Below are 57671 nucleotides of genomic sequence, written 5' to 3' on the forward strand. Positions count from 1 at the left end.
TACTGGATCTGCTGTAGATATTTCATCTTATCCATTCCCTCTGAAAGTACTGACATTCTGGTTTCGCCCTTTTTTCTTTGATGCCAGAAACATCAATGGACTTATTGCATCGCTGGAAAATTTTGTATTAGTTGTGGTCTTTATAAAAGCCATGCGAACCAATCCGATTGGCGCTTTCAAAGCTGCTCCTTTTGTAATCAAAGGTCTGGTATTCTTTCTGATTGTTGGTACATTGGCATTTTCACAATCTTTGGGGAATGTCGGGATTATGATCCGGATGCGGAATATGTTTCTTCCTGGATTGATTATCTATATGATGTGGGTTTTTTCTTACCGACAATACAATATCAGAAATCAGAAAAAAATTACAAAACCTCAATGATGAAAAGACAAGAGCTGGCATTTCCTATTCTCCTCTTGGTCTATCACTTCATCTTTGCCGTGGTCGCCTGGCAATATTACTCTCAAAATGCTGGTGACGCCCATAGATATTGGATCCTTACAGGCGATTGGAACAGTTATCTTAATGTTGGTACAGATGTAATAAAACTGATCAATTACCCTTTCGCGAAAATATTGCATTTACCTTTCTGGGCAGGATTTGTCCTACATAGTTTGATGGGTTTTTACGCTATTTATGAATTGTACAGTTTTTCTTTAGATTATATCAAGCCGACGAACAATTGGAGCAAATACCTTTTGATGTTTGTTTTTCTGCTGCCTAATTTACATTTCTGGACGTCCATCATTGGAAAAGAGCCGATTGTTTTTTTAGCAATCACTTTGGTTATGATTAATCAATTTAGAGCAAGATATTTCAATTTCCAATATATCTTCAGCTGGATTTTATTAATACTGATTCGGCCACACGTTGCGATGTTCCTATTGTTAGCAATTTCTTTTGCATTGATAATAAAGGATAAAAAACTTTCCGGGAAAAAAATCTTGGTTGTTATTTCAACTATTATTTTATCAGTAGGATTATATCTGATGACAATGCATCTTTTGGATAGGAATCCATTAGATATCGCTTATATTCTGGAAAGAAATGATGCATCATTGGTGGCTTTTCAAAGGGCAAACTCGTATGTTCCGATGATAGATTATAATATATTCGAGAGGCTCTTTGCACTCAATTTCCAACCACTTTTCGTAGATTCTGTTTCTCTTTACTCATTTATTTTGAGCGCAGAAAACTTCCTTACTCTCATTGTATTATTTTTTTCATTATTAATATTTATTTACCGCTTCAAAACTATCAAACTTGATTTTTTCGCCAAAGTTGCTCTCTTGTTTTTCATTATTTCATCTTTGTTTTTCATCCAGCGCTATTCTTGCTTAGGGATTTTTGTGAGGACAAAGATAATGTACCTTCCATTTGTAATGATTGTCGCTGTAAAAATAATTGAGGATTCTAAAATCTTTAGTAATAGAAATTAATTCTGCAATCTTAACCTGATGTTAAACATTAAGCTGTCAAAGCCGAAGGCGGTTTCCCTATATTTGCAAAAATAAATATAAATGGCAAAACTTTTCCGAATTACCACGGTTCCGATTTCTGTAGAAAAATTATTGGGAAAACAGCTGACCTTTATGGATCAATATTTTGATGTTACAGCTATTTCTGCGGACAAAGATTATCTGGAAAGAGTTGGCAACGAGTTGGGAGTGAAAACACATGCCATAGAAATGACCCGTAAAATAACGCCAATTCAGGATCTGAAGTCTCTCTGGCAGATGTACAACTATTTCAGAAAGGAAAAACCGGAAATAGTACATTCCCACACACCAAAAGCAGGATTAATTGGGATGTTGGCAGCCAAATTAGCAGGAGTGAAAGTCAGATTGCATACAGTAGCCGGTTTACCATTAATGGAAACTTCGGGTCTCAAAAGGAAAATCTTAAACCAAGTGGAAAGATTGACATACAGTTGCGCTACAAATGTATATCCCAATTCCAATGGTTTGTACAATTTTATTTTGGAAGAAAAACTTGGCAAAGCTGAAAAGCTGAAAGTCATCGGAAATGGCAGTACAAATGGTATAGATGTTAACCATTTCGATCCGGCTTTGTTCACAACAGAATCAAAAGAAAAACTAAAAAAAGAACTTAATATCGCAGCAGATGATTTTGTATTCGTATTCGTAGGAAGATTGGTAAAGGATAAAGGTATTAATGAATTAGTTTCTGCGTTTAAGAATGTCAAAAGTTTGAAATTAAAAAAAATCAAACTGCTTCTTGTAGGTCCTTTGGAACAGGATTTAGACCCCTTATCTCAGGAGGTTTTAGATGAAATAGAAAAAAATCCAGATATCGTTTCTGTAGGATTTCAAAAAGATGTAAGACCGTATTTTTCGATTAGCAATGCGCTGGTATTCCCTAGTTACAGAGAGGGTTTTCCCAATGTTGTTTTACAAGCACTGGCAATGGGTTTGCCGGCAATGGTTTCGGATATTAATGGCTGCAACGAGATTGTTACAAATCTGGAAAACGGATTGATCTTCCCACCCAAAAATGCACATTCTGTCCAGAAGGCAATGCAGTTATGTTTGGATCAGGATACGTATGCCAAACTTCAGGCTGATGCACGCCATAGCGTGATGAAATACAGACAGGAGTTTGTTTGGGAATTACTGAAGAAAAATTACGAAGACCTTTTGAATTAATAAATTTTCCGTAAAGACATTCGTAAAAATTAATCTATATTCTTCTTTTGTTAAATCATATTATCCGTCAAATATGAGTTTCTCAGCATTGTACAATGCAGGAACCAATAAAAACTCAATATTCAACAAGCAATGGTTTTGGACAAATCCGAATGATGTTGTGACTCAGCAAGGGTCAAACTATCAGGGTAACAACTATCCGACCTAGATTTCTGACTTATGTGGAATGAAACCGTATTTTGTTTTAATTGCGAATAACTCACATTAATAAATTTAAATATTTACTAATATTTTATAAAACTTTAGCAATCTTGATTTTCATCATATTTCCGTAAAATGGCACAGCCTTTGTAAAATGTAAAAAATATAATTATAAACGAAAAATTTAGCGATATGAAAAAATTGATTTTTGGAGCAGCAGTTTTAGTAACAGGATTATTCTCTACAGCAAATGCTCAGATACAGGAAGGAAACTGGATGGTTGGAAGTAGCATTGTCACAAGTAATTTTGGACTTAATACAGGTGCTGGTTACGATTTTTCTATTCAACCAAAAGCTGCGTATTTTATCAAAGATAATGTAGCTTTAGGAGGTTATGTTAATTTAGGGTTTGCAAAACCTGGTAAGGGTGAAGCTACTCAGTTCAATTATGCAGTTGGTGCTTTAGGGCGTTATTTTATATCTCCGGGAGAAGCGGGAGTTGATAATCTCCTGAATCACGGGCGTTGGTTTTTCGAAGGTAACTTAGGTGTAGGAGGAACTTCAGTTGAAAACGGTATATCTACAACAGGATTAGATTTTGGTGTAGGCCCAGGTTATTCATACTTTATTACACCAAACATTGGTGTGGAGGGACTTGTAAAATATAACGGAGTAACTGGTTTTGGTAATGAAGGACTAACTTCCAAAATTACTTTCAATGTTGGTTTCAGTATTTATCTGCCAAGCGGACAAGCAAAAAGACTTGCAAACGAAGTTAAATAAATCTAATATTTAAATACAGTAAAACCGGCTTTTGTCGGTTTTTTTTATTAATTATACATTATGGAATATTTACACACAGTTTATGACGTTTTGCAAAAATGGTATATTAGTTTTGCTGAGCTGACCCCCAGATTAATTGTTGGGATTATAGTATTTCTGTTTTTTCTGATGACCAGTACCTATCTCAGCAGATGGTCCGTAAAGTTATTTCACAAATTATTTCCAAAAACTAAGAATGAATCAGTAGTTACATTGATTTCGGTTTTTAAGTTTTTAATCATTTTGATGGGAACTTTCATAGCCTTAGAAATTATGGGCTTCAGTGGTTTCTTTATGAAGTTTCTTGGAAGTTTAGGAGTTGCCGGGGTGATCGCCGGTGTTGCACTTAAGGATCTTGTGTCCAGCATGTTTTCGGGAATGTTGGTGAGTGTGGACAAGGCTTTCAAAATTGGAGATTATGTCACGATTGGCGGGAATTCCGGAACTGTTCAGGATATTGGTTTGCTTACCACAAAGCTCATTACAGATGACGGAAAGAAAGTTTACATTCCAAATCAGGTGATTTTTAACTCTCCGTTTTTTAATATTACCGCTTCACCTCAACGTAGAATCATTCTGGACTTTGAAATTCCGGTTGGGGAAGATATTGTAAAAGCTAAAGCTGCAATCCTGGACGAGATCAAATCTCTTGAACATGTCGACAAAACAGACGCTGTTGATGTTGTTTTCACGAATGTAAAGCAGGGCGTTTTCACAATGCAGATTAAATTTTGGTTGGAAATTGGCGGCAATTTTACCAATGTGAAAAGCGAAGCCATTATGCAAATCAATGAGAGGCTTGTGAAAGAAGGAATTGAATTGGTTACTCCAACAAGTATCAACATTACGCAAGTTGGTGATGCATCAGAAAACAAATAATTTTCAAAAAAACCATCTCTTCTTTAGTGGTTTTTTTTACGCTTTAATTTCAGACTATCTTTATTATGCATTTTTGCAACAGAATCATTTTCAATGATAACTTCTCCTATTTCATAGTTATTATTCTTTGAAAGTATATCTTCTTCTACCAATACAACGCCAGTTGTGGCAACACAGCTTTCTTTTTCCTTTGCACAGCCTGTCAAAAATAATATTAATGAAAATAGACCCAATGAAAGTCTATTATTCTGAAAGCCAGCAGGAATATATCTGAAAAATTTCTCTTTCAACTTCAAAGATTTAGAATCTTCAGTATTTAACTGATGATTGTAAAATCTTCCGCAAACACTTTCATCCGATTTTTCTTCAATGATCTTATGGATTTCCTGAGAATTCTTTTCTGTAAAATCAATCACACATTTGGAACAGACGGAACAAAATCTGCCTTTTTCTTCAGGATTCATTTCGTTCCAGTTTTCTGAGCAGGGATTTGGGATGTAGATATTTTTCATCGTTTCAGTTTGGCGTTATTGAATTAAAAACCTTTCCAGAATTTGAAACGGTTTTCTTTCTGATTTTATTTTAGGAAATATCATATTAAATGGAAATGAGATTTGAGAAACCAAACTTCTAAATTATCGTGAACGTCGCAGCCCGACTTGAGTGGAGCTCTTTTTGTCATTGCGAGTGCAGAAAATTTCTATTGGTAAATTCCCGTCGATCGCAATGACAAAAAAGCGGGAACGGAAGGCGGATAAAGCTGCCCAAATCATAAAATTTGACAAAGTGCATAAAAAAATCCGCTCAAATAATTGAACGGATCTGATATTTATGTTAAAAAATTCTTAGCTGGCAAGAACTTCTTTTACTTTGTTTGCAGCTTCTTCCAAAGTAATTGCGGAATGAACAGGAAGTCCAGACTCGTCAATTAGTTTTTTAGCTTCTACAGCGTTGGTTCCCTGCAATCTTACGATCAATGGAACTGGAAGGCTTCCCATCGCGTGGTAAGCGTCTACAACACCTTGCGCCACTCTGTCGCATCTTACGATCCCTCCGAAGATGTTGATCAAGATCGCTTTTACGTTTGGGTCTCGCAAAATGATCCCGAAAGCGGTCTGAACTCTTTGTGCATCAGCAGTTCCACCAACATCCAAGAAGTTTGCAGGATTTCCACCAGACAATTTGATGATATCCATAGTTGCCATTGCAAGACCAGCTCCGTTTACCATACAAGCCACGTTTCCGTCCAACTTCACGAAGTTAAGACCAGCTTCGCCAGCTTCTACGTCCAATGGATCTTCTTCTCTTGTATCTCTCAATTCAGCAAGGTCTTTGTGACGGAACAATGAGTTGTCGTCCAAAGTTACTTTTGCATCTACAGCGATGATCTTGTTGTCAGAAGTCTTAAGAACCGGGTTGATCTCGAAAAGAGAAGCATCGATCCCGATGTAAGCGTTGTAAAGAGACGTGATGAATTTTGTGAATTCTTTGAAAGCATTCCCTTCAAGACCTAGTCCGAAAGCAATTTTTCTAGCCTGGAAACCTTGCAATCCGTAAGCCGCATCGATCACTTCTTTGTGAATCAAGTGTGGCGTAACTTCTGCAACGTGCTCGATGTCCATACCACCTTCTGTAGAATAAACGATCGTGTTTTTCCCTAAAGCTCTGTCTAGAAGGATAGAAACATAAAATTCTTTAGTTTCAGTCTCTCCCGGATAATATACATCTTCAGCTACCAAAACAGAATGAACTTTTTTACCTTCAGCAGAAGTCTGAGGCGTGATGAGTTGCATTCCGATGATGTTTCCAGCGTTTTCTTTCAGTTTGTCCATATTTGGGGAAAACTTTACACCGCCGCCTTTACCTCTACCACCAGCGTGGATCTGAGCTTTTACCACCCAAGCCTGCGCTCCGGTTTCAGCAGTAAGTTTTTCGGCAGCAGCCACTGCTTCGTCCACATTGTTTGCAACAAAACCACGTTGGATATTCACCCCGTATTTTGCTAAAATCTCTTTTGATTGATACTCGTGAAGATTCATAATATATTATTGATTAATTTTAAATTTTATAAGATTGACAAATTTAAGAAAAATAAGCAAACCTGTGATATGATTTTAGTTATATAAAAAACGTTATTGTTTTATGATCTTTTTACTTACACTTTTATTTTCATAATTTAGAACCACTACATAGTTGCCTTTTGTCAGGTGACTTAGGTCTATTGAACCGTTTTTAATTTCTGCTGATAGAATATTCTTTACAATATGTCCTGAAGTTGAGATAATTGAAATAGATCTCAAGTTTTTAATGTTGGTAATATGAAGTATATCTTTTACCGGATTTGGATAGATGCTCAATGATTCATTACTCAGATCCTCTGTTCCAAGTATTGCTGTTCTGAACTGTTTCAGATCTGAAGTATAGATCACATTGTTTTGTGTGAACTGTAATTTTGCAAAGTAAATGGTATCTGGCTCTAGATTTTCAAGTTCTGAATATAATATATTTTGAGAATAAGCGTTGACGTTTGACACAACATTTTTTGTGAATATTAAATTCTCAGAAGATAAACCATAGACGATTTTAATGTCAGAAATGGCCATACCAGCATTGTTTTTTATATTAATATTAGCCGACGCATTATTAGTGTTTATGTTTGAGAATTCCAGGGTTTTGTTGTGAAGCGGAAGTGTTGTGAACTCCTTCACTGTACTTGTAACGGCTCCGGATTGATTTGTTGCGGAAATTCTAAAATAGTAAGTTGTTTCCGGCTTCAGATCTTCAATGTTTTTATTCAGAAGAGAATTGTTGTATTGTGCTATGATAGAAGGTGTGGAAACGTTTTGCAGATCAAAGCTGCTATTTTCTCCATATTGAAATTTGATATTATTTAAATCAGAGATATTACTGCTGCCATATCCGTTCAGTTTTACTTTGTCAGCAAATAGTTCTGTTGCTTCCAAAGGTTTTAGTGAGTAATCCTGCGTGTAAGAATTGGATTTGTAAATGATTCCATTTGCTCCTGCAACATAGTAATTTCTTCCAACTGCAAAGAAGTTCGTTAATTTTGGAACGGTAACAGTGTTCCAGGTAATTCCGCCGTCAAAAGTCTGATAAGAAATTCCGTTGTAGTCAAAAGCAATTCCTTCATTTGCATTTAGAAAATGTAATTTCAGATTATAAGCCGAATAGAAATCCTTTACCAATTCCCAACTTGTTCCGCCATTATATGTTTTGTACAGTTTATTAGCTTCTGTATAGTATCCGATAAGCTCGTTTACGAAGTACATATTACTTAAATAAGTACCTTCTTTTACCAAAGTCCAAGTTACACCTTTGTCTGTTGTCTTCATTATTCTGGAACTATTGTATCCAAAAGCTGTGTTTTCATCAACAGCGTTAAAATTAAAAAATCCAAAATTGTGAAGATTTTGCCAAGTTGTGCCACCGTCTTTAGTCAGAGAAATGCCAAATTCCGAATATCGCAATCCATTTTGAGTATCAAAGAAATGTAATTTGTTGAATCCTAAGTGTGTGTTGTCTAGCAAATTCCATGTACTGCCACCATTTGTAGATTTGCTAAAATGTGTTCCACCGGCGTTGCCTACCAATGCATATCCCAAATTATCATTCATAAACTGACTATCCATAATGTAACTTGCGTAACCTTCTACCGTAGGATTTCCAAGCTTTGTCCAGTTCATTTCATCTGAAGACGAGTAAAAATTTTCGCCGGATGTTACATAAACCTTGTTATTCGTTTTTTGAATATCAGAAACATTTTTATAGGTAAAATCTTTACTGACCCAATTTTCACCTTGGTTTGTAGATTTTAGGATTTTCCCATGGTCACCAATGATATATCCAATGTTGTTTGCAAAATAGACTTTATTAAGATTGTTGCCTTCCTCTGCAAAGTAAGAGACATCGGAAACTCTCTGCCAGGTATTTCCGCCATTTATCGTTTTGAAAATGTACCCAAATTGACCAACAGCAAATCCAGTTGTTGGTGAAGTGAAGAAAAAAGAATATAAAGGTTGAGAATCGATAGCTTGACCAAAAGAAGTTGCCAAAACCCAAGTTTGCCCACCATTGGTTGTCTTTAAAAGTTTATTGACTGCATTTGCAAAACCAATCTGGCTGTTATAAAAATATAAACTATTTACAGATGTTGCAACATAAGGATTGTCATAAGTCTGTACAGAGGTGGAGCCTCCATTTGTCGTTTTATAAAGGTCACCGTAATAAGTTAAAAAATGGGCTTCTTCTGGTGAGGTAAAATAACTTTTTACCACACTATCATATTGGAAAATGTCAAGATCAGTTTTGGTCCAGTTGATTCCCTTGTTATTAGACTTAAAGACAGTACGGGATCCAACTATCACAACAGTTTCATTAAAAATAAAAACATTGTTAAGATTCTCTGTTGTATTAAGATTGACAGTTTCCCAGTTCTGTCCATTATCTGTACTTTTCTGCACAAGTCCTAGTTTTCCGACTACAAATAATAACTGGTCAGAACTTGTGATGTCAGTTCCGTTGTTGACATCTTTTAAGAAATTCCAGGATTCACCAGAATCTATTGAGACCAATATTTTTTTTTCGGTCAGTAAAAAAAGTTTTCCATTAGATGCTGTAAAGCCACCCGCATTTTCATCAAAATTCTTGGGGCTTAAAAGGTTGAATTGTGTTTGAGCCTGACTACTGATAAAGATAAAAAGGCTAAGAAAAAAAATAATTTTTTGTTTCATTATTTGTTTTGATATAGTGATTTGTAATACTTATGATTAATAATTTCGTCCAACCTCTTTACAAAGTTCCAGATATTCTTTTGGCATTTCGGATGAGAAATAATTTGTCTCGTAATATTCATCCGAATGGGGAATGTAAATGCTGTATTTCTTACTAAACGGAAATATCGGAATGAAAAAAAACTCGAAATAATTCTTATAAACCGAAACAATAGCATTCGCCATAAAGCCATTTTTCAGGACTTTACGGTCTTCTTTTCCTACAAGTTTTGTTTTGATTCCGAAGATGAAGAACATTTAGTGATTTGATTTTTTATATTTTCTTAATTGTTTCCTATTGATGATTTGAGTTTCATTTAACAATGTTATTCGGGAAGAATCTTCTCTTTTTTGAATTACTAATTGTAGTGATTTTTTAGAAAATTTCCATTTGCCAAATAGAATACTTTTGTCAATTTCATCGAACCCACTATAATGATTTTCCTTTCTAAAGGTAGAATCTTTGTACAAGACTAAGCTGTCACGTTCAATGTAATTTTTATAATTATTTGCAAATTTTTCTTTTTTAATTAATACATAAATAGAATGTATTTTGTGGCCTTTAATAAAGCCAAAAGAAAGAACTAAAAAAAGAAAAACTAATAATTTCATTTAAAATTTAGCCTTAGCAAAATACCAGATCAACATTCCCCAACTGATGATCATAAACAATCCGCCAAGTGGTGTGATTGGCCCAAGGAATTTCAAATTAACGCCCCAAACATCCTGGAAAGCCAAACAATAAATACTTACAGAAAATATAAAAGTTCCTGCAATCATCAATATAGAAATCCATTTTTCAGAAGTCGTTTCGAATTTCAAAATATAGCCGACAATCAAAAGAAAAAACGCGGCGTACATTTGATAACGGACACCCGTTTCAAAGCTTTCCAGTCTTTCGATTGATAATATTTTTTTGAAGGCGTGCGCACCAAATGCGCCAAGAATTACGGACAATAAACCGTAGATTCCACCGATGATTAAAGTAAAGTTTTTCATAATTTATAATTCTCCTTTTTGATATAAAATGATAATTTTCCCTGCAATAGTTAATAATCCTAAAACGATGAACAACCAGGAAAATCTCTTTGCACCTGCAAATCCCGGATCTTTTGTAAATCGTAAAAATATGCCAAAAATCAGAATGAAAACTGAAAGTAAAATTCCGAACATAATTATTTATTTCTTAATTTTTCCAATTCCCAAATTACCTCGTGATGACTTACCGTTTTATCTTTGAAGTAAGTCACAAAATGCTGTTTCTCCTCTTCCGTTGCTCCAAATTGATTCAGAATATTGAAAAGGTGCATTTTCATATGACCTTTCTGGATTCCTGTCGTTACCAAAGAACGAAGTGCACCAAAATTCTGCGCCAATCCGGAAACTGCCAAAATACTCATCAATTCCTGAGCAGATGGTTTTCCAAGAAGTGCCAAAGAAAATTTTACCAATGGATGAAGATTCGTCAATCCGCCGACAACACCGACAGAAATCGGTAAGTCAATCCAAAATCTAAAAATCCCATTGTCCGTCGTGCAATGTGTTAATGAAGAATATTTTCCGTTTCTCGCTGCATAAGCATGCGCACAAGCTTCCGTCGCACGGAAATCATTTCCTGTCGCAATGACTACAGCATCCACACCATTCATAATCCCTTTGTTATGCGTCGTTGCTCTGTAAGGTTCGATTTCTGCAATCGTCACCGCGCGTTTGAATTTCCATGCAAATTCTTCATTCGAAATGCCGCTGTCGTCCTTCAAATCTTCAATTTTGCAGGAAACTTCTGCTCTCACGATGCAATCCGGCGTGTAATTGGAAAGGATATTCATCACGATTTGCAACGAATCTTTTTCTTCCTGAGAAAAACTTCCTTCCTTGGCAACTTCTTCTTTCAAAGTCTTCCCGAATTGTTCCAGACAAGAATTAATGAAATTGGCACCCATAGAATCTACCGTGTCAAAACTTGCTTTCAGCTGGAAATAATCTTCCAGTTCCGAAGTTTTATCGATGAGTTTGATATTCAGGATTCCGCCGCCACGGTTGCGCATATTTTTGGTAATATCTTCCGTGGCTTCCAACAATTTTTTCTTCAATTTAAAATTGAAAAAATGAAGCAGTTTATGAGCCTCAGTTTTGAAGATAAAATGCGTATGACCCAGTTTTTCTGTATTGATAATCGTTGTTTTGAAACCACCTTTGTCAATCCAGAATTTTGCTGCTTTACTCGCTGCTGCCACAACAGAACTTTCTTCAACTGCCATTGGAAGTGCCAACAATTTTCCGTCTATCAGAAAGTTTGGAGCAATTCCGTAAGGCATATAAAAATTGGAAATCGTGTTTTCAGAAAACTCGTCGTGCATCTTTTGCAGATTAGAATCGTTGTTCCAATATTGCTGCAGAATCTGCTCGTAACTTCTATCGTTGCTTAGATATTCGCTGATTAGCCAATCGATTTTTCTTTGTTTGGAAAGTTTTGAAAATCCTTCAACAGGTTGATGGTTCATAGGGAAATTTTATGTTTGTAAAGATAAGGATTTTGGGAGATTGTGATGGGATTGGTTTTATATAATTCACAATTTTATAAACACGATTTCGTTTAAATTAAAAATAACTAATGAAACGATATCTCAAAATAATTAAATATGCAGCTATAGGAATTTTAGGAGTATTTACAATTCTATTTTTATCCATTTTTATTTTCTATAAATTTTTCTATTACAGTGAATTTAATTCGATTAAAAAAAATCTTCAAAAAAATGATAAAGTAGAAATCATAAAAATATGGGGAAATGAAGATGTAACATTTGAAGATATAAGTGTTGTTTTAAAAGTGAAAAATAAAGGAATTCTATCGATTTACGGGATAAGCAAAGATGTTAATCATTTCCCCGAAAGTGTTTACATAACCGAAATTGGAAAATTCTCATTTGTTAATTTTATTTGTCAAAATGCAATGAGTTGGAACTTGAACGTTGGAACAGAATCAGATTTTGGAAAGAAAACAGGGATTGTATTTAATAATGTTGATGACGTAATTAATCACTATGATGACATTAATAAATATGTTGAATCTTTTAAAATTTTTCCTGAATATAATTGTCTAAAATCAAATGGAAATCCTGAAAGCATTGTTTTTATAAATAGAGGTGATAATATGAATTATGAGAATTTAAAAAAATATTATAATTCTGAATGTATTGCCGATTTGCAAAATGAGATAAATAAAATTGGGATTACTAAACCGTGTAGATAATAAGAGATTGAATTTAACAAAAAACAAAATTTCTGTTAGTAACTTAATTCAAAATATATATCAACAATTCCCTCAAATGGTTTTATTTTTGACATTCATTTAGAACATAATTCTTCTAAATAAAATTCCCAAAATATGAACTTTGACCGCACAAAAGAAAAACTGGAAATACTTGCCGACGCTGCTAAGTATGACGTTTCCTGCTCATCAAGTGGCGGAAAAAGGAAAAATAATGGGGGATTGGGCGACAGTTCTGCCAGTGGAATTTGTCACACTTATACGGAGGATGGGCGATGCGTTTCGCTTCTCAAAATCCTTTTGACCAACCATTGCATTTACGATTGCATCTACTGCGTTTCCAGAAAATCAAATGACATCAAACGCGCCGCATTCACGGTAGAAGAAGTGGTAGATTTGACCATCAGTTTTTACCGCCGAAATTACATCGAAGGATTGTTCCTGAGTTCCGGGATTTTCAAAGATGCGGATACGACAATGGAACGTTTGGTTCGTGTCGCGAAAAAATTGAGAAACGAACATAACTTCAACGGTTATATTCACCTCAAATCAATTCCTGGAGCGAGTGATATTTTGATGCAGGAAGCTGCACTTTACGCAGACCGACTTTCCGTAAACCTAGAAATTCCGACTGAATCTGGACTTAAACTTTTGGCTCCGGATAAAAATCGGGAAGATATGCTACAACCAATGCGAATCGTCCAAAAAGGAATCCAGCAATACAAAGACGAAAAGAAAATCATCAAAAGCGTTCCGAAGTTCGCACCAGCAGGGCAATCCACACAAATGATTGTCGGAGCAACCAACGAAAACGATTTGCAAATCATCAAAGTCGCCGACCATTTCTACCAAAATTACGGAATGAAACGCGTTTATTATTCAGGTTATATTCCAGTGACGTCGGACAATCGTTTGCCGGCAATCACTGCGGAAGTTCCTGTTTTACGGGAAAACCGTCTGTATCAATCTGATTGGTTGATGCGTTTTTACGGTTTCAAAGCCGATGAGATTTTGGATTCCAATATGCCATTTCTGGATTTGGAAGTCGACCCGAAATTAAGTTGGGCATTAAGACATCTTGATCAATTTCCAGTGAATCTTCAAACCGCAGATTACAAAATGATTCTCAGAATCCCGGGAATTGGTGTGAAAACAGCGATGAAAATTGTTAGCTCTAGACGTTTTCAGGTTTTGAATATTGATAATTTGAAAAAGTTAGGCGCGGCTGTTAATCGAGCAAAATATTTCATCGATTTTAGTTACGGCAATCCATTTTTGAAACATTTAACAGATTTGAATTTGAGGAAATTAATCATCGGCGGAAGTCAGTCCAAATTTCAGAATCAGTTTTCTCAACAGTTGACTTTATTTTAATTCAATATTCAGTTGTCCATATTTGCTAAATTTGGATATTAATTGTAATTTCGAAGAAAGAATTTACAATGAATGTCAGTTTCACAAAAAAGCAGGAAAATTATATTTCCGAACAAATAGAATCGGGAGATTTTCAGAATGCCAGCGAGGTTGTACGTGATGCTTTGCGGCTTCACGAAGTTTATCGCCATCGCATTATTCAGGATTTGAGAAATGAAATTGAGAAAGGTTGGGATGGTAATTCAAGTTCCAGGTCGATAAAAGATATCATCAAATCCAGGAAGAAAGATAATAGCAATGTCTAAAGAATTCTACATTCTATCAGAAATTGCTGATGAAGATTTGGAAGATATTTTCAATTATACGATGAATGAATTTGGATTTGAACAAGCGGAAAAATATTTCACTGAGATTGAAGACGTTTTTCAAAGTTTGCTTACAAATCCAGAATTAGGGAAAACGCGAAATGAAATAAAAATAGGTTTGTACAGTTTTCCAAAAGACCATCATCTCATTTTCTACAGGATTTTGGACAATCATATCCGAATAGTAAGAGTGCTCCACGGAAGTCGAGATGTTCCGGGATATTTTTAATTTAAAATTTCAAATCAATTTTCCCAGCAGTTGACTTTGTTTTAATTTAAAGGCTTCGACTCCGCTCAGCCTGACAGTTCTAAGGAAATGATTAATATGCGATGTCACACTGAACGGAGTCGAAGTGTTCAGAACCTATTTAAAAATGAAAACTCTCCTCTACGACGGCAGTTTCGACGGTCTTTTAACCGCAGTATTCGAAGTTTTTGAATACAAATATAAAGATGTGGAAATCCGAAACAGAGAAAGATTCCAGCAGGAAAATATGTTTGCGGAGATTCACGAGGTTGTGACGCAAAATGAAAAATCTGATCGCGTTTTAAAGAAATTAGAAACGAGCATCGGAAAATCCGGCATCAAACAATTGCTGATGGTTTTTCTCTCAGAACTTCCGGAATCTGAAGATTTGATTTTTTCTGCTATCCAACAATCGATTAAAAGTCCAGATAATAATGTCTTGCAGAATTTCGCTAATGATGACATTCTTCAAATCTCAAAAATCTGTAAATCCGTCAGCAGAGAGCGACATCGGATGACTGCGTTTGTCAGGTTTGAGAAGATGAAGGACGATGTTTATTTCGCCAAAATCGATCCGGATTTTGATGTTCTGCCTTTGATTCGGAAACATTTCAAAGACCGATATGCCGACCAAAAATGGATGATTTATGACCTCAAACGACATTACGGACTGTTTTATGATCTTAAAGATTGCGAATTTTTCTATCCTGATGAGACATTTAATTTAAATAAATATCAGCAGAAGTTCCACGAGGAAGAGATTAATTATCAGGAACTTTGGAAAAGTTACTTCACCAAGACCAATATCAAGGAGCGGAAAAATATCAAACTCCACGTTCAGCACGTTCCGAAGCGTTATTGGAAATATCTGACTGAGAAATTCTAAATTTTACAATTGAATATTCGCGCCCACCACAAAATTCCGTTTTGCCGATGGATTATAAAATCGGTTTCCAAAAGCATTGATGTCAAATCCCAAAACATATTCCTCATTGTACAAATTCTGAATTTGGAAATACAAATCCAACTTTGCTTTTTCGAATTTAATAGGATAACGGAATTGAATATTCGAAACCAAACTAGGTTCAGACCAAACAGAATTCGCGTCTGTCAAAGGAATTTTTGAAGTTAGAAATTGAGAATAATCAACGGCTAATTTTTTGAAGAAAGTGAAATTCAGCAAACTGTTGATAGTTGTTTTCGGAACGCCGGTCAAAGCATTTCCTGAAAAGTCAGAAGTTCCCTGGATATAATTTTTAAATTTAAAATCATATAGACTTCCCGAAAATCTGAATTTGAAATGACTCAAAACTTCATTCTTCAAATCAAACCGCTTCGATTCCAAAAGAAATTCCCAACCTTTCTGAACGGTATTTCCTTGATTCACAAAATATTCCTGTCCGGCTTCATTCTGCCTTCTTACAATCGCATCTTTCATACGGAAATCAAAATAATTCAATTCCACAAAAAGCGAATTCCCAAATTGTTTCCGCACGCCAATTTCCTTATTCCATCCGTATTCAGGAACCAGGGTGAAGTTGAATTCCTGATTGGAAGAACGAATCTCCTCATTCGTCGGCGCTGAATTTCCTTTCCCAATTTTTCCTCTCAAAGAAAATCCTTTATCCAAAACATACGTCATCCCAAAATTGGGCAACCATTGGTTTTTAAATTTCACATTTACAGTTTCAGAAGCTGGAAAAATCTTTTCCCATTTGTAAGAATTTGAATTTAAACTAATGGAAATATCTGTAAATAATCTTTCATTAAAATTCAATTTCTGTGACAGAAAATAGAATCCGGACTTATTTCTCAGCTTATCAAAATTCTGGGGATTTCCTTCTGTTCCCCGATTGTTGTCAAAGTTTTTAATGAAGATTGGATTGGTTGCACCTTCGTAACCCAATCGCCATTCCGCGGAAACTTTGTCCCAATTTTTTTCATAATTGAAATGGGTTCTTAAGGCATAATTACTTTCAAAACGGTTTTCGAAGTTTGTAATAAATGGATTCTCGAAATCGACATACGAGCCTTGAACCAAAACAAAATGTGAAAGTCCGTCGGTTAATTGATATTGATTGGAAAGTCCCGTCAAAACCATTTTGTTCCTGATTCCGGCATTTTGTTCTTTCGCTCCGGGAAGCGTTGCGGTTGTTGGTCGGGCTTGTTTTCGGTTGGCTTCCATCTGCACCAAAGTCAATCCGCCAGGCGTTTCATAATCCAAATCGGAGAAGAGTAGCATTGCTTTTAGTTCGCCTTTGTCAGAATATTTGAAATTGTCCTTAATGAAAATCTGCTTGCGCTCAACTGCAGATTGTTCCCTGTAAGAATCTGTTCTGTAATAATTTTGATAAACCTGAAAAAAGTGCTTTCCCAATTGCTTTGAAAAATTAATACTTTCATTAAAAGTCCCATAACTTCCAGACGAAAGATTCACAGACAAGTCATCAGAATTCTGAGTTTGAAGTAACAAAGTTCCGCCCGTCACCGCGCCAAAATCACCACTTTCCGGACCTTTGTAAATCTCGATTTTATGAATTAAATCCGGCGAGATCTGATTAAAATAAGTATTCCCCGAAGCATCGGACAAAATAAAATCATCCAAATAAACTTTCACATTCCGAACGCCAAACGGCGAACGCAAGGAACTTCCGCGCACCGCGATTCTGTAACTTCCCGGCGAACGTTCTTCCATTCTCGCACCAGCGATTTGGTTTACAGATTCCAACAATCGGTTTGGCGGATTCTGAGAAAGCAAGTTTTCCGAAACGACAGAAACCGATTTGGTGGAAGCGATAAAAGAAACCGGTTTTTTATAAGCATCGATTTTGACCTCCGAAATCAAAACCACAGAATCGCTCTTCTGGGAAAAGTACAATACACTGGAAAGTAAAAAAAGAAAGGAAAGTTTTTTCATTGTTCTCAACACAGAAATCATTGTGCCGAAACATCGCAATCGTTAAAAAATTCACAAAAAAGTAATTCTTAACTTACATCAATGCGAGGCGGAGCTCGGCGCTATAAATTTGCACTATAATTAATCAACAAAATATTAAAAATTATGGCAACTAAATGGTTATTAGACCCAACGCATAGCGAAATCACTTTCAAAGTAAAACACCTGATGATTTCCAACGTGAAAGGAGAATTCACAACTTTCAACGCAGAGATCGACGCAGAAGATGACACGTTCGCAAGCGCAAAAGTTTCCGCTTTCATCGATACAGATTCTATCTTCACCAACAATACAGACAGAGACAATCACCTGAAATCAGCAGATTTCTTCAACGCAGAAGCTAACCCGAAAATTACTTTCGAAGCTTCCACTTTGAACGGCGACGTGACTGGAAACCTAACATTGAACGGAATCACAAAAGAAATCACTTTGGACGTAGACTTCGGAGGAATCAATTCTGATCCTTGGGGGAATACAAAAGCAGGTTTCTCTTTCGAAGGAAAGATCAAAAGATCAGACTTCGGTCTTACTTGGAACGCAGCATTGGAAACAGGCGGTGTGATGGTAAGCGAAGACGTGAAAATTGCAGGAGAACTGCAGTTCGTAAAACAATAATACATCATAGTATTTTTTATAGTTTGAGTTTTTTAAAGTGTGAACAAGGGCAACTTTGTTCACGCTTTTTGATTTTAATAATAATTATTTGGGCAGCTTTTCCGCCTTCCGTTCCCAAACCTAACGAAGTGGTTCGACGTAGTAAATCTTTTTTGCACACGATTTCAGTCTAAATAGAACTTGAGCAGACGCAAAAAAGGATTTCCACTCAAGTTGGGCTGCAAATTCTAGATAAAACAAGCTTTGTCAAAAACACAAAGTTTGTCATTCCGTAGGAAACCTAACGAAATGGTTCGACGGAGTCAATCTAAATCTCGCTGTCTAGATTCCTACGGAATGACAATAATGTGTTAAAAAATCTGCGCAATCAGCCAAATCTGCGAGAAAATAAAATACATTTTACATTAATACATTTTACTTTTTACAAAACAAAAATGAATCTCAACGACCTTTCCAACATCTCCGATAACTTCAAAACCACACAAAAAATGCCCGTCCTTTTCCTAGGACACGGCTCTCCAATGAACGCCATCGAAGAAAATATTTTTGTGCAAGGTTTCCGAAACATCAGCAAAGAAATCCCAAAACCGAATGCCATCATTTGTATTTCTGCGCATTGGTTTACCAACGGCACATTCGTCACAGCAATGGAACTTCCGAATACCATTCACGATTTTGGCGGTTTCCCGCAAGCCTTGTTTGACGTTCAATATCCCGCAAAAGGAAATCCAGAATTGGCAAAGGAAACTGCAGAATTATTGTCTCCAGTTTTGGTGGAAGAAGACCACAATTGGGGATTGGATCACGGCGCGTGGTCGGTTCTTCGGCATCTTTATCCGGATGCAGATATTCCTGTTATTCAGTTGAGCATCGATTACACAAAACCACCACGATATCATTTTGACTTAGCGAAGAAATTGTCCAAACTTCGAGAAAAAGGAATCTTGATCATCGGAAGTGGAAACATCGTTCACAACCTCAGATTGATTGACTGGAAAAATATCGACACAGTTGGAGCCGGCTGGGATTGGGCGATAGAAGCGAGAGAAAAAACCAACAGTTGGATTCTGGATGGCGATTTTCAGAAACTCATTGATTATCAAAAACAGGGAACATTCTTGCAATACGCCGTTCCGACGCCCGACCATTATTTACCATTAATGTATAATCTCGGACTGAAAGATAAATCGGAAGACCTTTCATTGTTCAATGATTCCTTAATTGGCGGTTCTCTTAGTATGACATCAATTAGAATTGGATAAATACTTTTCCAAAATGCTCCGTTGGAGCAATCTGTTAATAGCAACATCTGATAAACAAACAAAAAACTCCGTAGGAGCGACCTGTGAATCACAATCATTATCAGGTCGCTCCTACGAACCTTTAATGTGATGATGGATTTTATTTTCTATTAACAGGTTATCCCTCTGGGATTTAAAATCAGATTCAATTATTTATTCAAGTGATTTAATCAGTCTGTGGGTGTGAAAATCATTTGTTTATAGCATTCAATCATTCAGTTGACATAGTCAATGACTTAGTTGGGGTGGTCAATCACTTATTTATGTCATCCAACCACTTAGTTAAGACCGTCAACCACTTAGCTGAGGCATTCAACCACTTAGTTGAGACAATCAAGTACTTAGTTGAAGCAATCAACCACTTAGTTGAGACAATCAAGTACAATTTGTTAAATTTCAGTGTTTTATGGATGTTTCTGCAAAATAGAGAAAATATAAATTTTCCTTTTTAAACTTTTGAATGACTTAAAACACATCATAACTTTTGTCGTTTAATGCGTATTTCAACGAAATCCTCTTTTTATTTATTAAATTCGGAGTTCAAATATATCACGTGAGGTTTTTACAATTCTTAATATTCTTCTTCGGAGTTTCAATTTTATATTCCCAAACCATTTCGGGGAAGATCCAAACGGAAAGTGGTTCAGCCATTTCTGATGTCAATGTCTATCTTGATGGAACCAAAATTTCTACAGCTTCTACACCTGACGGAAGTTTCCAGTTGGATGTACAGGGACAGAAAAGCGGAAATCTGATCTTTCAGAAAGACAATTACGAAACCAGTATTTTTCCTCTTGACAAAGCGATAGGAAAATCCGTTAAAGTGATTATTAATAAAGTCAGTGAAATAGAGGAGGTGGTTATTATTCCTTATACAGAAGAGGCATACAAGAATTTTATTAATTATTTTCTGGATCAGTTTATTGGATTTGACAGGGATGATGTGAAAATCAAAAATCAACGGACGCTCCAATTTTCTTATGACAAGAAAAACCAGTTTCTGAAAGTGAAAGCACCACAGACTTTGATCATCGAAAATAAAAAACTGGGTTACACCATTCAATATAACCTGATTAATTTCCAGGCAGATTTTAAACAGAAAAGTACTAGTTATTTAGGAACTTCATTCTTCAAAGAGACCAGTTTCAGAAAGGAAATTATACTGAATAGGATGAATGCTTACAAAGGCAGTATGATGCATTTTCTGAGAAGTCTTTATCAAAACGAATTGGAGAAAGAAGGTTTCATCGTGAATCACGCCAGACGGATCCCGAATCCGGAATATCCTTCCAAGGAAGAATTGCAAAAGCTGGAAGATCATATCAGTATTGTACGAACCCAAAAGATCTCAACTTTGCCATGGACAGACGAGTTGGAAGCAATTTCCCAAAAGAAAAGTAAAAATTCGGAGTTCGTGATGGCGATTCTTAAAACCAAAATGAAAGAATCCGATTTTACAAAGCGAAAAAACGGAAGGTTGTTTATTGACTTTTCAGATCTGCTTCAGGTCAATTATCAGAAGTATTATTATGAAATCAAAAAAGGAGAATTCGTGAAATCTGCCGGTGTTGTGACGCAATCATCAATCATTCATCCCGAATCTATGGAGTTTGAGGTTTTCCCGGAAGGTATTTCGTCCGAGCCGGATCAATTGATTTTGGAAGGCGATTTTTCCCGACAGAATATTTCGAAAATGCTGCCTTTGGATTATCAGTTCGGGAATTGATTATAAATTTTTCTCAAAGCAAACGCTGTTTTCAACGCCGACGTATTGACCATAATTTTGAATGACTTTGTAACCGCATTTTTGATAAAGTGCAACGGCTTCGGTTTGTCTCTTTCCGGTTTCAAGAATGGTTCTTTCGTAACCTAATTCCTTAGTCCAAATCTCAAGTTCTTTCAAAATAGCAGAAGCCAAACCTTTTCCACGTTTTTCCGGAAGTGTAAACATTCTTTTGACTTCCATTGATTGTTTATCAAATTCTTTAATTGCTCCAATTGCAACTGCTTCCTCATTATCAAAAATCACAATGCAGTTTTTAAGGGAATCAATTTTGTTGTATTGATCATAAAATCCGTGGTCTTCACCATCGATTACAGCTAGATAAGCATCCAGTTGTTTTACTAATTTTTGGAAATCTTGGTTTTCGGAAGTGGTTCTTAGGTTTTTCATATATTTTAAGTGAATAATTAAGAGGTGCTTCGACTCCGCTCAGCATGACAACTCTAATACGAATAATTACTTTAAGGTTGGTCAGTCTGAGCGTAGTTGAAGACTTTTTAGAATTTAATTTACAACCAATTTTCTTTCTCTTACCAAGTCCGCAATTTTCAAAATATCCTCACCGATCAATCTATCGTTTTCCAGTTTCGGAACTACAGAACGGATAATCTCATAATTTTTCTCAACAATTTCTGAGCAAACTGCAGGTCGTCTGAATTCCAGACCTTGAGCACCAAACATCAATTCGATGGCCAAGATATTTTCAAGATTTCCAAGAATCTGATTGAATTTTCTCCCAGAAATACTTCCCATAGACACGTGGTCTTCCTGACCTAAACTTGTCGGTATAGAATCTGCGGAAGCCGGAAAGCAAAGCGTTTTGTTTTCTGTAACCAATGCTGCACTCGTATATTGCGGAATCATAAAGCCAGAGTTGAGTCCAGAACTTTCTATTAATAATTTAGGCAAACCATATTTTCCTTCCAGCAAAAGGTAACTTCTTCGGTCAGAGATATTTCCTAATTCCGCTGCTGCCAAGGCACAATAATCCAAAGGCAAAGCCATCAATTGCCCGTGGAAGTTTCCGCCGGAAATAGATTCTTCTGCACTCAAAATGATTGGATTATCTGTAACAGAATTCAGTTCTGTGTCTGCCATTTGTTTCAGATGTTCGAAGGCATTTCTGCTCGCGCCGTGAACTTGAGGCACACATCTCATAGAATACGGATCCTGAACGCGGTCGCAGAATTCGTGAGACTTTAAATTGTCGGAATCTTTCAGGAAGTTTCGCATTCTTTCTGCCACTTTTCTGCTTCCGTCAAACGGGCGAATGTCGTGCAATTCTTTTTTGAACGGACTTGCAGAACCACGGTAAGCTTCCAGACTCATTGCAGCAGTTAAGTCTGCTAAATCTAACAAATATTCGAATTTTGAAAGTCCAACGATTGCGTGAGCTAAAATGAATTGCGTTCCATTAATTAAACCTAAACCTTCTTTCGGACCAAGTTTTAATGGCTGAATATTGTGCTTTTCCAAAACTATTGATGTCTCAACCGTTTTATCATTTTCCCAAACCTGACCTAATCCCAAAAGAGGCAAAACCAAATGTGCCAAAGGCGCCAGATCTCCAGAAGCTCCAACAGAGCCTTGCTCCGGAACAACAGGAATAATGTCTTTCTCTAACATTAGAATTAATCTCTCAATCACTTCTAATGAAACACCCGAAAATCCTTTCGACAAAGCGTGGATCTTGGCAATCATCATTATTTTGGAAATATTCTTATCGATAGGTTTGCCAACGCCAACAGCGTGGGAAATGATGAGGTTATGCTGCAGTTGTGCTGTTTCAGACTCTGATATTTTGGTGTCGCAAAGTGGCCCAAATCCTGTATTGATGCCGTAAACCGTTCTGTCAGAAGCTACAATTTCTTGAACGTTCTTTTGCGACTTTATGATTTGTTCTCTTGATTTTTCACTGAGTTTTGCTATGGATGGATTTTGTGCTATTTCCAAAACATCCTGATATCCAAGCGTATCGATTCCGTAAACCATTACTAAAAAATTTTGCCTAAAAATACACTTTTTGCGGAACCTATTTATTCAATTTCAAAAGTATTAGAGGTAATTTTATTTTCATTAATACGCAAACTGTTTTCATTTCTAAGTTCAATAAAAAACCGATATTTTTTTAATCTAGAATTTCCTTTAAAAAATCGATCATTTAAATTCATTGTTACAAGATTTTTCATATTAGGTTTTATTTTAAATATTCTTGTTGTTTTCGAATTTAAATTTGTGATGTCAGAAGCGGTTTCTCTCCATTCGTTATTTATATAAACCTGTAGTCCAATATTATAAGATCTTAATTTAGACGAATTGTTCTTGATGTTGAAACTTACTTTTGAATCTTTTTTATAAATTTCTTTAATGCCTAAAAAGTCTATGTTTGTATTGTTTTGAAAGAGAAAAAGATAAGAACAGATGAAGATTAATTTATAAATCATTTGCAGTAGTTTTTTTATAATAAACTCTTTTAACAGGTTAAATATTACAATCTTGTTTTAAATAAGTTAACGCCTAAGAAAAAAATTATTTAACTTCTTTCGTATCGTAATTGCTACAAAAATTTCAATTATCAAACTGCTCTTCATATTCCTTAATTTGCAATGCGCGTTCTTTCACGATTTCCATCTTTTTATTCTCAGCAATCAAATAAAACAAAGTTCCGGTTTTAACTTCCCGGTAATATTTATTAATCAGTTTGAATTCAGAATCCCGAAACAGTATCCAGTTTCTTTGTGCTTCCACAAGTTCCTTTTTCACGGTTTTCGAAAGTTTTTGAGTTAATGACAGATATGATTGATTAAGTTCTTTATCCTAGGAATCCCGGGCAGCAGAGACACAGCTGATTTGTCCCGCCGTGGAGTTTTTTTGGTTTAGACATTTTTCAAGATTCTGTTCAATTGTATTTTGAGCGAATGAAAAAACATTGATTAAAAGCAGAAATAGAAAAGAGATTGTCTTTTTCATAATTTAATTTTAAGGTTTCTAATTAAACCGTAATTCCTTCGCCTGCCGAATATGTGCCAAGTGATGCCGGCAATGCCAACTGTAAATCAAAATATTTTCTTTTAGAGAAATTCTTTCTGATTGTTCCGGATGGATAAATTCTTTATTCAAATCTTCCTCAGAAAGACTTTTCAAAATGGAAACCCATCTTTCGTGCAAAGCTTCCAGCAACTTCAAAGAAACAAAAGGCGAAAGTTTAGTATCAGGCAACTCTGCCCAAAGACTTTCTTCATAAGGTTTGATTGTAGGATTGTTTTCCGTCAACGCCAATTTGAATCTCACATAACTATTGATATGACTGTCCGCACAATGGTGAATGACTTGCAAGATGGTCCAGCCATTTGGTCTGTATTTTAATTGTAAATCGTTTTCATCCAGATTTTGGATTTCAGTTTTTACGAGAGTGGGAAAGTTTTCAATTTTGAAAATTGCTGAATCGATGATTTCCTTTGTTATTAAATCGGGTTTTAAGAATTTTCCAATTGGGAACTTTAGTGCTTCAAGATTCATTACTTCAAATTTTTCATCAGGATTGCCTCCATTTTTTCATAGCCCAATTTGTTCGGATGTATTCCGTCTTCTGCGATTTCTTTAGGCAAACCGTTTTTGTCGTCTTTCAAAGGTGTGTGATAATCGATATAAGTGATTTTGTTTTTCTGAGCGTAATCTTTTATCATTTGATTCAGCGCAATCACTTTGTCAGCGGGCATCATTCCTTTTCTCCAAGGGAAATCGGAAGCGGGAAGCGCTGAACATAAAACCACTTTGATGTTATTAGCTTTTGCCAATTCCACCATCGAAACAATATTTCCGAAAACTTTGTCCAAAGAAATAGGACCTTGATTTTCCGCAATATCATTGGTTCCGGCAAGGATTATCACACGTTTCGGTTTCAGCAAAATCACATCTTCCCGAAATCTCAAAAGCATCTGCGAAGTCACCTGACCGCTAATTCCCCGCCCAACAAAATTGTTTTTGGTAAAAAATTCCGGGTCGGTAGAAAACCAGCCTTCTGTGATAGAATCGCCCATCAACACGGAGTTTGGGGTTGTGTTTTTGAATTTTAATTCTTGATTTTGTTTTTGATATTTGCCGAAATTGGCGAAGTCTTGAGCGTGAGACATTGTAGAAAATAAAAGGATGATAAAAGTTAGGATTTTCATTTTTTCTGATTTATAATCAAATATATGAAATAAGAACAAGCGGAAATTACATCAAGAAAATAAAATGTCTTTAATGATTTGTTTGTGGTTTAAGAATTTTTAAAAAGGCTTTAGGTTTCTAGTCTTAGCTGAGCAAAGCGCCTTTGCGAACCTTAAAAATATTTTCAATAATTATAAAGAAATCTTTGCGGACTTTGCGTTTAAAATTATATTAAAATCAATAATTTTACAAAATGGAACAAACTTCGAAAGACCCTTTACACGGTAAAAGACTCGACGCAATTTTGGAAGAATTGGTGGACTACTACAATGGTTTCGAAGAATTAGGAAAACAAATCAACATCCGATGTTTTAACGCTGACAATCCAAGCATCAATTCCTCACTGAAATTCCTAAGAAAAACCGATTGGGCGAGAGCAAAAGTGGAAAGTTTGTATCTGTATGTTTTGAGACAGAAGAAGAAAAAATGTTTGCTTTAATTAATCAATCCAAAAAGATTCCGCTCACATAATACCAACGATTTTGAATCGTTTTGAAAGTCGATAACTCGTGATGAATCTGAGGATTCCTATCTTCATCCGTATAAAACGCTTTGAATTCCACTTTATTCATTGACGGCGTATCAACGATTTCCAGTTTTGTCCATTCATTGATTTCGCCCCATTCCTGCAGACTTTTTTTATTGTGAAATTTCCTTTTTCCAGGCGAAGTTGTTTCCCAAAGATATTCTCCATTTGGGATGGCAAAAGCTGAAAATCTGGAACGCATCAAAGCTTCTGAAGTTGGCGCAAATTTCTCTTTTGTGTGATAAGGTTGACAGCAGTCTTCGTAGGGTTTTCCGGAACAGCAGGGACAAGTCATTAGAGTAGATGTTAGAGTTAAGATGTTAGAAGTTAGAAAAAAGATTGAGACTTGAATTTCAAATCTCAATCTTAAATTTTTTATCCAAATGCTCTTTTCAGCAAACTCTCCACTTTCGGCTCGCTTCCACGGAACGCTTTGAACAACTCCATCGGGTCTTTCGTTCCGCCGGAAGAAAGAAGGATCTTATATTTTGAAGCAATTTCCGGATTGAAGATTCCGTTTTCTTTGAAATATTGAAACGCATCCGCATCCAAAACTTCCGCCCATTTGTAAGAGTAATAACCTGCAGAATATCCACCCTGGAAAATATGCGAAAAGCTAGGTGCAGTCGCCGTTTCCGGATTCGAAGGATAAATTTGTGTTGCTTTAGTAAAATGATTTTCAAATTCTTTCACGTCCGTAACTTCGTGCTCCGAAACGCTTGAGTGAAATGCCATATCCAACAATCCGAGACCAACTTGTCTCATCGTTTGATAGCCTTCCATAAAGGATTTGCTTTGAGATAATTTTTCGATTTTTTCGTCTGGTAAGATTTCTCCGGTTTGATAATGTTTGGCGAAAGTTTTTAGAAATTCAGGTTCGTAGCAGAAGTTTTCCAAAAACTGGGAAGGCAATTCCACAAAATCCCATTTTACAGATGTTCCGGAAAGATTCGGATGTTGCGTGTCTGCCAAAACGCCGTGAAGTGCGTGTCCAAATTCGTGGAACAAAGTGGTCACTTCCTGGAAAGTCAACAAACTTGGCGTATCTTTCGTAGGTTTTGTGAAATTACAAACCACGGAAATATGAGGACGGGAATTTTCGCCATCTTTTTTGTATTGATTCTTAAAACTTGTCATCCAAGCGCCGGCGCGTTTTCCTTTTCTAGGATGATAATCGGCGTAGAGTAGGGCTTTTACGTTTCCGTTTTCTGTGATTTCGTAAGTTTTTACATCTTCATGATATTTCTGAACATCATTAATTTCTTTAAATTCTAAACCAAATAATTTTCCAGCTAATCCGAAAACAGCTTCCTGAACTTTCTCCAATTGGAAATAAGGTTTCAGTTCTTCATCGTCAATATCGAATTTTTGCTTTCTTAATTTTTCAGCGTAGAAGGCGTGGTCGTAACTTTGGATTTCTTCGATTCCGTCGGCTTTTGCTAGGGTTTTTAATTCCTCGATTTCCTGTTGAGCATAAGGTTTTGCTTTGTCCAAAAGTTCGTTCAGGAATTCGAACACTTTTTCTGGCGATTTTGCCATTCTTTCCTCTAAGACGAAATTTGCGTAATTTTTATAACCTAACAATTCCGCTTTTTCCTGACGAAGTTTTACGATTTCTTTGATGAGATTTTGATTGTCAAATTCGCCACCGTCGAAAGATTTTTTTCCGTTTGCTAATGCCAACTCTTTTCTCAATTCACGATTTTCTGCATAAGTCAGTGCAGGAAGATAACTCGGATATTGCAGTGTAATCACATAACCTTCCAAACCTTTTTCCTTTGCATCTTCTTCGTATTGCTGAAGAATAGCTTCCGGAATTCCTTTCAGTTCTTCTTTATCTGTAATGTGTTTGAAATAAGCATTAGTTGAAGCCAAAGCATTTTGTCCAAACTGAAGAGATTTGATGGACAAATCCATATTGATTTTTTCCAGTTTCTTTTTGTCTTCTTCGTTCAAAAGTGCGCCGCTTCTTACAAAACCTTTGTAAGTTTCATTCAGCAACATTTTTTGTTCTTCATTCAGAGATAAAGTGTCTTTCTTGTCATAAACGTTTTTGATTCTCTCAAATAATTTTTCGTTTTGGGAAATTTTGGAAGAGAATTCGGTCAAAAGTGGAGAAACTTCCTGAGCGATTTTCTGGATTTCGTCGTTGGTTTCGGCAGAATTAAGATTGAAGAAAATGCTGGAAACTCTGTCCAATTGTTCTCCCGAGAAAGCCATTGCTTCGATTGTGTTTTTGAAAGTTGGTGTTTCAGAATTGTTTGTGATTTCGTCGATTTCCTTTTCTGAAATTTTGATTAATTCCTGAAATGCGGGAAGGTAATGTTCTTCTTTGATGTCGCTGAAAGGCGATGAGGTATATTTTGTACTGAATTTTTCTAAAAGTGGATTCATATTTTGAAAATGTCTTTTAATTTATTATTGATTTGAAAGCTCAAATTTAGTACCTAAAGTTGAAAGTATGACAAAATTACTCCCCGACTTGCCTCTCTATTTTTAATATATTTTATTTGAATGAATCGGCGAACCACTTCGTTAGGTTTGAACTGAGCTATTTTTGTCATTGCGATTTTAGAAAAGTTCTACTGATTACCTCGTTTCATTCGCAATGATAAAAAAGCGGGAACGGAAGGCGGATAAAGGCGCCCAAATTATCATCATTGTTACCTGAAATAAATATTGTCTTAGGAAAAGTTTTTGTGTTCAAATTCTTTTTAGCTTTGTTTTGAACTTAAACTATACTTATTATGAAAAAATTTTTAAAAATCTTAGGTGTCATTTTGGGCATTTTTGTGGTGTATTGTCTGATTGCGATTGTATTTTTTGACAGCCATTACCACGGCGAGAAATCGATTGTAATAAAAGCGCCAACAGAGAAAGTGTGGCAGAATGTGAACTCTATGAAAGCGATTAATTCGTGGAGTCCGTGGATGAAACTGGACAAGAATCTGGTAAAAACTTATAAGGGAAATAGCGGTGTTGTCGGCGATTTTTTCGCTTGGAAAGGCAATAATGAAGTGGGCGAGGGCGAGCAGGAAATTACGAGAATCGAGCCGAATCAACTGGTGACGACGAAGATGCACTTCATCAAACCTTTTGAGGATTATGCGACTTCGAATATCAAATTGGAACCTGCGGGAAATGATACAAAAGTGACTTGGGATATTGATTTTGACTGTTCAACCATTATGAAGCCGATGAAACCGGTGCTTGACAGGCAAATGATGAGTACATTTGAAGAAGGTCTGAATGATTTGAAAACTTTATCTGAGAAATAGAAAAGTGCCCCGATAATTCGGATGAAATAGTAAGGTGAAAAAAAATAGCGGAAAAATTAATTTCTCGCTATTTTTTTATTTTTTTTCTAAAACAATAGTCGTCCGATTATTAAACTAAAAACATTTTCTTCCACTTCGCCACTGTATTTTTTACTTAGTTTAAAATGAATTGCCAATTGTCTATTGTTGAGTTTGTGGTTTTTCTGATAATCAAGAATTTGTAAAATATCAGATTTGCTGCATAACCTATGTCTCTGATTGCAACTTTCCGTTCGTCGAATATTCTTTTGTTATAGTCCTGTTTCATTTTTTGTATATAATTTTATGAAATCCAATGCTTTTTTTAAATGGGCACACTGTTCTTGGGAAAGAATACCCAGATTATAGCAAAATCTTTTCGTCCCTCTTTTTGTATTAATATTGATGAGCAGAAAATAATTGATAATTCCTTTTTCTATTTTGCAGGAGGTAACTTTATGTAATGGCACCTCCAGCACGGGAAAATTAAGTTTTCGTGAAAGTGGATGATTGTATTTTATTGATAGAATGTGTTCAGAAATTTCTATTGAAATTTTCTTCACCATTATTATTTTCCACACAGTCAATACAAAAATTATCAATAAGCAACCATATAAAACGGTATGATTAACATTGGGAATTTTCCCGATGAATGCCAGACACAGCATATCGAAAAATAAAATAAGTAATAAAGAATGCACCAATCGTGATAAAAATTTTTTATTATTTAATTTCATTTGTTGACTGAATCCAATTGTCCGTTTTCGAAAGTTCTGTAAGCCAGTCTGCCAATAGTTGCAAAGTAGAATAATCCATCACTGCTTTCTCTTTGATAATATTGAAATTATTTTCAAACTCCTGAAATTGTAGCCGTTGTTTTATTGGCATTTTATTCAGTTTTTCATCAATTGTTTCAATAATATTATTTAGCGTTACATTTTTACCTAAAATTTCTACCATATTTTTCGTATTTAATAATCCACTTATAAAGTGTTGTTTTTGGGATTTTATATCTCTCCATTATATTGTTTTTTGTCATTTCTCCTGTTATTATCAGATGTTGCGAATAAATTCGGAAAAAATCATATTCCAGAAGCTTGCGCCATCGCAGTAGAATATCTGTATCTAATCTTTGAGCGAGATATTGCTTTGATGTCTTGTTCTGTACAATCTAAGAAATTACAGATTCGGGATATTTCTATGCGGGTTTCTGCAACTCTTTTTTCAACCATATTCCCGATATGTATGTTTTTAAAATTAGTGTTCAAAATGTGTGTTTTTCTTTAAAAAGAAACCCCCAGAGTCTTTCTTATCATTTGTGTATGTTTATAAATTAATAAGGGGGTTTCAGTAAAATATTATTCTTTTATAACTTTAAAGGTTTTCGTTCCGCTACCTACAGAAATTCTGATGTAATAAACTCCTGTTTTCCAGTCGGAAGCATTCAGTATATTTATCCCTTCTGACAACGATTTTGTAAGTGTCAACTGACCATTGACATTGTAAACGTCTACAGTAGATTTTCCCGAAAGATTTATAAACAAATTGTCTTTTACCTGATTAGGATATACTTTGATACTTTCCAGCGTTGTGTTTTCAGAAATAGTCATTCTAGAAGTTGAAGGACTCAGAGATGTAGCTTCCCAACTTCCCGCTAATGTGTTATCCAAATCTGTAGAAATTAATTTCAGATAATAGCCCTGTCCGTTAGCCTGTACAGGCCAAGGTAATGCAGGTAGATAAGAAACTTGATCTATTACATTTCCCGAAGCGTCTTTAAATGTTACCGGCTCACCATCATTATTAAGACTTCCGCTTGTCCATTGGTATTTGGCATAATCATCAAATCCAGTGATAAGCGACAGTTTTTTTGCCAGCATTATGGTTTGGTTTTGAGGGATTATAGTTCCTGATGGAAAAGTGTAATTTATAGCATCCGAAATCGTGTAACCGGAAACATCCAGATCTGCATTACCCGGATTAGAAATCAGTATAAACTCTGCATCACTGTTGGATTGAGGTTTGTAATTGATACCTGTCACAATAAATTTACCACTCTTCAATGCTTCAACATTTAACGCTTTTGAAGTCTTCGGTCCCCAGTTGTTGGTTGTGAAAGCACGCGTTACGATATTGTAATTCCCTACAGCTAATGCGAATGTCCCATTATAAAGATTTGCATCGGCGGAAACTGCGCCGTTATTCCCCATCGGGTCTGTTCCGTTCAAGGTATAGTACAACTGTGTTCCTGCATTAGGATTATCTATCTGTATATTGTCGGTTTCTGTAATTGTATCGGCAGCAATTATATTGGCCTCTGAAAGTGTATGTGCCATATTATACTCCTTCCATTTCTTCAATGAAAACTCGACTCTTTCTGGTGTTTGCGCCAGTATACGAGGATAATCAACGTTTTTCCACTGCTGGTAAACATTGCTGCTGTATCCCATATATGCTGCATCCAATTTGTAGAGACGATCCAGCTCATTAACGGTCTGCGTCATTTTTTGCTGAACATGGCTTACTGATAAAGGTGCACCGTCTGCTCCGGAAAAACTACCGGAAGCAGGACCAATGTAAGTTAAGACAGCATCCTTTACCAGAGTTTTGAATTCTAAGTTTCCAGCTGAGGCGCTGGTACTTGATCCCATAAACTGCCCGAATAAATTACCGGGACCATTTCGGCTGGAAGTAAGTTGCCATTTGTATTTATAGTTTCCGCCACCACCTGCGAAAGCTCTTGCAGGCATTGAAACTGACGAAGATGAAGTCGTAATGCCTCCGAAAAAGGAACCATCAGTATCATTAATCATGAATTTAGCTTTCATGACATTAGGGTCTGTATTATGAGTAATGGCTATTGCCTCGTTTTCAGTATCTGTAAACATGAACATAATCTGGAATTTAATCAGATCATCTACGTCCACCAGATTTTTGAATTGTTGGAAGTTTTTAGATGTCGCAACACTTCTGATATTGTTCCAGACCGACTGGCTTCCGTCTCCACTCTCTACAGTTCCGCCGGTAAAATAGGCATCCTGTAAATTGACCTTGGTGTAATTGTCATCATTGTCTCCGAAAAGTTCTTCCAAATTATTAGCGCTGAAGTCATTTCTCATGGTCTTCAGCCCACGGTATTTTCCGTTGATAAATAATTGTACATAGCGTGTATCCAAAGCGTATTTGCCCATTTCTTTCTGAAGATTCATAGATATTTTTTCACTCCATCTCATAAATCCTAGGTTGAAAACATTTCTTGAAGCGTTATCCTGACCTTGCTTCAATTCAATAGCCTGTGTTTTTTCCGGCGTTTCAAAAGCGTCGCCTGAATAAGCATCAAAGAAAGGATATGTTGCTTTCTTTACCCCTGCATCGGAATTGAATTTGAACTTGATATTAGGATTGTAAAATCCTACACTTTCCTGCCCGAATTTCTTTGTCATAGAATTGCTGAAGAAATTGGATCTTCCGCTGTATACATTATTATCAATGTATTCTATGGAAGCCTGTGCCCACGTTGTATTAGGTTCAGCATTCGTTGACACGGAAACTATAGGAACTTCGCCAATCGCCTGAGCATATTCTGTTGCGGTTACATTTGATTTATATCGCCATTGGTTATAACCTCCGCTTGTATTTTCGTTGGCGTAATTGTTTCTCAAGACGTAAGTATGGGCAATAACTCCGGAATTATTTCCTGATGCGTCGTAAGCATAAATTTTGACTACAGATGTTTTGTTGATATTAATCGGCGTTGTGTATGATGTTCCTGTGGTTGCAGAAGGATACTTGCCATCTAAAGTATATTTCACAGTTGTTCCTGGCGGAGCAGAAATTGTTAAATTAAACCCTTCGTCGTAAACACCTCTTTCTTTACTGAATGTTATATCTAGTTTTTGCTTTCCGTTTTCGTTGGCAGCTTTATATGTAGGCGTTATAAAATTGGTAAGCGCTCCTGTTCCGTTAGGTAATTTTCCAATAGACTGATTATAGGGTACGTTGCCATAACTCAATTCATCCTGTGAAACAACATTTCCGCCTATCTTTCTTGAAAGATAAACTGTTGCACCTGTATTTTTAAGGTCGAAATTAAGATGATGATTGCCGCTGCCAGGCTTTTCATCTGCAAACAAAACTACATATCCGTGTGCAGGGATGAAGATATTTTTGAGCTCATGTTTAGTTTTCTCTGAATTTTTATTTGAAAGATAAACGCCACCTTTGATATGCAGATTATCATCACTATTGTTGTATAGTTCTATCCAGTCTTCATCTTGAGTTGCTGTTCCTTGGGAAGACAATTCATTAATATAAAGCTTATCCATTAAAGCCGGGTCGGTAACCGCTCCGTCAATGGATGCCCCTTGTCCGTTATTCAGATATTCAACTACCAATCTCGGGCGATAACTGGCACCTCCTTCATATGATCTTGCAACTGCTCCCACATTAGTTCCCAACCCATTAAATTTAAATGCTAAACTATTATCTGACTGCCAGCCGCTGAGACGATTTTCATCAATAATCTTTTTGAGGTTTGGGGTTCTATTTTTCGTGTAGTTTGTAGTCCAAGGTGTGGTTTGCCAATTAACTTTATTTACAGAATAGTTTCTGGACGTGATACTGTTGCTTGTCGTATTATATATCTCAGGATTTCCTATTTCTGAATAAATATCCATATTACCTGCAGGACTTGTACCATAAGTGTAGAACTCTATGTAAGCATCCGTAATCTGTGCATCTGCAGGTATCTGAAGATTTTGGAAACGTACTGCGTTTTCTGTAATATTTGTTCTTCCTCCAAGCTCCAGATAAGGATTTACTAATGCCATTGCTCCCGTATAACTTTCTCTGCCATCATCATTTGCTGCAGAGACTATTGATGATGTGCTTCCTTGCATAGACCAATAATCTATTATCAACGTCGGGCGTTGTCCGGCTGGAGCAGTAAATGATTTTACAGTAAATGATCCCTGACCGTTCCCTTGTAGCCGGAAGGCAACATCAGCATTGTTAATTCCATTTGGAAACATTTCCTGAAGAATGCTTTTTATATTTGGCGACTGATACTTTTGGTTTAGGGCACAACCCGTAGTGGACCATTCTGTAAAGTTTGCAGAGTAATTACGTGATTTTATATTCAAACCTGTAGAAGCTGTGGTAGATGTAGGATATAGTAATGAACTTCCTATTTCCCCTGATATCCTAATCACTGTTGGCGTAGTGCTTGATTCGTCTCCGTAAAAAACCAGGTAGGCATTATTGATGATGGCATCCGAAGGTAATGTAATGCCTTCAAAACGCAAATAGGTTTCCTGCAAAACGGTTCCGTCTTTTCCTGCGAGCTCCAAATCTGAACTGGTAAGATCTACAGTATTGTTTGTTTTTACCTCCACATCATTGTTTTGTGTAGAAACTTCTATTTGGTAGAGATTCTGAGCATTCATCGCAAGAGGTATAAACATTGCGGCGATTAAATTTTTTTTCATTAAATTTTTTCTGTTAAAAGAACTGCCGAAGATTAGGCAATTCAAAAATTATTGAAAGGTTATTTTGTATTATTTCCAATAATTCCAGACGCTTCCGTCAAATATGGAAAAATATCTGAATTAATATATAGGAGCAGTTTTAATAAAATGGGCGTATAGATCGACCAATATTCTGTTCATATTGGTATTTTTGAATTTATCACCAAATATTACAATGTTCCGGCTAAGATCTATGACACCAACTTTTCTTTGAGACGAGTTATTTAGCTGAAGAAAAGAAGTGCCAAATTTTGTTGTAATTTGACCTGCCGCGGTTCCATCTGGATCCACAGTAACTCCCGTTCCGATTGTAAATGGCTGACCGGTTGAGGTGCTAAATATCTGCGGCATATTCGTTACACCTATATTTGTAATACCAGTGGTATTACTACCATTTTCGACGTAGAAGCCTAATGTGTTTGCTAGATTTGATTCTAATATTTTATCTGCGAAATGAATTACAAAACCGCCTGTAGACTCTTGCCATTCTTTTATCACATTACAAAAACCCTGATTCAGAGCAGCTTCATTTGCACCTACATGAACTCCCGAAGCATCTTCCAGAGCGTCTGATAATTCTGCAATATTACCGGCTGTGACATTCACAATCTGGATACCAGCGGTTCCTGAATACGATAAAGCCGTACTTGGAGATCCAATAGTATTACCTCCTGTAAGCCAGTTGTACGTTGAAGCATAGCTACTTGAGCTTGCAGCTAATATGGAACTGTCGGTACCGGACACATTTACAATTTTCATAATTGCAGTGGCTCTGCTAATAAATGAAACAGGTATATTGTTACAGATTGTACCATTGCTTCCAGCTGTGGTAGGAGCTATGGTAAGAGAATAATTAAATGTTCCTACTACTGGAGAAGTTGCGGAAACAGGATACAAACTTATTGTCTGAGGTCCTAAGTTTACAAAAGTACCTTGCGCAGCAAAGGTAACTCCGTTTACAGTGTTTGTTGTATAAGAATAAGCTCCGAAAGCTTTCACTCTCACAGGAACATCAATATGCACTGTTTGTGAACTAAGTGGCTTATCTGTTATGTATTTCCCAATGACCTTTATAGAACTACAGTCGGTAAACTCTACAAGTCCTTGCTTATCACCACACAAAGAAGCCCAGCTTCCTGTGCCAGTGGCGGTATTCCAGTTCCAGACATTGTAGCAGTTTTCCGTTTTGTTGTAAATGCTAAGTCCATTTTCTGCGGCACCTAATATAAGGTTTCCTCTTTCAGTAGTGGTATAACGTTGGATAATAATACCACTATACTTATCAGGGTTATTACTTGCGGGATCCATTCTTTCTGAAACGTGTAGTCCCGTTTTTGCATTAGGTTGGTCTGTATTTATTCCGACCTGACTAAAAGCGTGAATGCTAAATGTAATCAGCATCAGTAAAAATATGTTTGTGCTTTTTATTTTAAATAATTGTATTGTTTTCATTTTTTTCATTTGTTTAATTTTTTTTCTGATAAATAGTTTTAAAAGCCCGTAGAAGCTTATATAGAATAGACACTCATGTCCTAAGAATTACATATGTTCTTCGGTCTTTTCTTTTTTTAAATACTGTTTGGTGGTGGGCGGGATATGTAAGGGTTTAAAATCCCCGACAACGGTATTATATCTTTATAAGGAAGTTTGATTTCTTCACCTATGAATGATAGATAATAGCTCCAAAAAATTTCACGTACTCTTTCATTAAATAATTTCTGAATATTGTAGGTGATAGGGATTATTGCTGTCTGATATTCTGATGCCAGATTTGATTCAAATCTTTGGCTAGGCATCCTTTTAAAAGCAGCAACATATGATGCAGATTTTGCTTTAAAAATAATTTTTACTTCTTTTTTAATGGCATTTTCTACTAATACTGATTTTTTTTGAGGAAACAGACTTGCCGAATTTACACAAACTGATTTTTCATCTTTCTTGTTACTCCATCCGTGAACAAACGTATTTTTCGATATGTAGATATCTGGTTTCTGTTCATAGATAAAAGTAGAATCTGAAATGTGTAGCGGTGTTCCATTGCAGATAGTAATGATGCTTTTGACATTATATACCTGAGGCTGAATGAAAATATTTATTAGAAATAAAAACATGGAAAAGGCCTTTCTGTGAAGAGAGAAAGCCCCTTGTTTTTGGGTTTTTATCAAATGTGTTTTCATTTAGGTTTAGAATAATAGTCCTACTTAGACTATTTTTTAACCTACTGATTTAAAACAAAGATATTTAAAATTTTAATTCGGTATTAATAAGTATTTATTATTGCTTTTTTTGTACTGATAAATTTAAAAATAAAAACGTTTTACAGTCATAAACTGTTATAATACAGTGAGTTATTTGATTTGCTTATTAATTAAATTTGTTTACATTTGCATTCAATAGTAGTCTAAGTAGGACTACTATTTTTGCTTTCAATTAGTTGAATTAACTCTTTAAAATCTAGGATATGACATTTGATTTTTTTTTGCCAAAAAACGGATCCCAAAAAATTATTCACTTGATCTTTAATGATGAAAGACAACAAAAATCTTTTGTATTCAAAACACCTTTGAGGATACCGGAAGATGTCTGGGACGAAGAGAAACAGCGCCCATCTAATATTTATCTGAAAAAGTATAAGATTCTCAATAAAAAGCTGGATGTACTAAAACTTCGACTGGCAGAATATGTTGTGCAAATAAGAGAACAAAATAAATTGCCCACACAAATGGCTTTGGCAAAGGAGATCAAAGCGATATGTCTGAGGCAAGAATCGGATTTACCCGAAAGCTCCCTTCTTTATTATATGCAATGGTATATTGATGGTAGGAAGGAACTGATCTCCCATTCTACCTACAAAAGATATAAAGTATTTTATCATTTGCTGGAACGTTTTGAAGGATTTCTTTGTAAAAGGCTTTATGTGAATGAAATTAATTCGGATTTTATACGAGATTTTATGCTATTCGGAAGGGGAGAAGAATACAGCGAAAATACGATCTACCGGACAATTCATTTTGTGAAAACAATTCTTAATTTTGCTGAGAGAAAAGGTATCAGGACAGCCCTTAGAGAGTTGGAAGTCCGCAGGGAAAAACAGCATAAGGAAATTGTCACTCTTACGGAAGATGAAATTATAAAAATAATGGCAGCCGAAGTTCCGGAAGAGTTGCAGGCTGCCAAAGACTGGTTACTGATTAGTTGTTACACCGGGCAACGATTTTCTGATTTTATACAGTTTAATAAAGAACAACTAAAACAAATCAATGGGAAAACCTGCCTTTCATTTGCACAACAAAAGACAAAGAAAGACATATTACTGCCTCTACATCCAAATGTTATAAATGCCATTGAAAGAAACGATAGCGCCTTCCCAAAATTAATAGATATCCAACAGTATAATGAGCAAATAAAACAGATCGCAAAACTCTCTGGTTTGAACGAAACAATTAAGGGAAGGAAACGTATTGGCTATCGAACCAAAGATGTAGAAATTGAAAAATGGGAATTTTTGACAAGCCATATTGGAAGAAGAAGTTTTGCTACAAATTTTTATGGGAAAATTCCCACACCTTTATTAATGGAAGCTACCGGACATAGTACAGAAAAGATGTTTCTCCAATATATTAATCCCATTGATAAAAATAGAATTCTTTCTTTGAGCAACTATTTTGATAAGATTCATCAGGAAATACTACTTCGGCAGACAGATTTTTGATTTTCTCCAATATATCTCTCTTTTAATTAGATAAATAATATCTACACTACGAAAATAAAAAAATCGCCCCGATAATTTCGGGGCGATTTCATTTTAATTTGAAAAATTTATTTTGTTTTATTTGATGATTAATTTTGAAACAGCCAAACCTTCGTCTGATTTCAATTGAACCATGTAAACGCCAGAGCTGATTCCGTTTACAGAGAATGTTTCGTCTCCTTTTGCAGATTTCAATCCGTATGTTTTTACCAGTTTTCCGTTAAGATCGAAAACATTGATTTGTCCGTTTTTTGCTTTGTTATATCTGATTTTCAATAATCCGTCTGTTGATGGATTCTGAACTATTTGTAAAGACGTTTTGTTAGCATCGATCTTAGTTTCGTCAGTTGCCAAAGCAGTTTGGTTACCATAGATTCTGAACTCGCCCGGCTGAAGAACAACAGTGGTACCCGTGCTTGCAGCCATAGAAGTATTATTCATCAAATTATACCAAGTCCCTGAATAAGGGAAGTTTGGCGTTACAGTCTGTGCAGTTGTCGTGAAGTTTGCCACTACAATTACATTCTTTAAACTGTTTGCCGGCAATGCATCTTTCCAAATGTAGATTTTAGGCAATAGATTTCCAGATTCTACAGTGAAAGTAGTGGTGTCAAAAACCTGACTCGATAATCTTATTTCCAAGATTTTAGCCCAAGCATCATATATTGATTTTCTTGCAGCATCTGTGTCATATCCTAATGTGAAAGCTACCGGTTTTGGAGATAGTCTGCAATCGTTACTAATGGTTCCATTTTCACAACGGTTGATACTGAATTCATATCCCAGTTCTCCAAACTGCCAGATCATCTTAGGACCAGGAACTGTCAAGAAAACTGCGCCATAAGCTTTTTGTCTTTCCAATGCGGTTGCAAGGGTTTTTACCGGACCGTTTCCATAATTTAAGTTTCTGAACATTAGACGCTCCTCATCGTGACTTTCGCCATAAGTGACGTTTCTTCTTTCGCTGAATCCGTGGTTTTCAAAGTCAACTCTGTTAAAGTTGCTGTTGGAATCATAACCCATTGTATTCTGTCCATAAGGTCCAATTAGGTTGTCCCACATCATCACACCTTTTCCTTCATTCACTTTATAATTTGCCCACTGCTGCTCTTCCTGATCGCTGCCTAAATGTTCGAAGATGATATAAGAAGTTGGGTCATAAGACCATTGATAATCTGAATATAATTTCAAAACATCCACTCTGTCCTGCTGGTAAGAACCTGTACAACCTTCATCCGAAGCGGTACAATTCTGCGTGAATCCTTTGGTAAGATCCCAGCGGAATCCGTCAACTTTGTATTCTTTGATCCATTGTTCAAGAACTCTGTTTACATAATATCTTGTGTCAGCTTTTGAATGGTTGAAATCATAGAAAACATTATAAGCATGCGTTGGCAATTGATTGAAATATGGATTGTTGGACGCAACACCTCCGTAACTTCCGTCTGTGCTTGTAGACCAAAGTCTTTCCAATGGTGATCTTCCTGTAGCGTGGTTTAGTGCAACATCAAGGATTACCGCGATTCCGTTTTGGTGGCATTTGTCTATGAATTCTTTGAATTTTTCTGGCGTACCGTAAGCTTTGTCTAAAGCCAAATGGAATCCTGGATTATAACCCCAAGAACTGTTTCCGTCAAATTCCATTACCGGCATTAGCTCTATCGCATTCACATTCAATCCCTTGATGTAAGGAATTTTATCGATCATTGCCTGCCAGTTTTTACCTTCTGTAAAATCTCTTACAAGGGCTTCGTAAACAATAAGATTTTGTTTTGCAGGTTTTTGGAAATTAGTAACAGTCCAGTTGTATGCAGGTTTAGCAGTTTGAATGACTGAAACATCATATTGCTGCCCGGCAGGATAAGCTGGCATTCCTGGATAAGTTGCAGCAGTGATGTAAGGGTCATCATCCGGAGAAAGTACCAAGGTAGAGTATGGATCTGCGACTTTTACGCCATCACTTGTTCTGTATTGGAATGTGTAAACCTGCTGAGGTGTCAATCCTGTAATTTCTAACCAGAAAAGATTGGTATTATTGGTATCTCTCTTCATAATATAATTAGAAGAAACCTGCCAGTTGTTGAAACTACCTATTACATGAACATAACTTTTGAATGGCGCATATAATGCCACACCAACTTTTGTAGGATCATTCGGATCGTAAGAAATTCCTTGTCTCATGTAAGAAGGAATGGCTGCACTCTGCGTAGTAGGCGTTGGGGAAATACTAAACTTTGAAGTTTGTACACTTCCGTCTGCTACACTGGTTGCAGTCAATTCAATTTGGTTATCAGTCGTGATGTTATACGCTGTAAACATTGATGAAACATTGTTTGCCGTGTAAATTATATTTCCGTTTGCTTTTACCACATAATTTGCAGGTAAAGAAGTGCTGTAAGAAATAGGATAATTATTTCCGGAAGCAATGAAATTAACCGAACCATTTTTAGGCGTTGTATTTACAAACTGGAATTTCCCAACTTCCGAATAGATATCCTGAGATTGCCCATTTCCAGTTTTTGTTTTCAGAAGGAAACCTATTCTTCCCAATCCTGTTCTGTTGTAGAAATTTTTTGGAACAAAAGTCAGGGAATAAGTATCATTACCGGAATTGTAAGTTAACCTGTTCGTTTCACTGGAAGCTGTCCAGGCTCCATTTGTAGGGCAATCCTGGCTGTTGGCATCGTTGGCGTCGTACGACCAGGCCCAAAGATACAATGCGTTGTTGGCAACGCCCCAGGTAGATTCATTAATGCTATTACCATTAAAAGTGATAGTAATAGATTCGTCTTCGTTAAAAGCAGGTGGAGTGATCGAGTAGGTGACCGTCTGTGTCTGCGCAAAACTAATGGTCGCAATGAAAATTGCGATCAGGTTGTAAAATTTTTTCATTGGTCTATATATATGAGCGTTAAATATATCAATTTTTCACGATTCCAAATCGTTTTTTATTTAAAGGATTATTTTTATTTTAAATAATTGATTATCATTATGTTATTATTTAATATTTTTTGAAATTTAATTTAGATCTGGATTTTATTTTTACCAGATATTAACATTAAGTACATATTTAGGTAATATTCGATTTGCGGTTTTTTTCTATATTATTTGAAAAATTATATTAATATATTTTTATATTTCATATTATTTTCTATAATTTTACCGTCAAATAAAAAACAATAAACAATTATTTTAATTAAATAGTGAGTCTTATTAGCTTCAATTATTTATAATTAAGTTAAAATTATTCGTTTATTTAAATTATTTTGTACTAAATTTAAAAATTCAAAAAATCAAATTGTAAATTATGAAAAGTGCATCTGAATCTGGTTACCACTTAGACGGAGTTGATAAAGAGATTGTATATATGTTGATGGATAATGCAAAAACTTCTCTTGCACACATATCTAAGCACGTAGGGATTTCTACAACTGCAGTTCATCAAAGAATTAAAAAATTGGAACAGGCCGGCGTGATAGAGAATTCTATTTCCTTCCTTAATCCAAGAAAAATTGGTTATAAAGTTGTTTCTTACATAGGTGTTTTTCTGGATCAGCCGAGTCATTACCAAGATGCGATCAAGAATCTAAACCTGGTAAATGAAGTAGTGGAAGCACATTACACAACCGGAAATTATACTATTTTCCTAAAAGTACTTTGCAAGGATAATGACCACCTGATGGAAATCCTGAACAAAATCCAAAAATTAAAAGGTGTGACAAGAACAGAGACGATTCTATCTCTGGAGCAATCCATCAGCAGACAATTGAAAGTTTAATAAAAACCGATATAATTATAAAAGGATGCAAGTTATTTGTATCCTTTTTTTATTTTTGTATTTATACAATTTGCCTGATTTACGGGCTGAAAAATTAAAATATCGTTATGAAAATCAATCAATATTTAGACTCAACATATCTCAAAACGCCTGCTCAATCCCGATTGACTGAGGAACAGACTTTCGAAAAAGTAAGAGAACTGACAGACGAAGCGATAGCTTACAACTTCAAAGAAGTAATGATCCGACCGAATTATGTAAAAATGATTAAGGATTATCTGCTGTCAAAAAATTCCGAAGTTCTGGTAGGAACAGTTATCGGTTTTCACGAAGGAACTTATTCTCTGGAAGAAAAATTAGCAGAAGCAAATCAGGCAGTTTTGGATGGTGTGGACGAATTGGATTATGTTATCAATTATGAAGCTTTCAAAGCCGGAAAACTGGATTTGGTTGAAAAAGAATTTGTTGAAGGAACCAAATTAGGACTACATTTCGGAAAAACAGTAAAATGGATTATCGAAATCGCTGCTCTTTCCGATCATCAAATTGCTGATCTGACGGCAAACATTTGGAAATGGGCGCAGGCAAATTTTGAAGAAAAAGACTTCTCAAAAATATTCGTAAAATCTTCCACAGGATTTTTTGTAACAGAAGGTGGAAAACCAAATGGAGCCACTTTTGAAGGCGTGAAAATTATGCTGGACAATGCAGGTAAACTTCCTGTGAAAGCAGCAGGTGGTGTAAAAACACCTGACGATGCAGAGAAAATGATCAATTTAGGAATCCAAAGAATCGGAACTTCCGCCGCAAAAGCACTTCTTGGTGAAGGCGAAGCTGGATCAGGATATTAAATTTATATTTAAAATAAAAACCTCCTAAAAATCATTTTCGGGAGGTTTTTTTTATGACTTTAAGTTTTGAATTAATGTCCTCCAAAAAAGTCAAGCATGGTTTCCAAAGCATTTTTAGAATGCATCTTTTCTCCGTTTTCAAGAGATTCTTTTGCTGCTTCTGAGGCTCTTTTTCTCATATTAATTTCATAGTCAGAAATAGCTTCTGTCAAAGAATTGTATTTTTCTGAAGTCAGGTATTCACTCAATTCCAAAGCGTCCAGCATTGCCATATTTGCACCTTCGCCGGCAAACGGAGGCATGACGTGTGCTGCATCGCCAATCATTGTTAAGTTGGATTGAGTTTCCCAGGTTTGATCCAAAGGCGTACAATAAATAGGTCTTGGAATGAAAGGTGTTTCCGCATTTTTAAATAATTCATACCAGACATTACCCCATTCGTGATAATTGATTTTGAACCATTCCACAACCTGTGATTGATTATTAAAATCCAAACCGCTGTCAGAAGCCCAATTCTCATCCGCTTTGAAACTTGCATAGAAGCCAATGTCACCATTGCCTTTTTGTCCCATCAGAATATTTTTCTCATTTCCGAAAGCCATTATTTTTCCACCGTTGATCAGAGAATCCATATTTGGAACTTTGATTTTTGATTGATAAATATTTCCCTCAAGCATTAATATTCCGGAATAGAACGGTTTGATGTCTGTAATGTAAGGACGAATTTTGGAATTGGCACCATCAGAAGCAATCACAATGTCTGCATAAACGGATTCTCTATTTTTGAAATTCAATTTCCAGCCTTCATCATGCTTTTCCATCGAGATGAAATGACTGTTCCAAACCACCGTTTCCGGTTCCAGAGATTCCAGCAAAATTTTCCTTAATGCGCCACGGTCGATCTCAGGACGAAAATATTCATCGCCAAAGTTTTCCTCAAGATTTGTTTCGTGATCGCTGTAGAAAACTTCCGCTTTTTCGTTTACAATTAATGTTTTATCTGCGCCTGGAAGAAAGTTTTCCTTGAATTGTTTTAAAAGATCAGCTTTTCGTATCGCAGCCAATCCGGCGTCTTCGTGAAGGTCGAGAGGCGAACCTTGCACTCTTGCATTTTTATTAAGATCTCTTTCGTATACTTTTACATCAGCACCTTTCATTTGCAGAAGTCTTGCTAAAGTCAGTCCGCCGGGACCGCCCCCAACGATGGCGATTTTTTTATTATTGATGAGCATAATTTTTAATTTTATGCTGCAAAATTACTTGGTGTGATAAACCAAAAATTGTAAAAATCGGTCGTTTTGATTTTTGAATAGTTCTTTGGGAGAAACGCCGGACAGCTTTTTGATTTCTTTGATGAAGTGAGATTGATCGGTAAAATTAAGCTGAGGAAAAAGATTGCCATCTTTGATGTGGAAAAGTGAAGCCTGAAAACGCAGAATATTACAGTAATATTTTAACGAAATCCCTAAATGCTTTTTGAAATACCGGTTGATTTGCCTTTCTTCCCAGACTATTTTTTCTGAGAGTTCTTTAATGCTAATTTCGCCGTCAGTTTCGAAGATCAAATTGAATAACTTCAGTTTTCTTTCATCAATTTCTTTAGGTAATAATGAATAGACTTTCTTAGAAGCCTTTTCACAAAATGCTTCAAAATTATCCAAATCATTAATGTTGAAATCCCAGAAATCATTTGGCAAAACCATTCCGCTGTTTACAAATTCTGCAATGGACTGATGAAGAATGTATTCCAACGCCAATGGATTAAAACTAATGGCAAAAAAAGAAGTAATATCCAGCTTCGGTGTTGGTTTTGGTTTCGTTTCCAAACCCATCAATACAATTTGAAGCTGGTCGTTTTTTGTTTTGCAGAACAGAAGATCGATCTTCCCATTTGGGATCACGACGCCTTCCTGTTGGCTTGACAGATTTTGAAGGGACGAAAAACAATACACATAATCAGCAATCGATTGATCGGGTTTTATGAGTCTGTATTCTAATTCTTCGTCCATTTTATCTGCAAATAATATTTTTATTTACTGTCAGAAGGTTCCCAGAGTTCAATTTTATTCCCGTCAGAATCTAAGATGTGAACAAATTTTCCGTAATCAGAATCGTCGATCTCATCAAGAACTGTTACGCCGTTCTCTCTTAGATTTTTTACCAATCCCTCAATATTCTGAACGCGGTAATTGATCATAAATTCCTTTTTGGAAGGGGAAAAATAACTGCTTCCGGTTTTGAATGGACTCCATTGCATAGATTCGATTACGTCGGGATCATTGCTGTTTCTCGATTCGAAAGTTGCGCCCCATTCTGTGGTGTCTATTCCAAGATTTTTGGCGTACCAGTCTCTGGTTTCTTTCGGATCATCAGAGAAAAAGAAAATACCGCCGATGCCTGTTACTTTTGGCGTTTTGTCTGAGTTGTCCATAGTTCAGTTAATTTATTTAAATCAAATATAATTATTTTATCCCAACAATTTACTCTGCGACCCAAACACTCACATTCCCTGCAGGACAAGGAAAATCTGCCCAGCCATTTTCGTCTATTGTAACTTTATTGTCTAAATGTCCGGTAAAATCATAGAAAGTCTGTCCCGCATATCGTTTTCCAATTTCCATTGGTTTGTGGTAAGCATCTTTGTTACTCAAAACTACAGCGCAACCGGAATGTTCCTCATCGCCTTCACGGATCCAGCCAAGGCAATGCGCATCTTCAAAATAATCTTTCTGATTGCCATAAGCGAAGTCTTTTCTGGCTTTCAGAAGTTCTTCAATAGCGTCTACTTTGTCAAGAAATATTTCATGCTCAATGCCATCTTCTCCATGGTCTTTGTAGCTTGCTCCGTAAAGATCGGGATAGAAAACACAAGGATATCCGTCTTTTCTTAATAAAATCAAAGCATAAGCTAATGGTTTGAACCAAGTCTCAACCGGTGCTTCCAAAGCCTGAAGCGGCTGCGTATCGTGATTATCAACTACGGTTACGGCTTTATCGGGTTGAGATGCAACTAAAGTTTCATTGAAAATTTGTCTTAAATCATAATCCGGCGTTTTGGAAGCCACATGCAGATTATTCTGAAGAGAAGAATCGAAGAGACTCATACAGCCTTCTGTAGCATCTATATAAGCTTCCAAAAGTTTTAGCTCGCCTGGTGCCCAATATTCGCCAACTGCAAAAATGTTTTTCCCGGTGTTGGATCTCAGAACTGTGAGCCATTCTTTGTAGAAATCCGGCGAGATGTGTTTTACTGCATCAAGTCGGACACCGTCAAAATCTGTCTGATCATGGTACCATTTTCCCCAATGATTCAGTTCTTCGCGTACGAATGGATTCCGATGTTCGATGTCATTATACATTAAGTAATCGTAGTTTCCTTTTTCGTCATCCACGATATTATCCCAGCCATCGCCAAAGTCATTAATGATTCTGTATATACTTGTTTCTTTTCCTTCTGCATAATCCACGCCTGTAAAACAAGTGAAGTCCCATTTGAAATTAGAATAAGTATCGCCTCTTCCGGGGAAAGTAAATTTGGTGTAAGATTCAATTTCCATAACGTCCGAGATGTCTTTGTTACGATCTTCTTCGTCAACTTCTATCACTTTGAATTTCTCCAGCTCGTCGCCACCAGCTTTATGATTGAGAACGACATCAGCAATTACCTGAATGTTTTTTTCTTTTAATGATTTTATGGCAGCTATATACTCGTCCTTGGATCCATATTTTGTGACCACATTTCCTTTGTGGTCAAACTCTCCAAGATCAAAAATATCATAAGGATCGTAACCAACGGACATTGCTCCGGATGTGCTTTTGTAAGCGGGCGGAAGCCAGGCAGCTGTGATGCCAAGATCGGCTAAATATTGTGATTGGTCTTTTGTGTGTTTCCAAAGGAAGGAGTCGCCATCGGTGTACCAATGGAAAAATTGTATCATCGTCCCGTTCATAAGATTGTAGATTTTTTCAGATTGTTTGATTTGATTTTTCAACTATAGAAAATATCACGCCAAGGAGCACGGGAAAGATTCAAGAATAAAGTAAAATTATTCATTTGAAAACAGAAATTATAAAAAACGAGCCTCAAACACTCAATGACGAATCAAAAACACTCAAAGATGAGGCAAAAAGACTCGACGATGAGCAAAAAAGACTCAATGACGAGTAAAAAAGACTGGATGATGAATCAAAAAGACTCAACGACGAGGAAAAAAGACTGGTTGATGAGTAAAAAAGACTTAAATCAATCATTTTCAAACTCCTGAAATGGAATTTTCAGCTGAACAGAAACCTGTTTTTTTTCTTCTGTGTTGAGGTTTGATAATGATAATCCGAGTAATCTGATTGCTTTATCGAAAGGCCTCAGTTCCCAAAGTTGTTTCGCCGTGTTGTAGAATTTCTCCGCGTTTTCGAAATAAAGTTCCTGCGTCTTGCTTCTCGTGTAAAGTGTGAAATCTTTGTATTTTATTTTCAAAGTCAGGGTTTTTCCTTTGATTTCTCTTTTACCGAGACGCTCTTCCAGTTCCAGACTCAGGGATTTTAGTTTTTGATCGATTTCTTCATCTTCATTGATGTCGTCCCAAAAAGTCCGTTCTACAGCTACACTTTTCTGAATACGATTGGGTTTTACTTCGCCATTGTGAATTCCTCGGACGACATTGTAATAGTATTTTCCGGATTTGCCAAAGAGTTTTTCCAGTTCATCAAGAGATTTTGCCTTCAAATCAGAACCTTTGAAGATGTGCAAAGTGTGCATTCTATTGGCAGTGACTTTCCCAACGCCGTAGAATTTTTCTATCGGAAGATTTTCCAGGAACTCATTGATCTTGGTCGGGTGAATGGTTTTCTGTCCGTTTGGTTTATTGATGTCTGAAGCGACTTTAGCCAGGAATTTATTAATAGAAATCCCGGCTGAGGCTGTGAGTCCCGTTTCTTCAAAGATGCGTTTTCTGATTTCTCTGGCGATGTCGTTAGCAGATTCTATATCTTTTTTGTTTTCGGTAACATCCAGATAAGCTTCGTCCAGAGAAAGTGGTTCTACGAGATCTGTATATTCGTGGAAGATATTTCTGATTTTGCTTGATATTTCTTTGTATCGGGAAAATCTCGGCTTTATGAAAATCAAATGCGGACATTTTTCTCTCGCAGTTTTGCTTGGCATTGCAGATCTCACTCCAAATTTCCTCGCTTCATAGCTGGCTGCCGCAACCACGCCACGATGTCCGCCACCAACAGCAATGGCTTTTCCACGTAGGCTCGGATCGTCGAGCTGCTCAACAGAGGCATAAAATGCGTCCATATCTACGTGGATTATTTTGCGCTGAGGTTGCATTAATTTAGAAGTTAGAAATGAGATTTTAGAAGTTAGATTTTAATTCGATTACAAAAGTTCAATTCCTTACTCAATACAAATTTAATCAAAAAAAATCCCGAAAATTTCGGGATGATGTTCTTATTATTATCAATCTTGTTTATCTTTTAAGTAATTACTTGCATTCGTGTTTTTAGGATTAAGCTCCAGTGACTTTTTATAATTAATTATTGCTTCTTTCCGGTTGCCTAGTGATTCCAAAGTTTCTGCATAACTATCATAAACATTCGCACTGTTTGGAAACAACAAGGTGTTTAGTTGGAAAACTTGCAATGCTTCGTTTTTCTTTTCTTGTTCTAGAAGTTGATATCCCCAGGAATTTATTTCGTCTTCGGAAAGTTTAAAATCTTTGTTGTTTTTTTTAATTTTCGTATAAATTTTAAAACCGCTTTGAAATTTATTCTCAATAAGTTGCTGACGTAATAATTTTAGATTTTTACTTAATCCAAAACCATTTTTAACTTTCATATCCGGGAAGTAGTAGCCAGCAATTTCATCAATAAACCATTCGGGATTGGAGCCTTGAAGATTGGTTAAAACCACAATTGAAAGATTATCCTTTGGGTAGAGAAATAATGCCGAACGCATCCCACCAACCGGAGCTGCAGCAGGATGGTCTTCTCTATCAACTGTTGGCCAGCCCAGCGCATATCCATTGGTCAATTTGTTAAAACCATCGATATGTCCATCGTTTAATTTTACAGAAGTGAAAAGTTGTTGAATACTATTTTTATTTTGTAATAATTTTCCATTTTGCAATGCGATAAGCCATTTGCTTAAATCTTCGGAGGTGGAAATGATTCCTGTCGCAGTTCTGAAGAATACGGGGAATGTAGCAAAAGCATTGTGCAGTTTTCCGTCATTGATCCATTTTCCGTCTGTATTGATAATTGTGGAATATGATCCGGCATTGTTTGGGATGATATCATCGGAATCTCCAAATTGCGTAGCGATCATATTGCAAGGTTTGAATTGATTTTCTTCAATGAATTTTGTAAAATGCTGACGGCTTAATTTCGTGATGACTTTTCCTAAAATATAATATCCCGTTTGGTTATAACTGAATCTTTCTCCGGGTTTAAATTCCATCGGCAAGGTCTTTACCAGTTCCCAGTTTTTCTCCTCAATGCCATTGCCTAGAACCTGTTCTTTTTCATCGATATTATTGGGCAATCCAGAAGTGTTACTGAGTAATTGTTTGAGGGTGATAGATTTCCATTCGTTGGGTATGTCCGAAATATATAAAGAAATGGGATCATCTACTTTTAATTTTCCTTGCTCTTGTAATTGCATAATTGCTACTCCTACAAAAGCTTTTGTCATAGAGTTGATCGAGAAAGTAGTTTTGGAATTGGTTGGAACCTGATGTTCCAGATTCGCAAAGCCATAATTGCTTAATTTTTCTAACTTTCCATTTTTAATAATAGCCAACTGGAGTCCAGGGATTTTCATTTGTGTCATCTTATCCTTGACAAATATGTCGATGCTGTCAGAAGCATTTTGGGATAATAGTTGATTTGACAAAATTGTAATAAAGATTAGCAGGAAAAATTTTCCTATTATTAATTTTTTCATTCAGAATTATTTAATAGATAGACAATTGTAAAAGTCATTTTATTACATTGACTCATAAGCTTGTAGAAAGTTGATGATCTTAACGAAAAAATCCCGAAAATTTTCGGGATGATGTTATTTTGTGTACCTGTCAATTGTTAATTGAATGTCCGGATCGTCCGGCGTGATGGCGTAATATTTTGCAATCCCTGATTTCTGATCTACAACAATGTATCTCGGAATCCAGTTGAGGTCGACGTAATTATTAAAATCATTTTTCCATCCGGAGGCAAACCAATAATTCTCTTTATCTGCCATCTCAAATTTATCCAGACTTTTTAGAAAACCATCCTGAGATCTTTCTAAAGAAAGGAAAACGAAATCAATATTGGGATTTTTAGCTTCCAATTCTTTGGCTTTCGGGAAAGCTTTCAGGCAATCTTTGCACCAGCCAGCCCAGAAATCTAAGATTAATACTTTGCCTTTATGCTGCTTCAGTATTTCATTGATGGTGACTTCTTTTCCATTTTTGTCCTGTAGTTTTTGAGCTAAAGCTTCTTTGGACAATTTCGTTTTCAGGACTTTTGGAACTTCCTGAGAAAAACCAAATTGGAAAACCACTAGTAATGTGTAAATTAATATCCTCTTCATTATTTTAAAATTTTTAGACAAACGAAGTTAATGATAATTTTGAAATCCGTTAATGGAGATTATGTTTACATATTCATAAACATTTGGAATTATTAACATTTTATATTCAAAATGTTTTTAATTTTACTAAAAAATAATTAATGGAAAAGTTGAACTTCATTAAAAAGAAATTTAAAAATTTTGATGAAGAATTTTATAACGATTTGGCGGAGCATTCTGTTCTCACAACTGTAGAGTCTAAACAAGAGCTCATACGAGAAGGACAAAAAGTAAATTATATCCCGATACTTGTAAGTGGAATTGTAAAAGTGTTCTCGCTAAATGATGGTAAAGAATTGCTGTATTATTACATAGAACCTTCTGAAAGCTGCATTATGACTTTTTCTTCTATATTTTCTGATAGATTGAGCAAGATCTACGCGATTTCCGAGGAGAAGTCAGAAGTGCTTCTGTTGCCGGTTTCTCAATTCCTAACCTGGCTCATAAAATATCCTAAGCTGAACCAGATTTTCTTTATGGAATACGATCTGAGGTATAAAATTATGATGGACACCATCAGTCAGGTGGTTTTCCAGAGACTGGACAAAAGGATTTTTGAATATCTGGATCAAAGAATCAAAAGACAAGGTAGTCCTGCGCTGAAAATATCGCATAAAAAAATTGCAGATGACCTGGGAACTGCAAGAGAAGTTGTCAGTAGAATCCTCAAGAAGTTTGAAAGAGAAGGGCTGATTTCACAAAGTTCATTGGGAATAGAAATTATTAATAAATGGTGACATTGGTCACCGTTTTTTTTTGTTAAGACTTCATATTTTTGGCTCAAAGTGCCAATATGTCGAAAATTATATTCTTTATTTTTTCATTAGTTTCAGTTTCAGCTTTTTCTCAGGAAGATCTATTAAAAGAAATCGATACTTCTGCTGTGAAAGAACCTTATTCTCCCAGCTTCAAAGCTTTGCAGATCGTAACAGCGCAATCTACAAAACTGCCTGCCAAGAAAGAATTCTATCTGGATATTTCCCACAGGTTTGGTGATGTGAGCGATGGCTTCAAAAACTTTTTCGGATTGGATAATGCCACGACAAAATTGGGCGTCATCTATGGACTTACAGATTGGATGTCCCTCAATTTTGCACGACATACTTATCAAAAAACCTATGAACTTGGAACAAAATACAGACTTGTAAAACAGGAAGGCGAGTCACCGGTTGATATTGTTGGGTACAATGTTTTGGATATTAATTCTGAACTTAGAAAAGATGATTTCCCAAAACTTGAATTTTCTGACAGAATGGTTTATGTGTCACAAGTTTTGATTTCCAGAAGATTTACAGAGAATCTCAGCTTACAATTGATGCCGAGTTATATTCACAGAAATCTTATCGAGCCTACAATAGACAGCAAGAATCTATTCTCTACAGGTTTAGGCGGACGTTACAAAATTTCCAAAAGAGTCTCTATCAACGCAGAATATTTCTACAATTTTGAAGACAAGAATTTTTATAAAAATCCACTGTCTGTCGGGATGGATATAGACACAGGCGGTCATATTTTCCAACTGGTTTTCAGCAATTCACAGGCTAATACAGAGAGCGGATACATCAGCAATGCTACCGGAGACTGGCTGAAAGGACATTTCTTCTTTGGGTTTAATCTTTACAGGGTTTTTTAAAAAGAATATTATGAAGAATACGATAAAATTATCACTCGCGATTTTTGGTTTTTTGGCAATGACAAGCTGCGAAACGAAAACCTTTGAAGATATTTCTGAAAATACGCCCATTCCGGAAAATGTGACTTACGAAAAAGATGTAAAAACAATCATTCAAAATAATTGTGTGGTTTGCCACTCACCAAACGGCTCGCAGCCATACTTTCCATTGACGGATTACACGGCTGCAAAAAATGCGATCGATAATATCCTGGACAGAATACAACGTGCTAATGGCGATCCACTGAAAATGCCACAAGGCGGAACATTGTCTCCGGATCATATCAATATCATCAAAAAATGGAAAGCGGACGGACTTTTGGAAAATTAATAAAAGAAATTAGAAATTATGAAACCTATCCTGATAATAACAAGCATTTTTCTGACAATGAATTTTGCATTTGCTCAAAAATATTCTACCAAAACCGGTAAAATTACTTTCGAAGCGTCCGTTCCGATGTTTGAGGATGTGTATGCTGATAACAGTAACTCTACAGTTATTTTGAATGCTGATACCGGCGATATAGCTTCACTCGCAATGGTAAAGGATTTTAAATTCAAAACGAGTCTGATGCAGGAGCACTTCAATGAAAACTATGCGGAATCTGCGAAATATCCAAAGACAAGCTTCAAAGGAAAGATTGCTAATTTTAACAAAGCTGATCTTTCTGAAAAAGCAAAAACATATACAATTACAGGTACACTTAATTTTCATGGCGTTGATAAAGCCGTACAATCTTCTGCAGCCATTTATTTAAAACATGATAAAGTAATTATACAGGGGAAATTTGTTGTGAAACCAGCAGATTATAAAGTGAAAATCCCCAAAATGGTAATGACAAAAATCGCCGAAAACGTGACTGTGAATTATAATTTTACACTTCAGAAATAATGAAAAAGTATATTCTTTTATTGTTTTTAATGTTTGGTATTTTGGGTTTTTCTCAGCAGAAGGATGTGTTTGATATTGCAAGAAGCGGAACTTTGGATGAAATGAAAACTCTGGTAGATCAAAATCCTGACGTTATTAATTCTGTCAATCAAATGGGATTTTCTCCTTTGATATTGGCTTGTTACAGAGGGAATGTAGAAGTTGCTAAATATCTGATTGATCAAACAAAAGATGTCAATTACCTTAGTCCGGAAGGAACAGCTTTGGCTTCGCTTTGCATTAATTACAACAAAGAACTGGTTGAAAAAATATTATCAAAAAATGCGGATCCCAATATTCAGGATTCTCACGGCAACACGCCGCTTTTATGGGCGGTGAAAAGAAATAATGTACAGCTTGTAAAGCTGCTTTTAAAAAGTAAGGCAGACATCAACATCAAAGATTCTTTGGGCATTTCTGCTTTTGAATATGGTTTAAAATCTAACAACAAGGAATTAATTAATCTTCTAAAACATTAAAAATATGGCTAAAAACTTACTAAAGATGCTTCCGCTATTGATTGGTGGAACAATGTTTTCTCAATTTTCTACAGGTGTTGTCAGTTTGCCAACAACGGCAATGACGATAAAAATTGATGTGAATTCGACTGATGTAACAATGACTGTTACAGGAAGCAGTACAAGCTGGTTGGGAATCGGATTCGGAGCAGACGGTATGCAGTCTGGCTCTGATGGTTTCATTTATAACAGTAGTGCAAACCGGGATTATACCTTTTCTGGAATCGGCATTACGCCATCTGCAGATGCTGCCCAAAACTGGACAGAGCAGAGCAATACTGTTGCCTCAGGCGTAAGAACACTGGTTGTGAAAAGAACACTTGCGGGAGGATCGGGTGATTATGCCTTTGCAAATTCTGCCGGCAGTGTTCCTATATATTATGCAAGAGGTGGTTCTCTTAATTTGACCTCTCACGTTGCAAGAGGTTATGCTACACTTGCGTTATCTCCGTCTTTAGCTGTTGATGATTTAGGCTTAGCCGCTAAGAAAGTGAGTCTCTATCCAAATCCGGTAAAAGACGTGCTAAACTTTACTAATTTGGATAAAATCAAATCAGTAAGAATATTTGATACTACAGGAAAACAAATGCCACTCCAGAAAGGTGTTTCAAACCTGAACGTTTCTACACTTGAGAAAGGTGTCTATTTTGTAGAAGTTGAAAAGCTGGACGGAACAATAGCTTACGAGAAATTTATTAAAAACTAAATATTAAAAAAGTCTGATCAATTTAACTGATCAGACTTTTATTTTTTTATTTTAATTAAGGTTTAGTAACTCTTCACCAAACCTTTTACAATCTTAATCACATTCGGCATAGCTTTATTAGCAGCTTCCAGAACTTCCTCGTGAGAAACTGCAAATGCAATATCCGGTCCGCCAAGATCTGTGATGATAGACAAACAAAAACAATCCATTCCCTGATGTTTTGCGACAATCACTTCCGGAACAGTGCTCATTCCGACAGCGTCACCACCAATTGCTTTTATCATTCCGTATTCTGCAGGAGTTTCGAAGGTTGGTCCGGATAAAGCCACATAAACGCCTTCTTTGACATCAATATTTTCTTCAACAGCAATCGATTTTGCAAGTGCAATCATTTTGCGGTTGTAAGGTTCACTCATATCTACGAAACGTGGACCGAATTCGTCGATGTTTTTCCCTCTCAGTGGATGTTCTGGTAACATATTGATATGATCTGTCACAATCATAATATCCGCTACTTTGAAGTTTGGATTCACGCCACCGCAAGCATTGGAAAGAATTATATTTTTAATGCCTAACAAATGAAAAACTCTGAAAGGGAAAGTAACGGTTTCGATTGAATGACCTTCATAATAATGAAAACGGCCGCTCATCATCAAAACTTTTTTTCCTTCCAAGATTCCGTAGATCAATTTTCCGCCGTGACCAACAACTGTAGTCCGAGGAAAATTGGGAATGTCTTTATAATCTAAAGTGTGAATCGCCTCAACTTCGTATTGTAGTTTCCCCAAACCAGAACCCAATACAATCGCAAAATCAGGTATTTCGCCAATAATATTCCTGATAAATTCTGCTGTTTCTTTATACTTTTCTAACATAGTTTTGAATAATCTGGTTAAACTCTTCGCGCTTGTCAATTTCTACATTGATGGGCCAGTAAAAAATCTTGTTCCGAAGATAATCAAAAGATTTCAGGCGGACATAATCTTTTTCTGTGGTCAGAATTACTTTGTATTCACCAAGTTTTTTATATTCTGCAGCTATTTTTTTGATGTCATCATCTGTAAAGTTGTGATGATCTTTGTACTGAAGATGCTTGACTTTCTTATTGTATTTCGAAATTTCTTTAAGTAACTGAGATGGGTTTGCTATTCCTGTAATTAACAAAACATCGTAGTAATCCAGATTTTTCACAGGCATTACACTGTCGATTCCCATAATATTTTCGTCGTAGGCAATTGCTGAGAAAAATACTTTCTGATAATGCTGAGGTCTGATTCTGGAGATGTAATATTGTTTTTTTTCTTCAGTAAGATCATCCGGACATTTGGTAACCATTATGATATTCGCCCGGCTCATTCCGTGTCGGCTTTCTCTTAGATCTCCTGCCGGCAAGATGAAATCTTTGAAATAAGGATCGTTATAGTCTGTCAAAAGAAGATTCATTCCCGGATTGATTGCGCGGTGCTGGTAGCTGTCATCCAAAAGAAGAACTTCCAGATCCATGTCTTCGATGATTTTCTTTGCGCCAAAAACACGGTCTTCACAAACACCAATTACAAAACGATTCCGAAAACGCTCAAATAACTGCATTGGTTCATCACCAACCAGTTTATAATTGCTGTCGTAGTTCACGATGCTGTAACCCTTTGTGATTCGTCCGTAACCTCGGGAAAGCACGCCGGTTCTGTAATATTTGGACAGATATTCTGCCAGATACATAACCATTGGTGATTTTCCGCTGCCACCCACAGACAGGTTTCCGACACCTATTATGGGTGTTTTGAATTTCGAAGAAGAAAATAATCCCCAGTCATACATCTGGTTTCTGATAGAAGTTCCGAGATGATAACCTAAGGAAAAGGGGTAGAGATACCATCTTTTCATAGATTGCAAAAATAGGGATTTCAAATTTCTAAATCCAAGAATATAGGAAAGTAAAATGTTAAAATTGAAGCATTATTTCACATTGATGAAAACCTTATCTTTGCACTCTTATAATTATTGAATATGATATTATCTATGACAGGTTTTGGGAGAGCCGAAACTGTTTATGAAGGCACAAAAATAACGGTGGACATCAAATCGCTGAACAGCAAAAACTTTGATCTCAATGTAAAAACACCGCTTAGATATAAAGAAAAAGAATTCGAAATCAGGAAATTACTTAATGATAAAATCCTTCGCGGAAAAGTAGATTGCTACATCAACTGCGAAAGTCTGGAGGATAGCAATGATGTAAAAATCAATCAGGATATCGTTAAAAATTACATTGAGCAATTAAGATCCATCGCTTCTGACGCACCGGATTTTGAATATTTGAAAATGGCTGTTAGAATGCCTGATGTCTTATCAACAAAAAATTCCGATCTTGATGAAAACGAATGGAAATCTCTTTTAGAGGTGGTTCAAGAATCTGTTTCCAAGTTTATAGAATTTCGTCAGACCGAAGGTAATAATCTGGCTGAGGAAATTGAGAAAATCGTTCAGAACATTGAGAATAATCTGAATCAGGTTTCTCAATACGAAGAGGAAAGAATCCAGCCAATCAAAGACCGTTACCAATCTGCGCTTAAGAATTTTGAAAATATTGATGAAACAAGATATTACCAGGAAATGGTTTATTTTGTTGAAAAATTGGATATTTCTGAGGAAAAAGTAAGACTTTCCCAGCACATCAAATATTACCTTGAAGTGATGAGAAACGAAGATTTCAACGGAAAAAAATTAGGTTTTATCGCTCAGGAAATGGGACGTGAAATCAATACTTTGGGATCAAAAGCCAACCATTCCGAGATTCAGAAATTGGTAGTTGAAATGAAGGATGATCTTGAGAAAATTAAAGAGCAGACTTTAAACGTTTTGTAAAAAACAAAACTGTACTATTTAGATGCGCTTCTTTTTAATATTTTCATTTCTGTTTCTGTTCATATTTTTGAAATCACAAAATATAGATTCGCTTGCCAATATTCCATCTGAACTGAGGGAAACTGAAATCAGAATTTATAAAGATCGAGGAATA

The 57671-nt window shown here is 36.0% G+C and carries 59 protein-coding genes and 1 pseudogene (2 of these 60 cut by a window edge); 27 read left to right on the forward strand and 33 right to left on the reverse strand.

Annotated features, from left to right (window positions below):
* From OPU68_RS14685 to OPU68_RS14710, 6 genes are all read left to right on the forward strand, one after another.
* On the forward strand, positions 1 to 382 hold the final stretch of the coding sequence (locus tag OPU68_RS14685) for a hypothetical protein (RefSeq protein WP_498474712.1). Its footprint begins 800 nt before the window's first position; 382 of the gene's 1182 nt are visible here — the last part of the coding sequence; the start codon falls outside the window, past its left edge; the stop codon is at positions 380 to 382.
* On the forward strand, positions 379 to 1440 hold the full coding sequence (locus tag OPU68_RS14690; RefSeq protein ID WP_498474713.1) for a hypothetical protein: 1062 nt from the start codon (positions 379 to 381) through the stop codon (positions 1438 to 1440). Before OPU68_RS14685 ends, OPU68_RS14690 begins: the two co-directional genes overlap by 4 nt.
* An 81-nt stretch (positions 1441 to 1521) precedes the next feature.
* The gene (locus OPU68_RS14695) at positions 1522 to 2667 is read left to right on the forward strand and encodes a glycosyltransferase family 4 protein (protein ID WP_498474714.1); all 1146 of its coding nucleotides are present in this window, start codon (positions 1522 to 1524) and stop codon (positions 2665 to 2667) included.
* A gap of 73 nt (positions 2668 to 2740) precedes the next feature.
* Positions 2741 to 2875 carry a hypothetical protein gene (locus tag OPU68_RS14700; RefSeq protein WP_498474716.1) on the forward strand — a complete coding sequence of 45 codons (135 nt, stop codon included), beginning with the start codon at positions 2741 to 2743 and terminating at the stop codon, positions 2873 to 2875.
* 185 nt (positions 2876 to 3060) lie between these two features.
* Positions 3061 to 3651 (forward strand): hypothetical protein, encoded by a 591-nt coding sequence (locus OPU68_RS14705; protein WP_498474717.1) that lies wholly within the window; start codon positions 3061 to 3063, stop codon positions 3649 to 3651.
* Positions 3652 to 3711: 60 nt separating this feature from the next.
* Positions 3712 to 4569, forward strand: coding sequence for a mechanosensitive ion channel family protein (locus tag OPU68_RS14710; RefSeq protein ID WP_498474718.1), 858 nt, complete (start codon positions 3712 to 3714; stop codon positions 4567 to 4569).
* A gap of 23 nt (positions 4570 to 4592) precedes the next feature.
* On the opposite strand, the gene OPU68_RS14715 is transcribed toward OPU68_RS14710, so the two are convergent.
* The 8 genes from OPU68_RS14715 to OPU68_RS14750 all read right to left on the reverse strand — a co-directional run bounded on the left by OPU68_RS14715 (position 4593) and on the right by OPU68_RS14750 (position 11863).
* Positions 4593 to 5081, reverse strand: coding sequence for a hypothetical protein (locus OPU68_RS14715; protein WP_498474719.1), 489 nt, complete (start codon positions 5079 to 5081; stop codon positions 4593 to 4595).
* Positions 5082 to 5414: 333 nt separating this feature from the next.
* The gene (gene sucC, locus OPU68_RS14720; protein ID WP_028123793.1) at positions 5415 to 6608 is read right to left on the reverse strand and encodes an ADP-forming succinate--CoA ligase subunit beta; all 1194 of its coding nucleotides are present in this window, start codon (positions 6606 to 6608) and stop codon (positions 5415 to 5417) included.
* Positions 6609 to 6701: 93 nt separating this feature from the next.
* On the reverse strand, positions 6702 to 9320 hold the full coding sequence (locus tag OPU68_RS14725) for a T9SS type A sorting domain-containing protein (RefSeq protein WP_498474720.1): 2619 nt from the start codon (positions 9318 to 9320) through the stop codon (positions 6702 to 6704).
* 36 nt (positions 9321 to 9356) lie between these two features.
* Positions 9357 to 9617, reverse strand: a complete 261-nt coding sequence (locus tag OPU68_RS14730) for a hypothetical protein (RefSeq protein ID WP_498474721.1) — start codon at positions 9615 to 9617, stop codon at positions 9357 to 9359.
* On the reverse strand, positions 9618 to 9971 hold the full coding sequence (locus OPU68_RS14735; RefSeq protein ID WP_498474722.1) for a hypothetical protein: 354 nt from the start codon (positions 9969 to 9971) through the stop codon (positions 9618 to 9620). It lies immediately after the preceding gene.
* Complete coding sequence (locus tag OPU68_RS14740; protein ID WP_498474723.1) at positions 9972 to 10358, reverse strand: DUF423 domain-containing protein; 387 nt, start codon at positions 10356 to 10358, stop codon at positions 9972 to 9974.
* Positions 10359 to 10361: 3 nt separating this feature from the next.
* Complete coding sequence (locus OPU68_RS14745; RefSeq protein WP_498474724.1) at positions 10362 to 10532, reverse strand: hypothetical protein; 171 nt, start codon at positions 10530 to 10532, stop codon at positions 10362 to 10364.
* A gap of 2 nt (positions 10533 to 10534) precedes the next feature.
* Positions 10535 to 11863, reverse strand: coding sequence for a hydroxymethylglutaryl-CoA reductase, degradative (locus OPU68_RS14750; RefSeq protein WP_498474725.1), 1329 nt, complete (start codon positions 11861 to 11863; stop codon positions 10535 to 10537).
* 110 nt (positions 11864 to 11973) lie between these two features.
* Here OPU68_RS14750 and OPU68_RS14755 point away from each other — a divergent pair, with 110 nt between their 5' ends.
* The 5 genes from OPU68_RS14755 to OPU68_RS14775 all read left to right on the forward strand — a co-directional run bounded on the left by OPU68_RS14755 (position 11974) and on the right by OPU68_RS14775 (position 15502).
* Positions 11974 to 12612, forward strand: coding sequence for a hypothetical protein (locus OPU68_RS14755; protein ID WP_498474726.1), 639 nt, complete (start codon positions 11974 to 11976; stop codon positions 12610 to 12612).
* Between the two features lie 135 nt (positions 12613 to 12747).
* Positions 12748 to 14004, forward strand: a complete 1257-nt coding sequence (locus tag OPU68_RS14760) for a putative DNA modification/repair radical SAM protein (protein WP_034962736.1) — start codon at positions 12748 to 12750, stop codon at positions 14002 to 14004.
* 68 nt (positions 14005 to 14072) lie between these two features.
* On the forward strand, positions 14073 to 14309 hold the full coding sequence (locus tag OPU68_RS14765) for a type II toxin-antitoxin system ParD family antitoxin (RefSeq protein WP_498474727.1): 237 nt from the start codon (positions 14073 to 14075) through the stop codon (positions 14307 to 14309).
* Positions 14302 to 14598 carry a type II toxin-antitoxin system RelE/ParE family toxin gene (locus tag OPU68_RS14770; RefSeq protein WP_498474728.1) on the forward strand — a complete coding sequence of 99 codons (297 nt, stop codon included), beginning with the start codon at positions 14302 to 14304 and terminating at the stop codon, positions 14596 to 14598. The genes OPU68_RS14765 and OPU68_RS14770 overlap by 8 nt, the downstream gene beginning before the upstream one ends.
* A 145-nt stretch (positions 14599 to 14743) precedes the next feature.
* Positions 14744 to 15502, forward strand: coding sequence for a TIGR03915 family putative DNA repair protein (locus OPU68_RS14775; RefSeq protein ID WP_498474729.1), 759 nt, complete (start codon positions 14744 to 14746; stop codon positions 15500 to 15502).
* 3 nt (positions 15503 to 15505) lie between these two features.
* Here OPU68_RS14775 and OPU68_RS14780 read toward each other — a convergent pair whose 3' ends face one another.
* A complete protein-coding gene (locus OPU68_RS14780) occupies positions 15506 to 17533 on the reverse strand; it encodes a TonB-dependent receptor (RefSeq protein ID WP_498474730.1) in 2028 nt (675 codons plus the stop codon).
* Positions 17534 to 17677: 144 nt separating this feature from the next.
* Between OPU68_RS14780 and OPU68_RS14785 the strand changes: the two genes are divergently transcribed.
* The 3 genes from OPU68_RS14785 (at position 17678) to OPU68_RS14795 (ending at position 21214) form a co-directional block, all read left to right on the forward strand.
* Positions 17678 to 18187 (forward strand): YceI family protein, encoded by a 510-nt coding sequence (locus tag OPU68_RS14785; protein WP_133944107.1) that lies wholly within the window; start codon positions 17678 to 17680, stop codon positions 18185 to 18187.
* 434 nt (positions 18188 to 18621) lie between these two features.
* Positions 18622 to 19449: a 4,5-DOPA-extradiol-dioxygenase gene (gene ygiD, locus OPU68_RS14790; protein WP_498474731.1), complete on the forward strand. Its 828-nt coding sequence runs from the start codon at positions 18622 to 18624 to the stop codon at positions 19447 to 19449.
* Positions 19450 to 20041: 592 nt separating this feature from the next.
* Positions 20042 to 21214 (forward strand): peptidase associated/transthyretin-like domain-containing protein, encoded by a 1173-nt coding sequence (locus tag OPU68_RS14795; protein WP_498474732.1) that lies wholly within the window; start codon positions 20042 to 20044, stop codon positions 21212 to 21214.
* On the opposite strand, the gene OPU68_RS14800 is transcribed toward OPU68_RS14795, so the two are convergent.
* The 7 genes and pseudogenes from OPU68_RS14800 to OPU68_RS14830 all read right to left on the reverse strand — a co-directional run bounded on the left by OPU68_RS14800 (position 21215) and on the right by OPU68_RS14830 (position 25443).
* Positions 21215 to 21661, reverse strand: coding sequence for a GNAT family N-acetyltransferase (locus OPU68_RS14800; protein WP_498474733.1), 447 nt, complete (start codon positions 21659 to 21661; stop codon positions 21215 to 21217).
* Positions 21662 to 21775: 114 nt separating this feature from the next.
* Positions 21776 to 23263 carry a histidine ammonia-lyase gene (gene hutH, locus OPU68_RS14805; protein ID WP_498474734.1) on the reverse strand — a complete coding sequence of 496 codons (1488 nt, stop codon included), beginning with the start codon at positions 23261 to 23263 and terminating at the stop codon, positions 21776 to 21778.
* 44 nt (positions 23264 to 23307) lie between these two features.
* Complete coding sequence (locus OPU68_RS14810) at positions 23308 to 23715, reverse strand: hypothetical protein (RefSeq protein WP_498474735.1); 408 nt, start codon at positions 23713 to 23715, stop codon at positions 23308 to 23310.
* 124 nt (positions 23716 to 23839) lie between these two features.
* Positions 23840 to 24076 (reverse strand): annotated as a pseudogene (locus tag OPU68_RS14815) (lysozyme inhibitor LprI family protein); the annotation flags it as partial.
* Between the two features lie 12 nt (positions 24077 to 24088).
* Entirely contained in the window at positions 24089 to 24241 is a 153-nt protein-coding gene (locus OPU68_RS14820) for a hypothetical protein (protein ID WP_498474736.1), read from the reverse strand.
* A gap of 18 nt (positions 24242 to 24259) precedes the next feature.
* Complete coding sequence (locus OPU68_RS14825) at positions 24260 to 24790, reverse strand: YfiT family bacillithiol transferase (protein WP_498474737.1); 531 nt, start codon at positions 24788 to 24790, stop codon at positions 24260 to 24262.
* Complete coding sequence (locus tag OPU68_RS14830; protein WP_498474738.1) at positions 24790 to 25443, reverse strand: SGNH/GDSL hydrolase family protein; 654 nt, start codon at positions 25441 to 25443, stop codon at positions 24790 to 24792. Before OPU68_RS14830 ends, OPU68_RS14825 begins: the two co-directional genes overlap by 1 nt.
* 233 nt (positions 25444 to 25676) lie before the next feature.
* Between OPU68_RS14830 and OPU68_RS14835 the strand changes: the two genes are divergently transcribed.
* A complete protein-coding gene (locus tag OPU68_RS14835) occupies positions 25677 to 25922 on the forward strand; it encodes a VF530 family protein (RefSeq protein WP_498474739.1) in 246 nt (81 codons plus the stop codon).
* A gap of 4 nt (positions 25923 to 25926) precedes the next feature.
* Here the strand turns inward: OPU68_RS14835 and OPU68_RS14840 are convergent, their stop codons facing one another.
* Together OPU68_RS14840 and OPU68_RS14845 are read right to left on the reverse strand one after the other, a co-directional pair.
* Positions 25927 to 26304, reverse strand: a complete 378-nt coding sequence (locus tag OPU68_RS14840) for a YchJ family protein (RefSeq protein ID WP_498474740.1) — start codon at positions 26302 to 26304, stop codon at positions 25927 to 25929.
* 80 nt (positions 26305 to 26384) lie between these two features.
* The gene (locus tag OPU68_RS14845; RefSeq protein ID WP_498474741.1) at positions 26385 to 28403 is read right to left on the reverse strand and encodes a M3 family metallopeptidase; all 2019 of its coding nucleotides are present in this window, start codon (positions 28401 to 28403) and stop codon (positions 26385 to 26387) included.
* Between the two features lie 353 nt (positions 28404 to 28756).
* On the opposite strand from OPU68_RS14845, the gene OPU68_RS14850 reads away from it, so the two are divergent.
* On the forward strand, positions 28757 to 29287 hold the full coding sequence (locus tag OPU68_RS14850) for an SRPBCC family protein (protein ID WP_498474742.1): 531 nt from the start codon (positions 28757 to 28759) through the stop codon (positions 29285 to 29287).
* Between the two features lie 154 nt (positions 29288 to 29441).
* On the opposite strand, the gene OPU68_RS14855 is transcribed toward OPU68_RS14850, so the two are convergent.
* The 5 genes from OPU68_RS14855 to OPU68_RS14875 form a co-directional block, all read right to left on the reverse strand.
* Complete coding sequence (locus OPU68_RS14855; protein ID WP_498474743.1) at positions 29442 to 29594, reverse strand: hypothetical protein; 153 nt, start codon at positions 29592 to 29594, stop codon at positions 29442 to 29444.
* A gap of 434 nt (positions 29595 to 30028) precedes the next feature.
* Positions 30029 to 30265, reverse strand: coding sequence for a hypothetical protein (locus OPU68_RS14860; RefSeq protein ID WP_498474744.1), 237 nt, complete (start codon positions 30263 to 30265; stop codon positions 30029 to 30031).
* A gap of 398 nt (positions 30266 to 30663) precedes the next feature.
* The gene (locus OPU68_RS14865; RefSeq protein ID WP_498474745.1) at positions 30664 to 34791 is read right to left on the reverse strand and encodes a lamin tail domain-containing protein; all 4128 of its coding nucleotides are present in this window, start codon (positions 34789 to 34791) and stop codon (positions 30664 to 30666) included.
* A 120-nt stretch (positions 34792 to 34911) separates the two neighbouring features.
* The gene (locus tag OPU68_RS14870; RefSeq protein ID WP_498474746.1) at positions 34912 to 36282 is read right to left on the reverse strand and encodes a hypothetical protein; all 1371 of its coding nucleotides are present in this window, start codon (positions 36280 to 36282) and stop codon (positions 34912 to 34914) included.
* A 116-nt stretch (positions 36283 to 36398) separates the two neighbouring features.
* Positions 36399 to 37007 carry a hypothetical protein gene (locus OPU68_RS14875; protein ID WP_498474747.1) on the reverse strand — a complete coding sequence of 203 codons (609 nt, stop codon included), beginning with the start codon at positions 37005 to 37007 and terminating at the stop codon, positions 36399 to 36401.
* A gap of 284 nt (positions 37008 to 37291) precedes the next feature.
* On the opposite strand from OPU68_RS14875, the gene OPU68_RS14880 reads away from it, so the two are divergent.
* Positions 37292 to 38542 (forward strand): site-specific integrase, encoded by a 1251-nt coding sequence (locus tag OPU68_RS14880; RefSeq protein WP_498474748.1) that lies wholly within the window; start codon positions 37292 to 37294, stop codon positions 38540 to 38542.
* Positions 38543 to 38659: 117 nt separating this feature from the next.
* On the opposite strand, the gene OPU68_RS14885 is transcribed toward OPU68_RS14880, so the two are convergent.
* Positions 38660 to 41473: an alpha-amylase family glycosyl hydrolase gene (locus OPU68_RS14885; protein ID WP_498474749.1), complete on the reverse strand. Its 2814-nt coding sequence runs from the start codon at positions 41471 to 41473 to the stop codon at positions 38660 to 38662.
* Between the two features lie 415 nt (positions 41474 to 41888).
* Here OPU68_RS14885 and OPU68_RS14890 point away from each other — a divergent pair, with 415 nt between their 5' ends.
* Both OPU68_RS14890 and deoC read left to right on the forward strand, forming a co-directional pair.
* Positions 41889 to 42359 carry an Lrp/AsnC ligand binding domain-containing protein gene (locus tag OPU68_RS14890; RefSeq protein ID WP_274275256.1) on the forward strand — a complete coding sequence of 157 codons (471 nt, stop codon included), beginning with the start codon at positions 41889 to 41891 and terminating at the stop codon, positions 42357 to 42359.
* A 107-nt stretch (positions 42360 to 42466) separates the two neighbouring features.
* Positions 42467 to 43210, forward strand: a complete 744-nt coding sequence (gene deoC / locus OPU68_RS14895; protein ID WP_498474750.1) for a deoxyribose-phosphate aldolase — start codon at positions 42467 to 42469, stop codon at positions 43208 to 43210.
* Positions 43211 to 43281: 71 nt separating this feature from the next.
* Here the strand turns inward: deoC and OPU68_RS14900 are convergent, their stop codons facing one another.
* From OPU68_RS14900 to OPU68_RS14930, 7 genes are all read right to left on the reverse strand, one after another.
* A complete protein-coding gene (locus OPU68_RS14900) occupies positions 43282 to 44442 on the reverse strand; it encodes an FAD-dependent oxidoreductase (protein WP_498474751.1) in 1161 nt (386 codons plus the stop codon).
* Between the two features lie 24 nt (positions 44443 to 44466).
* Positions 44467 to 45219 carry a DUF6597 domain-containing transcriptional factor gene (locus OPU68_RS14905; protein ID WP_498474752.1) on the reverse strand — a complete coding sequence of 251 codons (753 nt, stop codon included), beginning with the start codon at positions 45217 to 45219 and terminating at the stop codon, positions 44467 to 44469.
* A gap of 20 nt (positions 45220 to 45239) precedes the next feature.
* Entirely contained in the window at positions 45240 to 45641 is a 402-nt protein-coding gene (locus OPU68_RS14910) for a VOC family protein (RefSeq protein WP_498474753.1), read from the reverse strand.
* Positions 45642 to 45690: 49 nt separating this feature from the next.
* Positions 45691 to 47202 (reverse strand): alpha-amylase, encoded by a 1512-nt coding sequence (locus tag OPU68_RS14915; protein ID WP_498474754.1) that lies wholly within the window; start codon positions 47200 to 47202, stop codon positions 45691 to 45693.
* 251 nt (positions 47203 to 47453) lie between these two features.
* Positions 47454 to 48542: a DNA polymerase IV gene (gene dinB, locus OPU68_RS14920; protein ID WP_498474755.1), complete on the reverse strand. Its 1089-nt coding sequence runs from the start codon at positions 48540 to 48542 to the stop codon at positions 47454 to 47456.
* Between the two features lie 129 nt (positions 48543 to 48671).
* On the reverse strand, positions 48672 to 50156 hold the full coding sequence (locus OPU68_RS14925; RefSeq protein WP_498474756.1) for a serine hydrolase: 1485 nt from the start codon (positions 50154 to 50156) through the stop codon (positions 48672 to 48674).
* A 114-nt stretch (positions 50157 to 50270) separates the two neighbouring features.
* Positions 50271 to 50786 (reverse strand): TlpA family protein disulfide reductase, encoded by a 516-nt coding sequence (locus tag OPU68_RS14930; protein WP_498474757.1) that lies wholly within the window; start codon positions 50784 to 50786, stop codon positions 50271 to 50273.
* Positions 50787 to 50926: 140 nt separating this feature from the next.
* Between OPU68_RS14930 and OPU68_RS14935 the strand changes: the two genes are divergently transcribed.
* The 6 genes from OPU68_RS14935 to OPU68_RS14960 are packed head-to-tail and all read left to right on the forward strand — an operon-like array spanning position 50927 to position 54652.
* Positions 50927 to 51562: a Crp/Fnr family transcriptional regulator gene (locus tag OPU68_RS14935; protein WP_498474758.1), complete on the forward strand. Its 636-nt coding sequence runs from the start codon at positions 50927 to 50929 to the stop codon at positions 51560 to 51562.
* Positions 51563 to 51618: 56 nt separating this feature from the next.
* Entirely contained in the window at positions 51619 to 52458 is an 840-nt protein-coding gene (locus tag OPU68_RS14940; protein WP_498474759.1) for a DUF5777 family beta-barrel protein, read from the forward strand.
* Positions 52459 to 52468: 10 nt separating this feature from the next.
* Complete coding sequence (locus tag OPU68_RS14945; RefSeq protein WP_498474760.1) at positions 52469 to 52828, forward strand: c-type cytochrome; 360 nt, start codon at positions 52469 to 52471, stop codon at positions 52826 to 52828.
* A gap of 57 nt (positions 52829 to 52885) precedes the next feature.
* Positions 52886 to 53389: a YceI family protein gene (locus OPU68_RS14950; RefSeq protein ID WP_498474761.1), complete on the forward strand. Its 504-nt coding sequence runs from the start codon at positions 52886 to 52888 to the stop codon at positions 53387 to 53389.
* Positions 53389 to 53907 (forward strand): ankyrin repeat domain-containing protein, encoded by a 519-nt coding sequence (locus OPU68_RS14955; protein ID WP_498474762.1) that lies wholly within the window; start codon positions 53389 to 53391, stop codon positions 53905 to 53907. The genes OPU68_RS14950 and OPU68_RS14955 overlap by 1 nt, the downstream gene beginning before the upstream one ends.
* A 4-nt stretch (positions 53908 to 53911) precedes the next feature.
* Positions 53912 to 54652, forward strand: a complete 741-nt coding sequence (locus OPU68_RS14960; RefSeq protein ID WP_498474763.1) for a T9SS type A sorting domain-containing protein — start codon at positions 53912 to 53914, stop codon at positions 54650 to 54652.
* Positions 54653 to 54714: 62 nt separating this feature from the next.
* Here OPU68_RS14960 and OPU68_RS14965 read toward each other — a convergent pair whose 3' ends face one another.
* Together OPU68_RS14965 and lpxK are read right to left on the reverse strand one after the other, a co-directional pair.
* Positions 54715 to 55527: a purine-nucleoside phosphorylase gene (locus OPU68_RS14965; RefSeq protein ID WP_498474764.1), complete on the reverse strand. Its 813-nt coding sequence runs from the start codon at positions 55525 to 55527 to the stop codon at positions 54715 to 54717.
* Positions 55511 to 56536, reverse strand: a complete 1026-nt coding sequence (gene lpxK, locus OPU68_RS14970; RefSeq protein WP_498474765.1) for a tetraacyldisaccharide 4'-kinase — start codon at positions 56534 to 56536, stop codon at positions 55511 to 55513. Before lpxK ends, OPU68_RS14965 begins: the two co-directional genes overlap by 17 nt.
* 123 nt (positions 56537 to 56659) lie before the next feature.
* Between lpxK and OPU68_RS14975 the strand changes: the two genes are divergently transcribed.
* Positions 56660 to 57517 carry a YicC/YloC family endoribonuclease gene (locus OPU68_RS14975; protein WP_498474766.1) on the forward strand — a complete coding sequence of 286 codons (858 nt, stop codon included), beginning with the start codon at positions 56660 to 56662 and terminating at the stop codon, positions 57515 to 57517.
* Between the two features lie 22 nt (positions 57518 to 57539).
* Positions 57540 to 57671: the 5' end (the start) of a hypothetical protein gene (locus tag OPU68_RS14980; protein WP_498474767.1), read on the forward strand. 465 nt of this gene lie beyond the right edge of the window; 132 of the gene's 597 nt are visible here — the first part of the coding sequence; it begins with the start codon at positions 57540 to 57542; its stop codon lies beyond the right edge, outside the window.

The sequence above is a fragment of the Chryseobacterium sp. TB1-D10 genome, assembly GCF_059803555.1.

Coding starts and splice junctions, on each gene's coding strand:
- OPU68_RS14690 (WP_498474713.1), top strand. CDS start 379: ATGATGAAAAGACAAGAGCTGGCATTTCCTATTCTCCTCTTGGTCTAT.
- OPU68_RS14695 (WP_498474714.1), top strand. CDS start 1,522: ATGGCAAAACTTTTCCGAATTACCACGGTTCCGATTTCTGTAGAAAAA.
- OPU68_RS14700 (WP_498474716.1), top strand. CDS start 2,741: ATGAGTTTCTCAGCATTGTACAATGCAGGAACCAATAAAAACTCAATA.
- OPU68_RS14705 (WP_498474717.1), top strand. CDS start 3,061: ATGAAAAAATTGATTTTTGGAGCAGCAGTTTTAGTAACAGGATTATTC.
- OPU68_RS14710 (WP_498474718.1), top strand. CDS start 3,712: ATGGAATATTTACACACAGTTTATGACGTTTTGCAAAAATGGTATATT.
- OPU68_RS14715 (WP_498474719.1), bottom strand. CDS start 5,081: ATGAAAAATATCTACATCCCAAATCCCTGCTCAGAAAACTGGAACGAA.
- sucC (WP_028123793.1), bottom strand. CDS start 6,608: ATGAATCTTCACGAGTATCAATCAAAAGAGATTTTAGCAAAATACGGG.
- OPU68_RS14725 (WP_498474720.1), bottom strand. CDS start 9,320: ATGAAACAAAAAATTATTTTTTTTCTTAGCCTTTTTATCTTTATCAGT.
- OPU68_RS14730 (WP_498474721.1), bottom strand. CDS start 9,617: ATGTTCTTCATCTTCGGAATCAAAACAAAACTTGTAGGAAAAGAAGAC.
- OPU68_RS14735 (WP_498474722.1), bottom strand. CDS start 9,971: ATGAAATTATTAGTTTTTCTTTTTTTAGTTCTTTCTTTTGGCTTTATT.
- OPU68_RS14740 (WP_498474723.1), bottom strand. CDS start 10,358: ATGAAAAACTTTACTTTAATCATCGGTGGAATCTACGGTTTATTGTCC.
- OPU68_RS14745 (WP_498474724.1), bottom strand. CDS start 10,532: ATGTTCGGAATTTTACTTTCAGTTTTCATTCTGATTTTTGGCATATTT.
- OPU68_RS14750 (WP_498474725.1), bottom strand. CDS start 11,863: ATGAACCATCAACCTGTTGAAGGATTTTCAAAACTTTCCAAACAAAGA.
- OPU68_RS14755 (WP_498474726.1), top strand. CDS start 11,974: ATGAAACGATATCTCAAAATAATTAAATATGCAGCTATAGGAATTTTA.
- OPU68_RS14760 (WP_034962736.1), top strand. CDS start 12,748: ATGAACTTTGACCGCACAAAAGAAAAACTGGAAATACTTGCCGACGCT.
- OPU68_RS14765 (WP_498474727.1), top strand. CDS start 14,073: ATGAATGTCAGTTTCACAAAAAAGCAGGAAAATTATATTTCCGAACAA.
- OPU68_RS14770 (WP_498474728.1), top strand. CDS start 14,302: ATGTCTAAAGAATTCTACATTCTATCAGAAATTGCTGATGAAGATTTG.
- OPU68_RS14775 (WP_498474729.1), top strand. CDS start 14,744: ATGAAAACTCTCCTCTACGACGGCAGTTTCGACGGTCTTTTAACCGCA.
- OPU68_RS14780 (WP_498474730.1), bottom strand. CDS start 17,533: ATGAAAAAACTTTCCTTTCTTTTTTTACTTTCCAGTGTATTGTACTTT.
- OPU68_RS14785 (WP_133944107.1), top strand. CDS start 17,678: ATGGCAACTAAATGGTTATTAGACCCAACGCATAGCGAAATCACTTTC.
- ygiD (WP_498474731.1), top strand. CDS start 18,622: ATGAATCTCAACGACCTTTCCAACATCTCCGATAACTTCAAAACCACA.
- OPU68_RS14800 (WP_498474733.1), bottom strand. CDS start 21,661: ATGAAAAACCTAAGAACCACTTCCGAAAACCAAGATTTCCAAAAATTA.
- hutH (WP_498474734.1), bottom strand. CDS start 23,263: ATGGTTTACGGAATCGATACGCTTGGATATCAGGATGTTTTGGAAATA.
- OPU68_RS14810 (WP_498474735.1), bottom strand. CDS start 23,715: ATGATTTATAAATTAATCTTCATCTGTTCTTATCTTTTTCTCTTTCAA.
- OPU68_RS14820 (WP_498474736.1), bottom strand. CDS start 24,241: ATGAAAAAGACAATCTCTTTTCTATTTCTGCTTTTAATCAATGTTTTT.
- OPU68_RS14825 (WP_498474737.1), bottom strand. CDS start 24,790: ATGAATCTTGAAGCACTAAAGTTCCCAATTGGAAAATTCTTAAAACCC.
- OPU68_RS14830 (WP_498474738.1), bottom strand. CDS start 25,443: ATGAAAATCCTAACTTTTATCATCCTTTTATTTTCTACAATGTCTCAC.
- OPU68_RS14835 (WP_498474739.1), top strand. CDS start 25,677: ATGGAACAAACTTCGAAAGACCCTTTACACGGTAAAAGACTCGACGCA.
- OPU68_RS14840 (WP_498474740.1), bottom strand. CDS start 26,304: ATGACTTGTCCCTGCTGTTCCGGAAAACCCTACGAAGACTGCTGTCAA.
- OPU68_RS14845 (WP_498474741.1), bottom strand. CDS start 28,403: ATGAATCCACTTTTAGAAAAATTCAGTACAAAATATACCTCATCGCCT.
- OPU68_RS14850 (WP_498474742.1), top strand. CDS start 28,757: ATGAAAAAATTTTTAAAAATCTTAGGTGTCATTTTGGGCATTTTTGTG.
- OPU68_RS14855 (WP_498474743.1), bottom strand. CDS start 29,594: ATGAAACAGGACTATAACAAAAGAATATTCGACGAACGGAAAGTTGCA.
- OPU68_RS14860 (WP_498474744.1), bottom strand. CDS start 30,265: ATGGTAGAAATTTTAGGTAAAAATGTAACGCTAAATAATATTATTGAA.
- OPU68_RS14865 (WP_498474745.1), bottom strand. CDS start 34,791: ATGAAAAAAAATTTAATCGCCGCAATGTTTATACCTCTTGCGATGAAT.
- OPU68_RS14870 (WP_498474746.1), bottom strand. CDS start 36,282: ATGAAAACAATACAATTATTTAAAATAAAAAGCACAAACATATTTTTA.
- OPU68_RS14875 (WP_498474747.1), bottom strand. CDS start 37,007: ATGAAAACACATTTGATAAAAACCCAAAAACAAGGGGCTTTCTCTCTT.
- OPU68_RS14880 (WP_498474748.1), top strand. CDS start 37,292: ATGACATTTGATTTTTTTTTGCCAAAAAACGGATCCCAAAAAATTATT.
- OPU68_RS14885 (WP_498474749.1), bottom strand. CDS start 41,473: ATGAAAAAATTTTACAACCTGATCGCAATTTTCATTGCGACCATTAGT.
- OPU68_RS14890 (WP_274275256.1), top strand. CDS start 41,889: ATGAAAAGTGCATCTGAATCTGGTTACCACTTAGACGGAGTTGATAAA.
- deoC (WP_498474750.1), top strand. CDS start 42,467: ATGAAAATCAATCAATATTTAGACTCAACATATCTCAAAACGCCTGCT.
- OPU68_RS14900 (WP_498474751.1), bottom strand. CDS start 44,442: ATGCTCATCAATAATAAAAAAATCGCCATCGTTGGGGGCGGTCCCGGC.
- OPU68_RS14905 (WP_498474752.1), bottom strand. CDS start 45,219: ATGGACGAAGAATTAGAATACAGACTCATAAAACCCGATCAATCGATT.
- OPU68_RS14910 (WP_498474753.1), bottom strand. CDS start 45,641: ATGGACAACTCAGACAAAACGCCAAAAGTAACAGGCATCGGCGGTATT.
- dinB (WP_498474755.1), bottom strand. CDS start 48,542: ATGCAACCTCAGCGCAAAATAATCCACGTAGATATGGACGCATTTTAT.
- OPU68_RS14925 (WP_498474756.1), bottom strand. CDS start 50,156: ATGAAAAAATTAATAATAGGAAAATTTTTCCTGCTAATCTTTATTACA.
- OPU68_RS14930 (WP_498474757.1), bottom strand. CDS start 50,786: ATGAAGAGGATATTAATTTACACATTACTAGTGGTTTTCCAATTTGGT.
- OPU68_RS14935 (WP_498474758.1), top strand. CDS start 50,927: ATGGAAAAGTTGAACTTCATTAAAAAGAAATTTAAAAATTTTGATGAA.
- OPU68_RS14940 (WP_498474759.1), top strand. CDS start 51,619: ATGTCGAAAATTATATTCTTTATTTTTTCATTAGTTTCAGTTTCAGCT.
- OPU68_RS14945 (WP_498474760.1), top strand. CDS start 52,469: ATGAAGAATACGATAAAATTATCACTCGCGATTTTTGGTTTTTTGGCA.
- OPU68_RS14950 (WP_498474761.1), top strand. CDS start 52,886: ATGAATTTTGCATTTGCTCAAAAATATTCTACCAAAACCGGTAAAATT.
- OPU68_RS14955 (WP_498474762.1), top strand. CDS start 53,389: ATGAAAAAGTATATTCTTTTATTGTTTTTAATGTTTGGTATTTTGGGT.
- OPU68_RS14960 (WP_498474763.1), top strand. CDS start 53,912: ATGGCTAAAAACTTACTAAAGATGCTTCCGCTATTGATTGGTGGAACA.
- OPU68_RS14965 (WP_498474764.1), bottom strand. CDS start 55,527: ATGTTAGAAAAGTATAAAGAAACAGCAGAATTTATCAGGAATATTATT.
- lpxK (WP_498474765.1), bottom strand. CDS start 56,536: ATGAAAAGATGGTATCTCTACCCCTTTTCCTTAGGTTATCATCTCGGA.
- OPU68_RS14975 (WP_498474766.1), top strand. CDS start 56,660: ATGATATTATCTATGACAGGTTTTGGGAGAGCCGAAACTGTTTATGAA.